Origin of the sequence: Paenibacillus sp. 32O-W (assembly GCF_007679495.1) — a bacterium.
Classification (GTDB): domain Bacteria; phylum Bacillota; class Bacilli; order Paenibacillales; family NBRC-103111; genus Paenibacillus_L; species Paenibacillus_L residui.
Genome location: NZ_VEGP01000043.1, coordinates 1 through 45,972, shown reverse-complemented (window position 1 = coordinate 45,972; position 45,972 = coordinate 1). Strand labels below are relative to the sequence as shown.

43 protein-coding genes, 2 pseudogenes and 1 CRISPR repeat array are annotated in these 45,972 nt (G+C 48.3%); of the genes and pseudogenes, 4 read left to right on the top strand and 41 right to left on the bottom strand.

Translation table 11 applies throughout. The features are described 5' to 3' along the window. Window positions 1-150: 150 nt before the first annotated feature. The 35 genes and pseudogenes from cas2 to FS806_RS16665 all read right to left on the bottom strand — a co-directional run bounded on the left by cas2 (window position 151) and on the right by FS806_RS16665 (window position 36,120). On the bottom strand, window positions 151-441 hold the full coding sequence (gene cas2, locus FS806_RS16820) for a CRISPR-associated endonuclease Cas2 (protein ID WP_144938964.1): 291 nt from the start codon (window positions 439-441) through the stop codon (window positions 151-153). A gap of 37 nt (window positions 442-478) precedes the next feature. Continuing rightward, entirely contained in the window at window positions 479-1,510 is a 1,032-nt protein-coding gene (cas1c, locus tag FS806_RS16815) for a type I-C CRISPR-associated endonuclease Cas1c (RefSeq protein ID WP_144938960.1), read from the bottom strand. Next, the gene (gene cas4, locus FS806_RS16810) at window positions 1,507-2,166 is read right to left on the bottom strand and encodes a CRISPR-associated protein Cas4 (protein ID WP_144938958.1); all 660 of its coding nucleotides are present in this window, start codon (window positions 2,164-2,166) and stop codon (window positions 1,507-1,509) included. The genes cas1c and cas4 overlap by 4 nt, the downstream gene beginning before the upstream one ends. Beyond that, window positions 2,153-3,001: a type I-C CRISPR-associated protein Cas7/Csd2 gene (cas7c, locus tag FS806_RS16805; RefSeq protein ID WP_144938956.1), complete on the bottom strand. Its 849-nt coding sequence runs from the start codon at window positions 2,999-3,001 to the stop codon at window positions 2,153-2,155. Before cas7c ends, cas4 begins: the two co-directional genes overlap by 14 nt. Beyond that, complete coding sequence (cas8c, locus tag FS806_RS16800) at window positions 3,002-4,918, bottom strand: type I-C CRISPR-associated protein Cas8c/Csd1 (RefSeq protein ID WP_144938954.1); 1,917 nt, start codon at window positions 4,916-4,918, stop codon at window positions 3,002-3,004. A gap of 4 nt (window positions 4,919-4,922) precedes the next feature. Further along, entirely contained in the window at window positions 4,923-5,642 is a 720-nt protein-coding gene (gene cas5c, locus FS806_RS16795; RefSeq protein ID WP_144938952.1) for a type I-C CRISPR-associated protein Cas5c, read from the bottom strand. 80 nt (window positions 5,643-5,722) lie between these two features. Next, window positions 5,723-8,161 (bottom strand): CRISPR-associated helicase Cas3', encoded by a 2,439-nt coding sequence (cas3, locus tag FS806_RS16790; RefSeq protein ID WP_144938951.1) that lies wholly within the window; start codon window positions 8,159-8,161, stop codon window positions 5,723-5,725. Between the two features lie 435 nt (window positions 8,162-8,596). Beyond that, window positions 8,597-10,734: a CRISPR direct-repeat array (repeat unit 32 nt; unit sequence ATTTCAATCCACGCACTCGTACAGAGTGCGAC). 767 nt (window positions 10,735-11,501) lie between these two features. Further along, on the bottom strand, window positions 11,502-11,951 hold the full coding sequence (locus FS806_RS16785) for an NUDIX domain-containing protein (protein ID WP_260982133.1): 450 nt from the start codon (window positions 11,949-11,951) through the stop codon (window positions 11,502-11,504). A 140-nt stretch (window positions 11,952-12,091) separates the two neighbouring features. Further along, on the bottom strand, window positions 12,092-12,808 hold the full coding sequence (locus FS806_RS16780; RefSeq protein WP_144938949.1) for an MgtC/SapB family protein: 717 nt from the start codon (window positions 12,806-12,808) through the stop codon (window positions 12,092-12,094). 817 nt (window positions 12,809-13,625) lie between these two features. Beyond that, window positions 13,626-14,093, bottom strand: a complete 468-nt coding sequence (locus FS806_RS16775; protein WP_144938947.1) for a GNAT family N-acetyltransferase — start codon at window positions 14,091-14,093, stop codon at window positions 13,626-13,628. 8 nt (window positions 14,094-14,101) lie between these two features. Continuing rightward, window positions 14,102-15,547 (bottom strand): Asp-tRNA(Asn)/Glu-tRNA(Gln) amidotransferase subunit GatB, encoded by a 1,446-nt coding sequence (gene gatB, locus FS806_RS16770; protein ID WP_144938945.1) that lies wholly within the window; start codon window positions 15,545-15,547, stop codon window positions 14,102-14,104. A 15-nt stretch (window positions 15,548-15,562) separates the two neighbouring features. Then, window positions 15,563-17,011: an Asp-tRNA(Asn)/Glu-tRNA(Gln) amidotransferase subunit GatA gene (gene gatA, locus FS806_RS16765; protein ID WP_379289993.1), complete on the bottom strand. Its 1,449-nt coding sequence runs from the start codon at window positions 17,009-17,011 to the stop codon at window positions 15,563-15,565. A gap of 257 nt (window positions 17,012-17,268) precedes the next feature. Beyond that, entirely contained in the window at window positions 17,269-17,556 is a 288-nt protein-coding gene (gene gatC / locus FS806_RS16760) for an Asp-tRNA(Asn)/Glu-tRNA(Gln) amidotransferase subunit GatC (RefSeq protein WP_144938941.1), read from the bottom strand. A 251-nt stretch (window positions 17,557-17,807) separates the two neighbouring features. Continuing rightward, entirely contained in the window at window positions 17,808-18,185 is a 378-nt protein-coding gene (locus FS806_RS16755; RefSeq protein ID WP_144938939.1) for an ATPase, read from the bottom strand. A 352-nt stretch (window positions 18,186-18,537) separates the two neighbouring features. After that, window positions 18,538-18,756, bottom strand: coding sequence for a hypothetical protein (locus FS806_RS16750; RefSeq protein ID WP_144938937.1), 219 nt, complete (start codon window positions 18,754-18,756; stop codon window positions 18,538-18,540). Further along, the gene (locus tag FS806_RS16745; RefSeq protein WP_144938935.1) at window positions 18,753-19,124 is read right to left on the bottom strand and encodes a YxlC family protein; all 372 of its coding nucleotides are present in this window, start codon (window positions 19,122-19,124) and stop codon (window positions 18,753-18,755) included. Before FS806_RS16745 ends, FS806_RS16750 begins: the two co-directional genes overlap by 4 nt. After that, complete coding sequence (sigY, locus tag FS806_RS16740) at window positions 19,114-19,644, bottom strand: RNA polymerase sigma factor SigY (protein WP_144938933.1); 531 nt, start codon at window positions 19,642-19,644, stop codon at window positions 19,114-19,116. The genes FS806_RS16745 and sigY overlap by 11 nt, the downstream gene beginning before the upstream one ends. Window positions 19,645-20,110: 466 nt before the next feature. Further along, window positions 20,111-21,304 (bottom strand): M24 family metallopeptidase, encoded by a 1,194-nt coding sequence (locus tag FS806_RS16735; protein ID WP_144938931.1) that lies wholly within the window; start codon window positions 21,302-21,304, stop codon window positions 20,111-20,113. 304 nt (window positions 21,305-21,608) lie between these two features. Further along, entirely contained in the window at window positions 21,609-22,091 is a 483-nt protein-coding gene (locus FS806_RS16730; protein ID WP_144938929.1) for a hypothetical protein, read from the bottom strand. Window positions 22,092-22,300: 209 nt separating this feature from the next. Next, entirely contained in the window at window positions 22,301-22,726 is a 426-nt protein-coding gene (locus FS806_RS16725; protein WP_144938927.1) for a hypothetical protein, read from the bottom strand. Between the two features lie 19 nt (window positions 22,727-22,745). Continuing rightward, window positions 22,746-22,892 carry a hypothetical protein gene (locus FS806_RS25820; protein WP_186328402.1) on the bottom strand — a complete coding sequence of 49 codons (147 nt, stop codon included), beginning with the start codon at window positions 22,890-22,892 and terminating at the stop codon, window positions 22,746-22,748. Window positions 22,893-23,000: 108 nt separating this feature from the next. Beyond that, on the bottom strand, window positions 23,001-23,153 hold the full coding sequence (locus FS806_RS25815) for a hypothetical protein (RefSeq protein WP_186328401.1): 153 nt from the start codon (window positions 23,151-23,153) through the stop codon (window positions 23,001-23,003). 34 nt (window positions 23,154-23,187) lie between these two features. After that, the gene (locus FS806_RS16720) at window positions 23,188-24,084 is read right to left on the bottom strand and encodes a hypothetical protein (RefSeq protein WP_144938925.1); all 897 of its coding nucleotides are present in this window, start codon (window positions 24,082-24,084) and stop codon (window positions 23,188-23,190) included. Window positions 24,085-24,097: 13 nt separating this feature from the next. Beyond that, window positions 24,098-25,033 (bottom strand): type II secretion system F family protein, encoded by a 936-nt coding sequence (locus FS806_RS16715; protein ID WP_144938923.1) that lies wholly within the window; start codon window positions 25,031-25,033, stop codon window positions 24,098-24,100. Between the two features lie 4 nt (window positions 25,034-25,037). Further along, the gene (locus FS806_RS16710) at window positions 25,038-26,420 is read right to left on the bottom strand and encodes an ATPase, T2SS/T4P/T4SS family (RefSeq protein ID WP_397347676.1); all 1,383 of its coding nucleotides are present in this window, start codon (window positions 26,418-26,420) and stop codon (window positions 25,038-25,040) included. 12 nt (window positions 26,421-26,432) lie between these two features. Next, entirely contained in the window at window positions 26,433-27,410 is a 978-nt protein-coding gene (locus tag FS806_RS16705) for a CpaE/TadZ family protein (protein WP_222126697.1), read from the bottom strand. Further along, window positions 27,397-28,098 (bottom strand): SAF domain-containing protein, encoded by a 702-nt coding sequence (locus FS806_RS16700; protein ID WP_144938917.1) that lies wholly within the window; start codon window positions 28,096-28,098, stop codon window positions 27,397-27,399. Before FS806_RS16700 ends, FS806_RS16705 begins: the two co-directional genes overlap by 14 nt. A 221-nt stretch (window positions 28,099-28,319) precedes the next feature. Continuing rightward, on the bottom strand, window positions 28,320-28,928 hold the full coding sequence (locus tag FS806_RS16695) for a TetR family transcriptional regulator (RefSeq protein ID WP_144938915.1): 609 nt from the start codon (window positions 28,926-28,928) through the stop codon (window positions 28,320-28,322). A gap of 79 nt (window positions 28,929-29,007) precedes the next feature. Further along, a complete protein-coding gene (locus tag FS806_RS16690) occupies window positions 29,008-30,165 on the bottom strand; it encodes a YhgE/Pip domain-containing protein (protein ID WP_144938913.1) in 1,158 nt (385 codons plus the stop codon). A 217-nt stretch (window positions 30,166-30,382) separates the two neighbouring features. Beyond that, window positions 30,383-31,003 carry an MBL fold metallo-hydrolase gene (locus tag FS806_RS16685; protein WP_144938911.1) on the bottom strand — a complete coding sequence of 207 codons (621 nt, stop codon included), beginning with the start codon at window positions 31,001-31,003 and terminating at the stop codon, window positions 30,383-30,385. 56 nt (window positions 31,004-31,059) lie between these two features. Continuing rightward, entirely contained in the window at window positions 31,060-31,623 is a 564-nt protein-coding gene (locus tag FS806_RS16680) for a thioredoxin family protein (protein WP_144938908.1), read from the bottom strand. A gap of 104 nt (window positions 31,624-31,727) precedes the next feature. Beyond that, window positions 31,728-32,204 carry a nuclease-related domain-containing protein gene (locus FS806_RS26805; protein WP_260982135.1) on the bottom strand — a complete coding sequence of 159 codons (477 nt, stop codon included), beginning with the start codon at window positions 32,202-32,204 and terminating at the stop codon, window positions 31,728-31,730. 51 nt (window positions 32,205-32,255) lie between these two features. Further along, window positions 32,256-32,861 (bottom strand): annotated as a pseudogene (gene uptA, locus FS806_RS26800) (undecaprenyl phosphate transporter UptA); the annotation flags it as partial. Between the two features lie 250 nt (window positions 32,862-33,111). Continuing rightward, the gene (locus tag FS806_RS16670; RefSeq protein ID WP_144938902.1) at window positions 33,112-34,062 is read right to left on the bottom strand and encodes an aldolase catalytic domain-containing protein; all 951 of its coding nucleotides are present in this window, start codon (window positions 34,060-34,062) and stop codon (window positions 33,112-33,114) included. A gap of 1,047 nt (window positions 34,063-35,109) precedes the next feature. Beyond that, complete coding sequence (locus FS806_RS16665; RefSeq protein ID WP_186328400.1) at window positions 35,110-36,120, bottom strand: IS1595 family transposase; 1,011 nt, start codon at window positions 36,118-36,120, stop codon at window positions 35,110-35,112. Between the two features lie 717 nt (window positions 36,121-36,837). Between FS806_RS16665 and FS806_RS16660 the strand changes: the two genes are divergently transcribed. Together FS806_RS16660 and FS806_RS16655 are read left to right on the top strand one after the other, a co-directional pair. Then, window positions 36,838-37,290: a cupredoxin domain-containing protein gene (locus FS806_RS16660; RefSeq protein ID WP_144938896.1), complete on the top strand. Its 453-nt coding sequence runs from the start codon at window positions 36,838-36,840 to the stop codon at window positions 37,288-37,290. 199 nt (window positions 37,291-37,489) lie between these two features. Continuing rightward, entirely contained in the window at window positions 37,490-37,801 is a 312-nt protein-coding gene (locus tag FS806_RS16655) for a dehydrogenase (RefSeq protein WP_144938894.1), read from the top strand. 88 nt (window positions 37,802-37,889) lie between these two features. On the opposite strand, the gene map is transcribed toward FS806_RS16655, so the two are convergent. The 5 genes from map to FS806_RS16630 all read right to left on the bottom strand — a co-directional run bounded on the left by map (window position 37,890) and on the right by FS806_RS16630 (window position 42,696). Next, window positions 37,890-38,642 (bottom strand): type I methionyl aminopeptidase, encoded by a 753-nt coding sequence (map, locus tag FS806_RS16650; RefSeq protein ID WP_144938891.1) that lies wholly within the window; start codon window positions 38,640-38,642, stop codon window positions 37,890-37,892. A gap of 88 nt (window positions 38,643-38,730) precedes the next feature. After that, window positions 38,731-39,045, bottom strand: coding sequence for a hypothetical protein (locus FS806_RS16645; RefSeq protein ID WP_144938888.1), 315 nt, complete (start codon window positions 39,043-39,045; stop codon window positions 38,731-38,733). 379 nt (window positions 39,046-39,424) lie between these two features. Further along, window positions 39,425-40,576: an ABC transporter permease gene (locus tag FS806_RS16640; protein ID WP_144938885.1), complete on the bottom strand. Its 1,152-nt coding sequence runs from the start codon at window positions 40,574-40,576 to the stop codon at window positions 39,425-39,427. Beyond that, window positions 40,569-41,732 (bottom strand): ABC transporter permease, encoded by a 1,164-nt coding sequence (locus tag FS806_RS16635; RefSeq protein ID WP_186328399.1) that lies wholly within the window; start codon window positions 41,730-41,732, stop codon window positions 40,569-40,571. Before FS806_RS16635 ends, FS806_RS16640 begins: the two co-directional genes overlap by 8 nt. A gap of 28 nt (window positions 41,733-41,760) precedes the next feature. Then, window positions 41,761-42,696, bottom strand: coding sequence for an ABC transporter ATP-binding protein (locus FS806_RS16630; protein WP_144938879.1), 936 nt, complete (start codon window positions 42,694-42,696; stop codon window positions 41,761-41,763). A 204-nt stretch (window positions 42,697-42,900) separates the two neighbouring features. Between FS806_RS16630 and FS806_RS16625 the strand changes: the two genes are divergently transcribed. Together FS806_RS16625 and FS806_RS16620 are read left to right on the top strand one after the other, a co-directional pair. Further along, window positions 42,901-44,058, top strand: coding sequence for a sensor histidine kinase (locus FS806_RS16625; protein ID WP_144938876.1), 1,158 nt, complete (start codon window positions 42,901-42,903; stop codon window positions 44,056-44,058). A 20-nt stretch (window positions 44,059-44,078) separates the two neighbouring features. Next, window positions 44,079-44,762 (top strand): response regulator, encoded by a 684-nt coding sequence (locus tag FS806_RS16620; RefSeq protein ID WP_144938873.1) that lies wholly within the window; start codon window positions 44,079-44,081, stop codon window positions 44,760-44,762. 946 nt (window positions 44,763-45,708) lie between these two features. On the opposite strand, the pseudogene FS806_RS16615 reads toward FS806_RS16620, so the two are convergent. Then, a pseudogene (locus FS806_RS16615) lies at window positions 45,709-45,972 on the bottom strand (pyridine nucleotide-disulfide oxidoreductase); the annotation flags it as partial.

The window sequence follows — 45,972 nt, the reverse complement described above, 5'->3', positions numbered from 1 at the left end:
GCATTATTTGGTGCTTCTTTGGACTACGCCAAAACCGGAAATTTACCAAGGATTACCTCGAAGTGCATAGGTCATGAATAAAATTCCCGTAATCATCCATTTTACTGGTGCGAATCCCCCAGAGATTTTATGAGAGCTTCACATTCGCACTTAAAGAATAAGCGGACCTTCCACATCGAAAGACTCTTTAGCTCCGACATGATCCACTTTTCGCTTATAGTTGTCACCCAGTTGATAGAAGCGCAAGCTATCTGTCTTTGGATCGATTAATGCTACTAAATCGTATTTTAACTTCCTGAATTGCGTTGAATCTACAATACATTCAAATACAGAGTTTTGTACCCTCTGCCCATAGTCTAAACATTTTTTCGAGACCTGTCTAAGCCTCCTTCTTCCCTCGCTGGTCGTGGTGTTCACATCATAAGTAATGATAACAAGCAACCAATCACCTACTTCCATATGGTTTCATTCAGCGAACTTATTTCCATAAGAAAGGAGGATACTCATCCAAATCTCCTCTAATATATCTTGCTAGCAGCAAGGCTTGGACATGAGGGACAAGTCCCCATGCCAGCTTCTGATTTAAGTAAGGGTGCTGAATGTTCTCCTGCTTTCTCTCTTGCCACGCAGCCAAGACGGTTCTTCTCGTTTCATCGTCCATGATGACCGCACCGTTTTCTTTCCGATAAAATCCTTTATGGGTTATCCTTTTCTTATTTATTAATGACAGGACAAAACGATCCGCATAGACACTCCTTAACTCCTCCATGATGTCTAAAGCGAGCGAGGCTCTTCCCGGACGATCCCGGTGCAGAAACCCTACGTATGGATCCAACCCGACATTTTCTAAGGCGGATTTCAAATCATTCGCAAGCAAGGTATATGCAAAAGATAACAAAGCATTCACATTATCCAGCGGCGGTCGTTTATTTCTGCCTTGAAAGACGAAATGCTCGGTTTGCTGAAGAATAAGATCGTTAAATACGGAGTAATAATTCGCTGCCGCATTCCCTTCCAACCCTCTTAACCGTTCCAAATCCTCAACTTCCCGGACCAATAGCATAGCTTCCGATAACACACTGGAAACCGACTTCAGTTTAGGCACATTGACTCGCAAGGGATGATCTCTTGTCGCGCGCTCTAAAATCCATTTACTGTTGTATATTTTTCCAAGAATGAAGTTTCTGGCAGCAATAGCGCTTCTCTTTTCATCATCCGATATGCGGTATTGTTCCTTTCTTAAGACGACATTTCCTCTTGTTTCTCCAGTCATTCTCGCCAGGAAATTTCCATTTCTCGTCATGAAAGTAAATGCAATATTTCTTTTGGCACAGGCCCCCATCAGTGCGGGGCTTGCCCCGGTATAGCCAAAAGTGCATATCGCCTCTAAATTATGCAGCGGGACTCGCCTTAGCTTTTCTCCTTCTACGGTTACTACAACATTTTCTCCGTCTAGTGAAAGGTAGGCATCCGGCAGGGTTACGAACAAAGTGTTTAATAACTTTTTCATTCCCTTAACCTCCCTTCAATATAGCTGGCAACGGATCTCTTGTGCATGAGTTCAGGAACACAAATATGCTGAAGCGAACAATTTCGGCAGTGCGGACCCGTCTTTACTTTCGGTGTATGATTTTTGAGAAAATATTGACGCATTTCAGCAAAATGGCTTTCCACTTCTTGACGATATTCGGCTGTAAGGGGTACTTCAACCCTGTGTTTAATTTCATTGTAGAAAAGAAACCCTATCTCAATCTCACAAAGCAGCATTTCTTCCAGACAAATCGCTTGGGCGGTCAATTGTAAGATATCCGAATGATCTTTCTTCGGTTTCCCTCGTTTATACTCAACGGGAAAGGGGAGGAAGAGTCCTTCCTCGCCCGCTAAAGAAATGCCCTTGGGATCCCGAACGAATTCAACAACATCGCAAACTCCGGTTACACCTAGCCTTTTGGAATGTACGGGGAGTCCCCTGACGACCAGCTTGTCTCCTCTTTTTTCACGGATCATCGGTTGATCTGCCCGCTGATGCATATGCTGACCTTCAATAGTTAGTACATTTTCTTCCCATTGTTGTTCTATATGAATAAGTGCCCACTGTCTTCGGCAAAAGATAAAATGCTGGATGCCAGAGAGCAGCAAATAATCTTCTTCGTTATAAACCTTCATAGACTTCTACTTCGAGACCTTCCAGCTTATTTGGAATTAAAGTGTCGCTATATCCTTCCTTGAGCACATCACCTAAAGTACGATGTACCTTGGCAGACGAATATTGGCCTAGCTTGGAGTTATGCTCCCACCAGTACACTTTGTTCACTTCCATACTTCCGTCAGGACGAGCAGAAGAAGTATCATTGGCGAACAAAGTAATCAGCGCTTGCTTAATTTTCTCAGCATCCTCATATGTAAATCCTGTTTTTTCCGCCAATTGCGGGTTTATGCTGCCGTAGAAAACATAGACCCCATAATCCACCCTGTGCTTCAACCCCATCGTATCGGAGGTTTTCTTATCGGGATCTTTCGTGTTCGTTGTGGAATTAACGCTCTTCGTAATTTGCATCGTGGATATATCGATCGGTTCGAGGCTTACTGCCGTATGGATCGATACCGGGCCTCTGATGCCAATAGACACCTCCGAGCCACTGAAGGCGAATACTTGTCCGAAACTGCGAACATCCATCCATGACTCACAGGCGATTTTGGAGTACAAAATATTATCCTTCGTCTTCCCCTTGGCATATTTCTGTAATTCTTCGTTACCATCCACACGATCTTTAATACTGCGATAACCGTCATCACGTCTCTCATCTGATTGCACGAGAATCGATTCCCCCATATCTTGCAGGCGATTGCGAATTTTCCGCTTAATGCATACATCCGAAATTTCGCCATGACCATCATAATTTTGACGAGGGCGGTTCCCGTTAAGCGGGTCTCCGTTCGGGTTAGCATTACGAACCGTCAACACTACAGCAAAATCAATTTTTCGATCCAGAACACTCATTTATATCTCTCCTTTTTCTTCAGCTTGTTCTTTTTCAGCTTCTTTTTCTTTTTTACTTTTATATAGATCATGTCTCTGACTGTAAAAACCTAGCAAATATAAGCCACTCAACGGTTTATCTGTAAAATCCTCCGGCTTCAGCATGGAACCTACCTCATCCAGCAATGAATTAAAATACTTCAGCTTGGCTCCCAATTTCGCTTGATGCGGTTGAAGATTAGACTGGATGATCGTCCAAGTTCTTTGCGGACGCTGGGCGAATGCATTCATATAGCGAATGGCATTGGTTGCTCTTTTTTCATCGGGATCAAGCGAGCTTCTCTCCAGTACATCCGCTATCGCCAGCAGTCTGCCAAATAAATAGTCCCGATTGTCGTTCGTTACATCTAATCCCACTTCAAAGCCCTCCTTCTCGTATGTTTTTCTTACGAGTGCGCAAGTGATACTCAGCGTTTTTTCCCATTCCCAACCTTCCATTGCAACTGGGTTGGAAGCTCTATTGATGGCGCTCCGTACGATGTCCAGCGGAATAGCTCGTTCATCCACAATGGAAGGCAGCATTCTTTCCATTAATCCCTTGACAATCTTGTCACTGGCCTTGGATCCGTAAGCGGCAAATGCGATATCTCTTGTCGCCGGCGCCCCTTTAAATTGCAGAATTTGGTTGTTCTCGTCTTTTTTGTAACGATGCAGCCAATAGCACGATTTATGCCAGGCTTCAATACGGTCAAGAAACAATTCTTTATTCATCTCTCGATAATAAACGATCGCCATCCGTCCCGGTGTGGCTGCTTCGAGAATCATTATATTCACTTCGGGCTGATATTCCAGATCATGCTTGTACCCCGCAATCGCCAGACTTACTTGATTGGCATAAGCTTGATGGGCCCGGTCCCCAACCGTCGCTTGTTCGACTTCATCGTAAATCCCATGAAGAGATGTCGTATCCGCATACGGATCCGGAACCTCATGATTGTCGGTCCCCCATACGAGGAATACTTTGCCGTCGATCGTATACCCTTGCTTCTCTACAAGCCATTTAAGTGCATTATGGGCTTTCTGAGAAACTTCATAGCTGATCGAGGCTGCATCTTTGCTTTGTTTAAAACGGCCGCGAAACGTGAATCCGCTCGTATCATTCGCGGAAATCAATTTCGCCATATCTGCCGCATGTCTGATCCGCGATGCATGTCTTTCTGTAGACGAACGTTCTTCTCCGGAAATGTAGCATAAATCCTTTACTTGCAAGGTACTCTCGTAATATCGAATGAACGATTCATAAACGCTTTTGTCTCGCCATAGTCTTGACTCTGGTTCTCCGATGACATTTACGGCAAAACGGACAAAGGCATCGCTTTGATTCGATGTCACCAGCCTATAGATGTCGGGTCTGAACCCATACTGCTCCTCCAGCTCCTTGCTCCACTTTTCGATAAAACGCCCCTTCTCATCCACATACAAAATTTTAGCCTCTACCAGGTCTTTAACCAGTTGTCCTTTGCAAAGATAGGTATACACGCTCTTAACTTTCGGATGGGCATACTCTGAATCGCACCAGGCTTTCAGCTGTTTCAGATAGTCTTCGTGGGGATTGGTCTTCTTGGCGGTACCGCCATATTGTAAATAATCCCCGGCAACATACATCAACTTATCGTGCAGCGGATGGGGTACAGGTGCACTTGTTCGACTGCCCGAAGCCTCCGTACAAGGTATAACGGTGCTTGCCTCGTTCTTGTCGACCACCTTCGCAGATACGAAATTTCCATCCTGATCCAATGAAACTTCAATCTGAGCTTGTTGGGTGGTATGGGATACGGGAATAAGGGCAAATTCTTGATCGTTATGCTTCTTCTGAAATTCCCCGATCACTTCCGTGTTATTTTCATAGGTTCGATATAATTGCCGCAGCCAAGTCATTTAATCACCCCTTCTCCGCAAACATCTCTTGGTGTAATTCATCAACAGACTGTAAATTGGATGAATCAAATGCTTTCGGCGACATTTCGCCAATCGGACGGACTAGCGAACATTCCTCAGGACGAATAAAATTAATCACGCCCTGCTTCATCACCGGCTGCCACAATCGCGTTTCCAGCACATGGTTACCCGTTTCATCAGGATAATTTAAGCCGTGCACCATCACGCCAAAGTTAATTTCTCCCTTGTAATTATCGTAGAAACCTTCCCCCTCGCCATAAACACAAGGCTCAACGTAGCCCTGACATTCCCGAGCCCCCAGGAAAATATCCCTTCTCCCGCCAGCAGCGACAGCCCTCTTGGCAATATTATGATGCTTGTGCTCGTTACGATCATATTCCAGATCTTCACGATGAAGGTTAAACTCGAAATGAGCCCTTACCTGATAGCGAACATCGCGTAAATAAGTGTAGTAGGCCAGCGTATTTCCTCCACTATATTCAATGGGACGAATTCCCTTCGATTCGGTCTGAATCGGATTCATGACCCGCACTTCATCCACAAACCAGATAATCGTAGGTTTCCAATAAATGGATTCAACAATCCCTTTCAAGCTTTGGTAGGTCGGAACTTGATACGTCATTTTCTCCCCGCCAATCTTGGTCAGGGGATCGGTAAACAGCGCATATTTTCCGTAAACTTCAAATTCAATCTGATTCCGCAAAGGAGCACCTCCTGTAAAAGAAAAACTATTTCCTAAACCACCCGTAATAGTAGAGCCTTCTATTTAAACCGAAGGGATTCTCATATGATTTCAGGCGACCAAACTCCTTCTCCCTTTAAATCAAGCCCCATCTCGTCTGTATATGCCACTTCCTTCAGAGCATAAACATTACCATGCAGCAAAACATCGATATTCTGAGCTTGATCCAATTGCTTGAGTTCATGGGTATAAAGGTTAATGACATATTGTTGGGCTCTCCTTAGTAAAGAAGTAAGCTGCCCGCTATCCAATTCACCATTTAAATCGGCTATGATCTCTTTCGCCTCATCATTGTATGGGACAAGTACCGAAGTGGTAGGTTGATCAATCACCTGAAAATATTTCTCCACAGTAGCGAAAGATTGTTTACTGACGAGCCGCACATTCATCCCGGATTTACGCTGCAGCCCAGAGGAATAATCTTTATTTAAATCCAGCAAGTCAAACGCATTCTGCCTAATATTAGGGATCCAATAATCCAACTCACCTTCAATATCATGATAATAGTACTCAAAGTACTTCTTCATTGCTTCAGGAGATAACAAGTCGTTACCGAATACTTCCGGCCTGCGGGCAAACTCTTCCAAAATACGCGCTGTTTTCTCAGCACCTATTCGAATTTCCTTAAGCTTGGACAACTCTTCGTCCGAAGATTTGATCACATAAACGTTACGAATTTTATCCTTGCCATGCCGATTGCATCTTCCGGCCGCCTGTGCAATCGAATCCAAACCCGCCAACGAACGCATGACGCATTGAAAGCTAATATCGACACCCGCTTCAATCAGTTGTGTGCTTATGCAGATGACTCTTTGGCCGTCCGTCTCCAGTTGTCTTTTGACATTTTCCAGCACTTTCTTCCGGTGCGCCGGGCACATGCTCGTGCTTAGATGGAATAGCTTGTAGGAATGCTGTTTCCGTTCGGCTTTATCATTTAATTCTTCGTAGAGCTTGCGCACAGCCGTTTTCGTATTTAGAATGACTAGCAAACTATCTACCTTTTCCATTTCAGTCAGAATAAATTTCTTTAATTCGCTCGCGTTATAGCCTTCTGTAGTCGTTTTGTCAACAATATTAACTCTCTTGAAGCTTTCGCTAACGCGCTTCAGGTCTTGTACCATTTCTGAATTTGTTGGAATTTTCAATTTATTCTCCACATAGTCCAGCGCTGGCTGTGTCGCCGTGCATAACACAATGCTTGATCGCCCGAAGCTGCTGAGGAAATTGAGTGCTTCATTAAATAAAGATATACATTTAACAGGAACCGATTGGACTTCGTCAAAAATCAGAACCGAGTTAGCCAGATTGTGTAACCGCCGTACATTTCTGGTCCCTCTGGAGTAAAACACATTCAAAAATTGCACCATCGTTGTGAAAATAATTTGACTTTCCCAATTATCTTTGGCCAGTTTGAGCTTCTTTTTCTTCAGGTCGTATGCTTCATCCCCGCTCCCATCCTCGTGCTCTTCAATGACGTTCGAATGATGCTCAATAATGTTTAGATCATTCTTCAAAATTTTTCTGATCTGCTCAGCGTTCTGCTCAATTATGGTTGTGTAGGGGACGATGTAAATGATTCGATCCTTCCCATATTCGATAGCATGCTTGAGAGCATAACGTAAACTGGCTAATGTCTTGCCGCCCCCGGTTGGAATAGACAGGGTATAAATTCCAGATGGTTTGGATGCGAACTGCTCACATTGATCCGACATCTCACTTCTGAGCCTATGGATGGGGTGTTCCGAATCTTTCCCTTCACGAAAAGAAACGATGGTTTCCATTAAAGCGGTATAGCACTCCCTAAAAAAAGAAGCGCTATCCAAAGAACGCTCTGCCTGCTCTTCATTTTCCTCAAATGTTCGGGTATTGGTTCGATCCGCATCGATCAGGCAGCTAAAAATGTACTTTTGGATAAAAGAGAAGGTAATAGGCTTCAGCTTGTGCTGCTGCCTGTATTTAATGATTGTTTCCGCTTCACGCACAGCCTGGTTAAAATAGCTTTCCAATTCGGCCGGTCCCATCTGTTGCTGGAAAAAAGTCGCTATAGCATGCTCAAATTCCGGAATCTCCTTCTGTTTCACGCGTTCTAAATAAGGCGATGACAAATCAGGGGATATAAAATCTCGTAAGCCGCCATGGTGCGAAAGAATGCACATGCTGATCCACTCTGCTGTCAGTTGTTCAAGAGCGGATCTTGCCCCTGCATGAAATTGTTGATATATAAGTTTCCCGCCTGCAGTAGAATGATCAACGCTCCCCCTCTGTGGCGGATGATTCGGATTCGCTACTGCTTCCTGAATGTAATCTTTAAAGGCTTCGCTATTCTTGCCCAAATCATGTAACAAACCTGCCAACCCTGCTAAATGCTTGACTCCTATCTTTCCGCCAAACCTTTCGCTGAGCTTCGACACCTCTTCTAAATGCGTCTGCACCGTTTGAATAGCCCCGTCACTTTCGCGAATATGCGCAATATAGCCCATGACTCTCCTCCTAATGCTCGCTATCATAAACGTTACAAGTCATGCTTCTATGCGGGGAGCGATTTTATAAATATGGACTTGTGTTTATTAAGAAAGTTAAAAAGGGTTAGCAAATTGCAATGAATGACAACTTAGTTGACCCCACTCCTTTCATTGCTGATCCTAATAATGCAATTATGAATATAAAGAAAGAAAAACCAACCCCTCCATTTCATAGGATTAATTTCCTATATTTATCATTCGACATAGCCAGACAAACTCCTCCATTATACCCACTTTCATTTGTTACAAAATTGTAAACCGTTTCCAATACGAACAAAAACAAAAAAGGAGCCCTACTATTTGCAGTCTCCTATGATTGATTCGAATGGCGAGCAGTCGATACACTCTGTAGAGTGGGAGCGTTTGGGATACGCTGGACGCCATGCGCATGATATTTCAATCCACGCACTCGTATAGAGTGCGACGCTCCATCATTCAGGAGTATGAGCGTCGCGCTGTTATATTTCAATCCACGCACTCGCGTAGAGTGCGACCGAATTACGGCGAACCGTTAACGGACGACCAATTTCGATTTCAATCCACGCACTCGTACAGAGTGCGACCATTGTTTCGTCCCGGGTGAGCTGCCGACCTCTCTATTTCAATCCACGCACTCGCGTAGAGTGCGACAATCAAAATATCCCTTTTCACCTGTGACTGGATGGCAATTTCAATCCACGCACTCGTACAGAGTGCGACCTGCAATAAATTACGTGAAAAACACCCGCAGCTGGCTGATTTCAATCCACGCACTCGTACAGAGTGCGACTGAAATATACACCATTGATCAAAAAAATGAGGAAATAATTTCAATCCACGCACTCGTACAGAGTGCGACCCAAATAAACCTATGGAGGTAGCCCAATGACCAAAATTTCAATCCACGCACTCGTACAGAGTGCGACGACAACGCAACGAGCAGCGCCTAATCGGACTCTATACATTTCAATCCACGCACTCGTACAGAGTGCGACTCGAACGATCAAATTCAAAAGCCCTCTTTAAAGCAATAATTTCAATCCACGCACTCGTACAGAGTGCGACATATTACGGTTCCACGACGATCGATCCAGTACGTCACATTTCAATCCACGCACTCGTACAGAGTGCGACGTACAATTTCGGTATACGGACCGTGTCGGTCTGCATTTCAATCCACGCACTCGTACAGAGTGCGACCTGGAAAGACGAAGAGGGCCACGAGTGCCAGAAGTTGCGATTTCAATCCACGCACTCGTACAGAGTGCGACAACTAGCGAAATAGGACCGTTTACAGCGCCTTATAATATTTCAATCCACGCACTCGTACAGAGTGCGACCCGCCAGTGGCGCATACAATTACGTTAAAAAGCGGCCGATTTCAATCCACGCACTCGTACAGAGTGCGACGACCGTCTTGCCAGACTTCGACCGGTTTTCTGAAATTTCAATCCACGCACTCGTACAGAGTGCGACTCCGCTTGCCCCTCGAAAATCTCGCGGCCATGTGCATTTCAATCCACGCACTCGTACAGAGTGCGACTTAAGCGGCAACTTGGCGACCGACTCCGATAAGATGCATTTCAATCCACGCACTCGTACAGAGTGCGACTGTACCGGGAGTGGTGACGGTGTATGAACCTTAAAGATTTCAATCCACGCACTCGTACAGAGTGCGACGAAACTCTTCAAGGTAGATAATGGACTTGTGGTCGATATTTCAATCCACGCACTCGTACAGAGTGCGACCAGTACAAAATGCGTGCCAAATCAGAGGGGGAGGAATTTCAATCCACGCACTCGTACAGAGTGCGACTTCATCGTATTCTCACCTCCCCATCAACTCGCTAATTATTTCAATCCACGCACTCGTACAGAGTGCGACAGGGCAAGGGTAAATTCAACGGCACAGATGACCCATTTCAATCCACGCACTCGTACAGAGTGCGACCATCAAGCGGATTGATTCCCTTATACCCATATCCGTATTTCAATCCACGCACTCGTACAGAGTGCGACGATGCAGGGGGAGGACAAATTCCCCTCACGTCGATTTCAATCCACGCACTCGTACAGAGTGCGACGATCAAGTTCATCCAAGTGTTTCCCATCACGATCGCGATTTCAATCCACGCACTCGTACAGAGTGCGACCTTTAATTCTGCTAGGGTTCCTCGGGCTATGTCGGATTTCAATCCACGCACTCGTACAGAGTGCGACGGTACCCCTACCAGTATACCCCCAGGGGGAGGGTATTTCAATCCACGCACTCGTACAGAGTGCGACTTGTTATTCATTCGTCTTAAGAGCGATTCACTCCAATTTCAATCCACGCACTCGTACAGAGTGCGACTAAACAATAACCACTCGATGGCTTTTTTCATAGTGATTTCAATCCACGCACTCGTACAGAGTGCGACAGGAATCAGAGCAGCATCCTAACAAGGGCTACGCATTTCAATCCACGCACTCGTACAGAGTGCGACACTATGATCCGAATATCATCTACGACCGCGACAAATTTCAATCCACGCACTCGTACAGAGTGCGACAGGGTGCTGCCAAATCCAGCATACCATAAGGGCTCAAACAGTTAAAAGTGCGAACCTCTATTTTGTAAGGATCATACTGCCGACAAAACCTGCAAAAATGCCAAAAACCCGCGTCGTTACGCCGGTGCGAGTTTCCCGGGGTTTTCATGTGAGCTATAGGTTCGCACTTTGTTCAAACTAGACCTGATTACGCATTATTCACTAATATTTTGTAAATATTTCCAAGTAAAGTAACCTATTGAAAATAAGGCCTTCAAACTTTTCTTTCCAAAACCAGATCGCACTCCTGCTTTACCTTCTAAAGTTACGACGTCAATTAAAGGAGCAAGGCCATCAAGGACCTGCAAAAGTGCAGGTCTTCAGAACGATTTTAGCCAAAAACAGCAAAAGACGTGCAATTGTGCAGGTAAATTCAGCCATTTTAATTAATTTTCAGCGTTTTGCGGAAAATCACCTGCACTTTTGCTCGTCATTCCCGAGATTTACCGGAATTACGCAAAAAGACCTGCACTTTTGCTTGTCTTTGGCGCTTCGTCGGTTGCGCATTAGAACAATTCCCGCGAAGACATCCACTTTCGCTTGTCTTTGCAGCAGCGTCGGTAGAACACGCCTGACGCTCCCATATTAACATGCACTATTGCTCGTCTTCGGGACAAATCCAGTACAGCGCATCGGTCGCTCCCTATAAGCATGCACTTTTGCTTGTTTTGAAGCAACACCGCTGCCACTACATCGTGCTCGAATTTGGAGAAGCTATTTCCGGCTTACTAATATCGCCGGACTTCTAACCAAGAGGGCGAAAAAGCCTCGAACATCGTAAAGCCCCTGAGGAACCTGTCCACTTGTTTCAGAAGCTCGCCCTCCAATGGCCGCCAACCAACCTCCTGCAGAAATGGCATATCCCAGCCCTCATACTCGGGATCGTATCCGAGGGAAAGCTCGCCTTGTGCAACCTCTGCCAGGAAAGTAATCGTGGAAGCGTAGCCCTGCCATATATGGGGGAAGACTTCGACACCAAGACACTGCAAAGGGCGGACGGATAAGCCCGTCTCTTCCTTGAGCTCACGCACTACCGCTTGTTCCGGGCTTTCCCCGGCTTCTATTCCTCCCCCGGGAAAGCACCAGTAGTACTGAGAAATATAATGGTCGTAATGGCGAGCCATCAGTATTTTGCCCCGGTCGATAATGATTGCCTGAGCCCGTTGTTTTCTTATCAATGGCCGATCCCCCAGTCTAAACCAACTTCATCCCTGCCGCACTGCGGAGTCCACGCTAACCTTTTCTATCCACGGCAGCAATTTAACTCCACAAAGCTACCAGCAAGGAAGGCTTGGAGACGCGAATCCGAATGAGCCTTCTAAGCGGATTCCACGCTGACCTTTTCTATTCCCGGCAGGAGCTTCATTTCTTCGGTAATGGTGATCAGCAAGGAAGGCTTGGAGACGCGAATAAGGATGGACAGCGTCAGCCGCTCATGTTTTTCCGCATTCTCTTCCGATTCCCAATCGTTTTCTTCCATCGAAATCTGACGGATCGTGATTCCTTTTCTCTCCAAATTGGACGAGATATGGGTCAGAGTTCCGTGCTTCTGGTTCGTCACTAGTTTCAGCCAATAGGTTCGCCGGTTCTCGAAATATTTCTTCTCTACAATATTCAGTGTCCACAGGCTAATCAGAACTACCGCCGTAGAAAGAAACGCCGCGTAGTAGAAGCCTGCCCCTACCGATAATCCGATAGCCGCGGCTACCCACAGTGAAGCTGCAGTCGTCAGCCCCGTTATGGAAAAACCGTTGCGGATAATGGTTCCCGCTCCGAGAAAACCGATCCCGGGAATAACCTGTGCGGCCAGACGCGCCGGATCCAAACGAACATTCCCTTCGTCCACAAAAGCGGAAAAACCGTACATGGAGAGGAGCATGAGCAAAGCCGATCCGACACAGACAAGAATATGAGTCCTTAAGCCCGCCGGGTGATTGTTCTTCTCGCGCTCCAGACCAATTAACCCTCCCAGGAGAAGGGCGAGAACGAGGCGGATGGTTAAATCCAGCGGTTCAATATGCCACGGGTCCACAATACCCCCCCTTTCTTCAAAATCACTTGCAATCCGCTTATATTTGTAATGATTCAGCCTTAAGTCGCTAAATTAGCATATGACCATTTAACTGCAACCATACAATCTTCTATCTTTATTGTCAAACCTATGAAGGCAATGTTGATTTAGTGTCTTGATCGGGTCGGGTAAATGATTCGCTCCCGGGCCCCCACAATGAAGACGGATAACGCTCCTTTTCAGCAAAAACAGCCGTTGCCCCTTTTGAGAAGATAGTCTTATAGTAATAAACGGCTCAAAACCATATTCTGTTCCTGAAAGATCCGTCGCCTCCATGATGACTAGATGGAATTTATGCAGTTAGTTCATGCTTTGATCACCAGATAACCGGAACTAGATGGAAAACCTGCAGTTAGAAATGGGGATTGGGAGGAAAAGATTAGATTTGGTCTGAACTAGCTGTATGTTTTCCCGTTAGATTGCAATAAATCGTCTAATTCAGCGTATCTAACTTCATAAAATCCAGTTAGCCCCCCATGCCTCTGACTGCGGCACCGGCGGATGATGAAAATAGCCGGATTTTCAAGGTAGTTTTTCCGGAGTCTACTCGCAGAGATAGGAAAACAGGCACTGTTTTCTAGGTTGAGCTAGGCTGAGCCAATAAAAAAAGCTTCTATTGAAGCCTTCTCGGAGAAGTCGTCGAATCCATCTTTAGCAGAAGCTTTTTATGCCAATAGGAATCTTTGTTTACATTGTATTAACGCTGTAAAGAACTTGAAGATCCCTATGTGGTAAAACAGCCGGTTTTCACCGGCTGTTTGACAAAGCTTATCAAATGGATTTATCGGGGCACGGTCTTCATTAAACGTAAGAGGACGAGGCCGGGAGCAACCTCCCGGCGGCTTTCCTCCACATACCCGTGCTTGGTGTAAAGACGGATGGCCGGTTCATTCTTGGCCGCCGCCGTAACGAAGAAGCTTGTACACTCCTGCTCCTGCTGTTCAATAAATCGCAGCAAGGCAGAGCCTATCCCTTGACGGAAGCGGTCGGAACGGACCATCAGACGGCAGATCGTCACCGTTTGGCCCTCTCTCTCGTAGGCTATGGCCCCGGACAATTCCCCATCCGTTCCTTCCGGGAAATAGCCATAGAACCTCTCCTTGGATTCCATTAAAGACGCTATGGTATCCTTCAACGGCGGAATATCATCGTATTCGATCCTCTTCGCTTCGACCAGATAAGAATCCATCTGAAGCCGAAGTACACGAAGAGCTTCTTCATTATTGGTCAATCGAATCCGTTCGATCATCTCTTAATCTATTGCTGCAGGCGTTCCATGATCAGCTTGTTGACCACTCCCGGGTTAGCCTTGCCCTTGGTTTCCTTCATAACTTGACCTACGAGGAAGCCGACGGCCCGGTCCTTGCCGGCCTTGAAGTCAGCCACAGACTGAGGATTGCTGTCGACCACTTTATCGACGATCGCCTTGATGGCCCCTTCGTCGCTGATCTGAACGAGCCCTTTCTCCTCGACGATCTGCCCGGGCTCCTTGCCGGTCTCGATCATTTCTTTGAAGACGGTCTTGGCAATCTTGCTGCTGATCGTGCCTTTCTCGATCAAGCCTATCATCTCGCCCAAGCCTTTGCCGGTAATCTTAACATCGGACAGTTCCAGATTGTTGGCGTTCAAATACCCGAGCAGTTCACCCATCATCCAGTTGGAAACGGCTTTGGCATCCTTCGTATACCCAAGGCTTTCTTCGAAGAAGTCAGCCAGCTCCTTGGACGAGGTCAGAACCTCGGCATCATAGCTAGGCAGTCCATATTCGCTCGTATATCTGGCCTTCCGCGCATCGGGAAGCTCCGGAATCGAATTGCGGACTCGGGTTTTCCATTCGTCATCAATATGCAGCATAACCAGGTCCGGATCCGGGAAATAGCGGTAATCATGTGCCTCTTCCTTGCTCCGCATGGAGATGGTTTTCCCCTGCGCCTCGTCCCATCTGCGCGTCTCCTGAACCACTTTCTCTCCCCGGTCGAGCACTTCCGCTTGGCGGATTTCCTCGTATTCGAGTCCTCTCTGAACCCCGCGGAAAGAGTTCATATTCTTAAGCTCGGCTTTCGTTCCGAACTTCTCCTGACCGTATGGACGGATGCTGATGTTGGCGTCGCAGCGAAGCGAGCCCTCTTCCATCTTGACATCGGACACTTCACAATATTGCATGATCGCCTTAAGCTTCTCCAGATAAGCTCTGGCTTCTTCCGGCGTACGAATATCCGGTTCGGAAACAATTTCGATCAGAGGCGTCCCTACACGGTTGAAATCAACCAGGGAGGCATAGCCTCCGTCTACGTGCTGCAGCTTGCCCGCGTCCTCCTCGAGATGCAGGCGGTTGATGCCGATCCGCTTCGTCTCCCCGTTCACCTCAATCTCGATCCAGCCATGCTCCCCAATCGGTTTATCATACTGGGAGATTTGGTAAGCCTTCGGCGAATCGGGATAGAAATAGTTTTTACGGTCGAATTTCGTATCGGTCGCCACCTGGCAGTTCAAGGCCATGGCCGCTTTCATCGCGTATTCCACCGCTTGCTTATTCAATACCGGCAGCACACCGGGATGCCCGAGACAAATCGGACATGTCTGGGAATTGGGCGGAGCTCCGAACGATGTCGAGCAGCCGCAAAATATTTTCGATTTCGTATGAAGCTCAACGTGAACTTCCAGCCCGATCACGGTTTCGTATTTTTTTGCTGTGGTAGTCATCAGTTTCGCTCCTTCCTACAATTGCGGACGCAGCTTATGGAATTCGGTGTTCTGCTCGAACGCGTGAGCGACACGCAGCACCGTAGACTCGTCCAATGCTTTGCCGATAATTTGCAGTCCTACCGGCATACCGTCCACCAGACCGCAAGGAACGCTTATCGCGGGAATTCCTGCCAGGTTGACCGGCACTGTTAAAATATCGTTCAAATACATCGTCAGCGGATCATCGACCTGGCTGCCTATTTTGAAAGCAGGCGTAGGAACGGTAGGTCCGACAATGACGTCATATTTGGCAAACACGTTGTCAAAATCCTGCTTGATCAGCGTCCGCACCTTCTGCGCTTTGACATAGTAAGCATCATAATAACCGGAGCTTAATGCATAGGTTCCGATCACGATTCTCCGTTTGACCTCCGGTCCGAAGCCCTCGCTGCGCGAGAGATGGTAGAGATCCAGCAGATTCTCCGCATTTTCCGATCTCTTGCCGTAACGTACTCCGTCAAACCGGGCCAGGTTCGAAGATGCCTCCGAAGAAGAAATCAAATAATAAGCCGCCACCGCATATTCGGTATGAGGCAGGGAAACCTCTTCCCATACGGCCCCTTGGGCTTCCAGCACTTTAAGAGCGGCCAATACGGCTTCTCTTACCTCCGGAGCCACTCCTTCTCCGATATATTCTTTAGGCACACCGATTTTAAGCCCTTTGACATCCCCGGTAAGTGCGCTGGAATAATCCGGAATAGAGACGTTCGCAGAGGTGGAATCCATCGGGTCATGCCCGGCAATCGCCTGCAGAACATAAGCTGCGTCTTCCACGTTCTTCGTCATCGGACCAATCTGGTCAAGCGAAGAAGCGAATGCGACGAGACCAAACCGGGACACCAGCCCATAGGTCGGCTTCAGCCCTACAATTCCGCAGAAAGAAGCCGGTTGGCGAATCGAACCTCCCGTATCCGATCCCAGGGAGAAATAAACCTCTCTGGCCGCTACGGCCGCAGCCGATCCACCGCTGGAACCGCCAGGAACATATTCCGTATTCCAGGGGTTATAAGTCGGATGGAAAGCGGAGTTCTCGTTGGAGCCTCCCATAGCGAATTCATCGAGATTCAATTTACCCATCAGAACAGCCTGCGCTTGCTTCAGCTTCTGCACTGCCGTCGCATCATAAATCGCCTTATAATTGGAGAGGAACTTGCTCGCACATGTAGTGAGGGACCCTTCCGTAAGCATATTATCCTTGATTCCCGCAGGAAGTCCGAACAGCAGCCCCTGCTCCCCTCCCGAAGCTAACTGCTCGTCCAGCTCGCGGGCAACCCGCTTCGCATTATCCTCATCCACCTGCAAAAAGGCTTGAATCTTCCCGTCTACTTCTCCAATACGGCGAAGCGACTGTTCAACCAGCTCGGTCACGCTAAATTCCTTGCCGGCCAGTCCTTTATGTATTTCTTTTAAAGAGCGATCCATCAAAGACAACTCCGTGTCCTCCTTTCAAAATTGGGCAATGACTGGAGGTGCGGTGATATACCCGAGCACTTCGCGCCGAATTAGGACAATCGACACGCTCTTATCCTCCGATTTCACCAATCATTCTCAGGTTGAAATCCGGGATAACAGCCTATGCTTCCGAAAGCCGGATTTCTCACGAAAGCTTGTAGACCACTGCCGCTTTCCAGTTTGTATATTTGTACTTGCGTTCATTAATTTCGCCTGACTTCAAGCGGCTATTCCAGAATGGCAGGAACTTTAAACTGTCCTTCTTCTTCATCCGGCGCATTAAGGAACACTTTATCGAGCGGAAGGGACGGGCGAACCTCATCTTCCCGCATAACGTTGGACATCGGAACGACATGGCTGGTCGGCTCGACTCCATCGGTATCAATCGAGTTCAATTGCTCCGCATATTTCAAAATGGCGTTAAGCTGACCGGTAAAGGTCTGCTTCTCCTCCTCCGTCAGATCGAGGCGGGCCAGTTTGGCAACATGCTCAACATCCTGCATGGATATACTCATCTGTACGACATCCTTTCTAGGTACAATCATTCTTTTTATTATATCTCAGTTGTTTTTCTAACTCAATCATCAGCTTGTCCGTCGTTCCAAGGGAAGGGGAGAGCGGCACGGCAAAAAAAGGCATCCTTCCAAAGAGCGGTTAACGTCTTCTTCAGAAACATGCCTTTCTACAAGAAAGATCGGGCATTCCCGTTAATATACGCAGCTCTTGCCGTCCCGGAAAAATGTCGTGTCCGATGCGGCCGACGAGATTAAATCCAGGCCCTCAGGTTGATTTGCTTGATAAAATCCTCCCGGGACAATACTTCCTTATCGCTCTCCGTCTCCAGCTCCAGATCCTCTCCGTTCAGGACCCGGCGGAACAGTTCCTCGTTCTTCGTAGCCAAAGCGAAGTCGATCAGAGCTTCTCTCTCTATCCGATCCGCCTCCTGCTGAATCAGAACTTCCTCCAGTTCAATATCCGCAGCCGGAACGAAATAATGTTTGTTCACTTTCGGAACCCGTATGACATAATCGAAGATATTATCCGCATTACGGTCATAAGCGATTATATATCCATATTCTCCTATCGGCAAATTCTGCTCGAGTTGATCGTCCACTATACATATTCTTTGACCCAATCGAAGCATTTGTTCTCCCCCCTTGCCCCTAGCGGCCGTGTCTGAAAGCGTGGCCTGTTTCCATAAATAATAGATTATGGACTCTATCCTACTAAAAAAAGATTACGGTGTCCAATGGAAATTCGCGTATCCTGTTCCCCACCTCATCCTTTTCTTCTTATTATAATCTATTATTCGGCAAATTAGACCGTGTTCGTATAGAGAAACCCGAACATCGACATATTTTCTGCAGGGGCAGCCGATTTCCTTCGCAAAAAACAGCATATGCACCATATATCATGACGGAGCCGAATAAGCCTATAACACCATTGGCCACATGGGATCAGAACTCCCGACATGAAGCGACGGCGCGCCGATCTTTTTACCGCTTATCTTCCTTTCTTCTGCGGAAAATTTTAACCACAAGAAACAGATATAGTATACCGGGTAAAGGAATGGTCGTCAGCCCCCATATCCCCCAGAACCATGGGTAGCATTCCCTCTTCCTTGCATCCAGAAAGAGCCATGTGCTCTGTACCAGCAGAAGCGGGATAAGGAGAAGAAAGATATAGGGGGACACTTCCGTAAATTGCGGCTTCATGCGCCCACCTTCCTTCTTCGTTGGATCCACCATAGTGCAGCCGGGACTAACACACAGGCGAATATTTGAAAGACCATGTAAACGGAAGGGATGTTCAGCATAGATGCGACGGTCAGGCTCAGAACAATAGCGGCGATGGTAAAGAACAACAGCAGATCACGAACCAGCTTCTTTCTCAACTGCTTGCGATGCTGCAGGATCTGTTCCTCAAACCAATGAAGGTTGGGGGAAAATACCGGGACCGACTGTTCAAGCTTATCCAGACCCTCCCGCAATTCCTTGACCATCTCGCTATCTATTTCATTAACCTCATTCTCAAGAGCCTTCTCGGAGCCGGACAAGCGGCTGTCTGTCGGTTTACTCTTCATCTGCGTTCAACTCCTTCCTCAGCGTTTTTAAACCATGGAACACCCGGGATTTCACGGTTCCCGCAGGAATGGACATCATTCGGGCAATTTCATCGTAGGCATAGCCGTAATAATGCTTAAGAATAATCGGAATCCGATATTCATAAGGCAAACTATGGACGGCATCCAGCACTTCCGGCCAATCCTCCCCTTGCCGGGCCATATGCCACTTGATTTTGCGCAGGGCCGCTTCCTGATCCAGCCACAGCTTCTCCCGCTTCTTCCGGCGCAGCATGTCAATATATAGCCGGGTAGCTATAGTCATAAGCCAGGAAGAGAAGCTGGATTGCCCATTGTACAGCTTAATTTTCTCCATTGCTTTCATCATCGTATCCTGCGCTATATCCTCAGCTATATGAGGCTCCATGGTCACTTTGATTAAATAGCGTACCACCATGGAATAATGGCTCTGGAGGAGAATAGCGAGCGCATGGCTGTCTCCCGCCTGAGCTTTCCGGATCTGCTCCCGCTCCTCAGACAATCCTTACCCTCCATTCGGCTTCTTCTGCGATCAATCTGGTTTTCTTACTGTTATTGTGGTTATTTTTACACATTTTCATCTTGCGAAGCTTCGAGTGCCCGTCGAGAAACCTGTGACAAAGCTTCGCTTCTTTTTTGCCGCATTCAGCTATGATGGAAAGTTCGGCCCATACGGCAGGTATAGCTGTCCATTCCCTTCATTCTCCAAAACCGCTGATTTTCGACCCATGGGCCAAATCATCCGGTTCATCCAATAGTACGAACAGCTAGAAGCCAAAGTTCATTCCGAACGAAAAAAAATCTGCCGGAGCGTTTCGCACTGCACGAGACTCCCAGTGCGCGGTGTTTGACGACCCATGACGGTGGTCAACTATATGTTGCTGAGAAGCGGTCGCATTCGGAAACCCTATTGATCAAAAAAGAAAAACCAACCAGGCGGTTCCTGATCGGTTAGTAAATGGAGCGCATCATCTTCCGCCCAAGCGGATAAGCCCTTCGCGCGAAACAGACAGCTTCTCGAATCCGTCATCGGTAATCAGATAAGTATTCTCTATCCCGACGACTCCGCGCTCGGGGAACGTGAACTTGGGCTCGATCGCTATCACCATTCCGGGCTCCAGCGGGAGACGGAATCCTCGCGCCAGCACCGGCAGTTCATCTACCTCCAAGCCGATCCCGTGCCCGAGAAATTTCACCTGATCCTGTCTGAAGCCCATATAGTGCTCGCTCAAGCCGGCCTGCTCGGCGAGCTCCAGGGATTGAATATACAATTGCTCGCAGGAGGTGCCGGGGACCAGCTTCTCCTCCGTGCGTCGTAAAATATGCTCCGCCACCCGGTAAGCTCTGTCCAGCTCTTCTTCCAATTCGCCGATGACCATCGTTCTCGTCTGGTCAAAGACGTAACCGTCTATGCAGCAGCCAATGTCCACGAGGATAGGCTCATTCGGTCCTATCGTTTTGTTCCCCGAGCTCTGCGGGCTTGCAGGGCCCAGACCTTCTCCTCCCGCCGGTCCGTCAAAATATGTCGGAATGGCCATGGCTCTGCCCGAGCCCACCATTCCCGTAATAATCTCCTGATTATAGCCTCGCATTCTCATAAGCCCCATATGACCGTGCTCACGCATCGTCGCCTCGATCACCGTCATTAGCTCGACATCCCTCATTCCGATCCTAGCAGACGCGGCCGCCTTCTCGAAGGCAAGATCGGTCACGACAGCCGCTCTCCGGATCGCCTCGATTTCCTCCGGCCCCTTGATCATGCGGATTTCCCGCACCAGCATCGTTCCGTCCTTCCATTCCACCATAGGGATAGCCGCTTGAAGCCTATGAAATAATTGGACGGGAAGCACATCGAATTCGGTCGCGATTACAGCTTTTCCTTCATTCGAGAACAATGAGGGATAGCGGGCCTTTAACCGCTCTCCCAAGCTGCGCAGAGACCCGAGCTCCTCGACCTCGACACCGGATTCCGACTGCGCACGGGTCAAGCTCCTGCGGACATAAAACACGGGATTTCCTTCTGACGGTATAAACAAGAACCCGGTCTGCATCGTTCCGGTAAAGTAGTAGATATCCACATTCTGCGTCACCAAAAAACCGTCGATCTGCTGAGCTCTCATCCTACTCATAAGCTTCTCGCGACGGGTCATAAACACATCCATTCACAGTCCCCCTGTTCGGTTTCATGCATAATCTTCGTCCATTTCTTTCAATGGTTTCATTATACACAGAACCAGGAGGTCAAGCATCCTCTGAGGATAACCGGAAACAGCGCACTTATGACTGTTTTTCTTGAAGAAACGCCCCATCGTTCCCCCTGATCAACCCGCGATTACAAATATATGATGTCAGAACAACAGGGTGCGACGTTGAAAACTACTTCAGCTTGTCCGGTCCGATCAATTTCACAATCCTCGCACTCGTATAACGATAGAATGTCCTGTCCCGGATTTTGGCCAGTATTTTTTAGAACGTCAGTTCGGAGGAGCTTTTGATTTCCCACGTAATCGGCCCTAACACTTGGAACGTACGGGGAAACTCCAGCCGGATAATCATTACGACTCCGGGACGGTGGAACAAGACCGAGTAATCGTATAACGGATTGGAATATAGATAAGGAAATGTCTTATCCTCATTAATGACTTCAAAGGCCAGAAGCTCCACCGGCTGGCGCAGGAACGTTCCCGGAAGCGGGCGGTTGGCGGAATCCAAACGCAGGTTGGCCTGCAAATAACGGTCGGCGGTTTCCCTGGCCCGAACAGGATCGATGGAGATAATCCCCTGCGCCAGCTTGGCGTTATTGACTTGCTGGGCTGCAGCATGAGTTGCATAGTTCAGGGCATGCTTGGCGTTAAACAGAGTATGCATAGCCAACTCCTCATCGGTCTGAAGAGCTTGCATCGTCATATAGAAACCTATTAACAAAAAGAACAACAGGAGCTTATTCATCCATCACCCCGCCCCTTCCAGCTTCTTCGTTCTATCGCGCGGCACCGGGCCGGGAATAACAAGTGATAACGGTTCTCGGTTCTTCATGGATAGGAGTCCGGCGTTCTAAGAGAGATCAATCCGCCGGTAAGAAGGCTCGTTGGAGCCTTTAAACAGCTTTTCCGGTTGACAAGACATTCGGATCCGCTTCTAGCCCCTTGCTGCAAGGGTCAGGGAACATACTCGCTCATCTTCATTCCTACCGCCGCCATTAATGATCCGTCGTCAGGGGGGATCACACCGACCAGCCGGTCAATCGCAAATAACCCTCCATAGGGATATGTAATCATCAATCGAATTCCTTCGCCGCGGGGCACGGGCTCGGCCGCACGGGTTCCTCCCCTTCCATGGGTCGTCGTCACGATATAGTTCAGATCCGCGCCGACGAAGCCTCTCTCCTCCAGCCTGAGCCTGGATTGTCCAATCATTCGCGCATCAATGTAGCCATAGGCTCCGCTTGCTCCCACCTCCAGCAAGTAATCGACTTCCTTCTGCAGAACGGCTTGTCTCGTAATAATCACATGCTTATATACCGGAGCGAACATAAACCAGCACAGCATCGATACGAACAGGATAAAAACCAGGATTTGCTTCATCTATTACCACCTTGGTTCCTTACGGATTTATGCTCTCAATAACGGAATTGATCCGCGAGCCGCCGGAGCGGACCATCTCCTCTGTTCCGTCCTTTCCTCCTACCGTTGAATTGAAAATAAGAATGACTGCCAGCAGCAGCAGCAAAGTAATCAGTAACGATCTCATGATCGAATGGCGACGAACCTCCATGCCGTAAGGTCAGGGAGAAGCCGCCTCTCCTTTCCGCGGAATGAATTTGCCCCTCCTCAGGCATAGGCAGAGTTTATCTCCCGTTTAGGGGTGAATCAATGATTTGATTTCGGTGTTGATCGAAGTTCCTTTATCTTCAATCATCTTCTTCGTTCCTGTAGTATCATTGGTTATCACGTTAGTAAAAATGACAACGACGACAATCAGCAGCATAACGGTCATTAATATATTTCTCATTCAAATCATCCTTTCCATTCGATATCGGAATTGTTCATTGCAAGGTTTGAAACAGCTTCTGTCCTTCCTGCACCCATGGATAAATAAACAGGCGGAACGTGTTCAGGATCGGAATGCCGGCCAGGACGAACAGCACGTAAGAAGTCGTTTCCTTCTTGCTTTCCTTGTACAAATCGATTCGTTCCTTGTAATCCGCGATTCTTTGCCGAAGAAGCTCATAATAGGCATCGTTCTCATTAAGCCGCAAGGAACGGATGGTCTCGGAGAAGCTGTGCGCCTCCTCGGTTCCAAGCCTATTCTTGAATTGAATCACGGCCTGTTCCGCATCGTGGTACCATTCGTTGATCAGCAGTTGAAATTCTTTGCGGATCGTGCGGGTATACGGCAGGCATCGCGTCAGCTTGCCGTGCAGATTCATTCTGGACCCGGTATAGTAAAGCAACTGATTGCTGACCGCATAGATTTCTTTAACGATCCGATGCGCTCTCTGCTTCTGAATGGCTTCCAGCAGCACACGGTCGAAGTATATAAGGAACAGCAGAACGATAGAGCCGGCCATAACATAGGTCCCGGGAATATACAAGGTGAGGTAAGGCCTGCGAAGAGAGAACCATCCTGCCAGGCCGGTGACAACAAGTAAGGCCTGCAATATTTTTTTCCATAGCTCATACCAGAACACCGAAACCGGAATCCCACAGCCCAGCAGCAGTTGTTTCCGCTCTTCAGCCATCGATCCTTCCAATGCAACGCGAAACCATTTCAGCAATAACGGCGGCGGATGCTCCCCGCGGAAGAACGGCTTCGCCCGCAGCCTTCTCCTCCTTCCCGCAATGAAAGAAACCAGCAGGAAATAAAACGCCATGAAACTAAGGGCAAACAACAGCCCGTTCAATAACCAGTTCATCCACTGCAACTCCGGGACAGCCTTCATCCCTCTCCTCCTTTCACATTCGTTTCATAGAAAGGTATACTCCCATCAGAAATCCTGCGAAGATAAGCAGTAAGGCATCTAACAGCATATTGCGGCCGGCGGCGTCTACGAAATAATAGTAATAGGCATTCTCATAGTTGATCCGGAAATTCACCAACAGAAAGACGGCCAGGAAGAACAGGGGCGAGAAGCTGGCAATCCGGATTTCGAGCAGCCGGTTGCGGGCGATCTGATCGGCCAATTTGGCCTTCCGCATATCGTCGATCAATTCTTTCAGATTTAGAGTTACGTCATTCCCCTCGACAATAGCAATTCTAAGAATGCTTGCCATATAATCCGCCCACAGATGTCCCAGAGACATCTTGAATATACGCAGCGCGTCGTCAACCTCCCGGCTCATCGACAAATTGCGGTGCAGTTGTTCAAACACAGGCTTCAACGGATAACGAATCCGATTTTCTCTCAAGGCCCGATGAAGAACATTGCGGATATTAGGATGCGGGTCCAACAAATAGGTTTGATAGACAATTTCCACAGCCGGCAGAAAATCCATCCGCGATCTCAACTGATTCGTAATCAAGCGCATCCGCAGCAATAAGTAAGGGAAGGAAGACGCGATAAGACAAAGCGCAAGGATTCCCTTAACCGAAGGGAAGAAAAGCACCGCCGTAATAAACCCGGACAAGAACAGCACTAAAGAAGTCGTAAGCAGCATGGGCAAAGTAAACCGGGAGCCCGTAGATTCCAGCAAATCAGACAGGTGCCGGTAAAGAAAGCCGCTTCGCTGCAGAAGATCAGTCAATCGGCTGCCGAAGGCGGCATTGCGAACATGATGAAGCCGGATTCTCGCCATTTTGCGGTTTGCGGCAACGAGCATAACTCCCCGAATCCCTGTGTAGATTAAGATAAACAATAGCAGCAGGAAAGCTGCTTTGGCGGCAATCAGCATCCGTTCACCCCCCTATGGCCCGCAGCCCTTCATGGCCTGCCGGATCGTATTTCCCTATTCTGCGCCAGGCTCTTTCGGAGAAGCGGAGGGGATATCGCCAGCCCTTCCGCCCATAATCATAGACGGCCAGATCGCGAACCTTCACCTCCCCTTCGACGAATTCAAATTCACCTATCCTGACAATTTTTCGCTTACCGTCCACCATCGCCATCTCAATGCCAATTTGAGTAACATAGTTTGTGATCCTTTTGGCCAGGCGCAGCGGGTCCATTCCCCGGGAATCCAGCATACACATGTCGGTAATCGCCTCCGGCACATCCTCCAGTTCATTAACGTGCACGGAAGTCATACTTCCCTGGTGCCCCCTCGTACACGCCCGAACGTATATATTGGCGTCCTCATCCCGGATTTCGGCATGTATAATTCTCTGGGGCGATTGGCGGAGCGCCAGCTTGAAGGCTTGCTGTCCGTTATGCTTACGGTCATCCTCATCGATTTCGTATTCCACAATGTTTTTGTTAGGGAAGTCGCGCTTCAGCATCAGCTCGTATCTGGATTCGATCGTAATGATTCTCTCATCCTCGGGCAGTTCCGCAATCAGGGCTTTCATCAAGTGAGTCTTACCGGAATTGGTCGGGCCGATAATGACAAGATTAAAATAAGAACGGATAACACACCGCAGCAATTCCATAATTTCCCCACTCATCGTCCCGTAACGGCCCTGACAAAGCTCCTCAAGCCGAAAGCGCTGAACGGTATAAAATCGGATCGTCAAAGTAGGAACCGATGTATAGCCGAACCCCGTCATCGTTACTCGCGAACCGTCCCTGAGCATCACTTCCGCCCATCTTTTGCGCGGATTTAATGAGTCATTATTAAATAACACCAGATTCTGCTGGATTCTCTCCAGTTCTTTAACAGAGTTCAACCGGTACGGCGACGGCCTCACCTTGCCGTTACGGATTTCAAAAATGTTCCTGCCCACGACCTGAATTTCCTCGAGCCCTTCCTTCTCCTTCAGGATAAGCTCCAGTTCCCCCAAGCCGATGACTTCGGCAAATATCGCCTCGGCTATTGTACTGTGCTTCCGGTTAGGAGGCGGCATGTCATGGATTCTTCGCTTGGCCAGCTGGTCCCGGATAATGGCGAAAATTTTCAAGCGGTCCTCCTCATAGCCCAAAACCGCACGATTGAGCATTTCACCATACTGCAGCTGTTCCTCTTCGGTTCTTCCCTTGGCCGCTACCAATTCGCTGCGGATTTCCTCCGTCCAGCGGTAGAACTCCTGAAGCTGCCTGTCCCCCCTCGCACCAAGCCCTTCATTGGAAGACGGGTGATCTTCCCGGAGCTTATTCGCATAGGCAAGGACGGAAAATTTCTTCTCCACAGCCATTCCTCCTTAAGAGATGGCCCGCGGAATCCAGCGGCCAAGCCAGCGCTTCTTGCGGGACAGATCCGTAGCTTCCATATTCCACTGCTCCAAAAATTTGCGGGGAATCCGCGCTATCGCTTGATAAAATGGATGATCGCCCGCCAGCAATTCCATCAGCTTGCCCTGATTCAATCTTTCAACCGTTTCTTCGCGCCTCGGCACCTGTGAGATAATCTCGAGGCCGGTTTCCCTCTGAATATCTTTCATTCGGATGCCGCCGGCTGCGGAGGCTTTCTCCACCTGATTGACTACCAGATGGAAGGTTTCCGGATGAAGTCCGAACATCGGTGCCATCGTCAGCATCCAGCGCTGCAAGTCCTCCTGAAAGTGAGTGAGATCCGGTGTGGTTACGATGATTCTTGCATCCGCTTCTAGCAATGCCACGACCGTTGCAGCGTTATCCCAATAAGCATTTACCTCAACAATGCACAGGTCGAATGCCGACCGGGCCGCAATCAACAGATGCTCGATATCTTCCGGCTGATAGAATTCCGCCTGCTCCCGCAAGGAGCTTCCGAAGAGCACCGACAGTCCCGGCACTCCGGGAGCCTGAACGCAGTGGCGGAGCAGCCTCTGGCGGGTCAGGCTCTGCGATTTCAGATCGGCCCGCAGATGATCCAGCGACGATGATACCTCATTCATTCCTATATAACGGTGCAGCTTGGAGCTCTTTAAATTCAGGCATAGGTAGCCCACCGACAAATGTGCGCATCGCGCGGCGCAGACAGCAGAACCATAAGAAAGAAGGGTGGTTCCGATGTTCGGCGTCGTTCCCAAATAAACTATCAATTTATTATCTCCGGAAGCCGTTCCCGTTCGGACGGAATGGGCTTGACTTGCGCAGATTTCCGGTTCCTTGTCTACCGTCATATGGGTATCCATTTTTCTGTTATCCTCCTTCTGTCTCACGGCCGGCTTCAGGCCGGCCTCCTTATCGTTCTTCAATGTCCGACATATTACTGAAAGCGATAACCAGCTTTCCGTCTTGATTACGGCAAGCGTCATCCATTCTCAGCCACTGCTCCTCGGTCAAATTCAAATTGATCTGTTCGATGTTGCCGTTGGCCTCGCGACGCGAAGCGTACATCTTCTCCTCATCGCCATTCAGCTTCGATAGGAAATGGGTATTGTTCGGATCATCGACCTCTATGTTGGCCGCCGACTTGACGGAAGCAACTACAATCTCCTCCTCAAACATGATGCGTGGGCCAGCTTTGCCGGACAGATAAATCCGTACCCGGTCCCCGGCACGGATCCCGTTGGAGATCGACAATATGTATTCCTTAGGCACCTGGAAAGTGTACTGGCCTTCTCTTGGAAGCAGTTGAAACCGGTCGAGCTTCCAATGAAGGATCGGTTCGTTCGTTCCCAGAGGTACGACCGCCTCCCTGCCTATCACCTCTTCCGCCCTGGACGCCATCTGTTCGTCATAAGAACCGATGAATATGGGCTTCATCTCGATCATATCGGACGTTATCAATGTTCCTGCCTTAATGAAGCCCTTTGGAACGACAACGTTTGTCGTCTGCTGCAGCTCCACCTGACGAACCTGAAGCAAGTAAACACCATAAACCAGCAGACAGGACAATATCCCTGCAACCAGGCTAATGAGCAAATTCCGCCTTCTGCTCAATCCATCCATCACCTCCTTCGCAGATGGGCGCCCCGCTTCGCCGAAAGACAACTGTCTAGCAACCAACGCGGAACAATAAAACAAAAAAACGCAAACTCGCGGATCTTATCCGTAAGCTTGCGTTCTTCGCAAAGTCATATATTCATTTGTAACATAATATACCAGAGCCTATTGGAATTTTCAACCGATTGTTGACATATTTTTTCTTTATTTTACAAAAATCAACCCTGCTTCTCCAATAGATCGGCTGCTCCCAACCCTCTGAAAATATATTCGGTCGTATCTCTGACCAGTTCCTCGAAGCTTGGCGGACCTTCCTGGAGAAGCGGAGAAAAATAGTCTATTTGCTTGTGAAGCAGAAGCACCCCCAGAGTGAACATAAAGGTTTGATCCAGCGAGCGAAAATGGAAGATTCCCTGCTCCCTCCCTTTTTCAAGGAGATCTCGGAATGCAGACCACAAAGGTAAAAAGTGCTTGCGAATCATATCTATTCTCGGAGAGGCCGTCAAAATTTCCTGCTGCAAAATCGTAATCAGATCGCGGTCGCTCATTCTAAAACGGATGATTTCCTGTATAAGCAATCGAAGGGCTTCCGCAGGAAGATCTTTGAAGGCTTCAATCTCAGCTATACGATGCTGCGGAAGAAATTCGTTGAACATGGCATTGAGCATATTTTCTTTTCCTCCGAAGTGATAGGAAACCAACGCAACGTTAGCGCCCGCCTCATCGCATATTTGTCTTACACTCGTCCCGTCGTATCCTTGGCGGGCAAACAGCTTTTTGGCGGCCAGCAATATTCTTTGCTTAGCATCAGGCTCAGGAGTTGTCATTTGCTTCTCCTTTAACAGTTTTCTTCTATTATGAACTGTACCCGGGACTTGTTGCAAGAGGGTGCACAAGGCCCTCAGGCTAAACAACGGCTCGGCTTATGCCCGGAAGCTCCTCCTTCTCCCGGCGGATTGCGACAGACAACACTCCAACCGCTGCGCTTATAACCATAATAACGCACAGCATGCGAATGGCCGATCCGGTTCCTTCTCCTCCGAACAACAAGTTCATAACTCCTTCTACGGCATAAGTGGCCGGAAGCAGTTGGCCTATGCCGCGATACGTATCGGACAATAGAACGGCAGGAACGAGCGCCCCCGATGTGACCAATTGAACGGACAGGCCTATAATATTGAACAGCATGCCGCCCATACCAAAAAGCAAAACAAAAGCCATTGTAAACAAGATAAATGTGAACAGGAAGAGAGACTGGAAGGCCCAGACGGTCCAGAAGCTGCTGTTAAAGGTCTCTCCCAACAGCATCACCATGGAGGTGCCCACAAGAGATACCGTAAGAGCCGTACAAATACTGATTAGAAGCAGGGCGGAATACTTCGCCCACTTGCTAAATCCTGCCCCTAACGCCTGCATCGATTGAAACAAATTCATGGAAAACAGCATCGAACCGACGAAGGAGGCCAGCACCATCATTAACGGCACCATCGAATCGGACATCCTCTCAACCGGATGTAAGCTTTGGATTTCCTTGGCCACCCGCGCGCTCACCCCGGCACTGACCGCCTGTGCCTGCCCCTCCGGCATGCCGGCTTGAACGAGAACCGCTTCCACTCCCGCAGTAGTCACTTGCTGATTAATCGTTGAAGTTATTTCCGAGGCTATGTTCTGCATAATGCTTTTGACCATAGTGGGATTGGATTCGTTGATAATGAATTTAAGTGAAACAGGTTCTCCTCCGGGCAGTCTCAGCCGTTCATGGAAACCGGCCGGAATCGCGACCACCATCTGTGCTTCCCGCTCCTTCAGCATAGTTTCGGCATCCGTAGTTGTATCGGCAGCTTTGGTTTGGAAAGGCAGCGTCCGAACGAGAGTCTCGGCGAGGGCGGCGCCCGCCTCCTGATCTTCGTTAACGATGACAACGTTCAACTGATCGAAATGATCGTTCACTTCCCTGTATCCCGTCATCCATACGACACTGAAAACAAGCTGGAACAGGATCGCTACTGCAATGCCGGTGATCGATGTTTTCTGTTTCAGAAATGCTTTGATGATCTTATACATAATCCTTCACCTCTGACTTAATTAAATGTTTATTTAAAATAAATGTTTGTTTAAATATACTTATAAATAACATAATTTGTCAACCCCCAATCCCCTTAATTCAAAATGGAATAAAAAAGAGGATGTGACGAAAGCGGGTGGCTTCCGAAACATCCCCGTTGCTTGCAAATGGCGTCTTCCGACTTTTGTTGCCTCAATCCCTTACTGCACCATGAGGCTACAGGTAAGGGTTATTTTCTCTTTCATAGCCAATGGTCGTCTTCGGCCCGTGCCCCGGATAAACCTGAATCGAATCATCCAGTTCAAACAGCTTGCCGTGAATGGAATCCATCAAATCATTCCAATTGCCTCCCGGCAAATCCGTTCTTCCCACGGACAAACGGAATAGAACATCTCCGCCGAACAGATGGCTGCCCACGAGAAAACTTACGCTGCCCGGAGAATGCCCCGGAGTATGCAGCACCTGAAAGGTAGAGCCCAGAAGCTCCAGAGTCTGTCCTTCATCCAGCGCATATTCTGCCGGGTCGGTCTGAATCGGTCCGCCGATTTCCGGCCAGCGGGCCGAGCCGTTCTTGTTCGGATTGGTCAGCCAGTCCGCCTCCGCATCGTGCAAATAAACGGGACACTGCTTCAGCTTGCGGATTTCATCCACCCCGCCGATATGGTCGAAATGGGCATGAGTCAACAGGATGGCTTCCACTTCCAAATCGCCGAGCTTGCGAATCAGCGCCTGGGGATTCATCCCCGGATCGATTACGACCGCTTTGGTCCGTTCAGGATTGGTCAGCAGATAGGCATTCGTCTGCAACGGTCCCAGCGTTACCACTTCTATGTTCATCCAGTCTCGCTCCTGTTCTAGTTCTTGCCGCAAAATAATTCCTTTATTTCTCCTCTTCAAAATGACGCAAGCAGCTCGCGCAGCTCCTTCACAATGACGTCATGATAACCGGTTCCTTCCCCGTACTGCTTAAGCATTTCCTGCCGGGCTACCTGGATTTTGTCATTGTAATCCGGGGCTTCGCGGTCCGGGTTGTTTTGCTTAAATTCAATCATAATCGCCTGCACGTGTTTAGGACGCGGTCCCCATTGTCCGAGCACATTCCCGCTGCCATCCGCAAAGATAACGATCGGCACGGCACGGCCGCCCATCGTCAGAAATTCATCCATCGTATCCAAATGCTGTTCCATTATGAGTACATCCACAGGAACACCGCTGTTCTCCAAAGCCCGGAATACGACCGGTATATTGCGAACAACATCGCCGCACCAATCGGCCATAAGGATCAGACAGCGAAGGTTACGGTCGCGAAGCGATTCGAAAAACTTCCGGTCGTCCTCGCTCTTCCAGCTAAATTGGTTGTACCACTCCATAAATTTGTCCTTGTTTTTCTCCATACCGTCCATAAACTGCTGAGGTGTAATCCCCTTGCCGATTTTAGCTGCAACACTTTTAGCCATATGCCTACCCCTCCACTTGAATAGTTTACCTGTTGTACCCATTGTATCAGAATGTACAGCAGGGTGCATAGACCGGGGGCACGGCTTCCGGGAGTCTGCCCCTTTTAACCTGTATTCCTTCCGCTCCCGGCTTCCATTAGACTCGCTATCTCCTTTACTTCAGCCACGGATAGCAGCTTTTTTGGTTTATAGCTTTGAATAACTTCCGTCAGCTGATCCGCTCTTACGGCCGTAAAAACAGGCATTCTCCCCTCTAAACGGCAATCCGGATGAACGAAGCACAACAGACCGACAACATCGGCTTCCAACCGTTTGGAGCGAAGCTTCTGCTTCACCACATATTCGTTGCGGTACAGAGGACCTGTGACGTCCTCATAGCCTTTCTCCTCCCCACGCTGGATTCCCTCCGTCGCGAGCCGGATTATCCCTGCGCAACCTTCTGTCCGGATATGAAATACTCCGTTCGGCCCGATGGCCAAATGCTCAATCACCTGCGAACTTCCACCGGCTGTTACTCGTTGGGAATGTAACACGATATAGCTGCTGCCCAGCTCTAGAAGACGTTTCCCGTTCTTGTCCATTTCCTGCTCTCCGGACACGGATGTTTCTACCGTATTCCCTTGTTCAGTAACGGAGACCTGCTTCCTCCTACGGACTATTTTAATGACAATATAAAGCAGTGTTAGAGCGACGGACACCCAGATGAACGGTTGTACGTAGGGGCCGGCAATATCGCCGATTTGCTCGAAGCTCTTGCCCAATTGCCCCAGCTTGAACCCAAGGAAAACGAAGAGAATGCTCCAAGGAATAACCGCCATTGCAGTATAAAGCGTAAAACGGCCTAACGGCATCTTCGCCATACCCGCCGGAATAGAAATCGCATGCCGTACTACCGGAATGAAGCGCGCTGTAAAGATAACTCCGGTTCCGTAGCGGTTAAACCAAGCCTCGGCCATATCTATATGTTTTTTATGAATTAGCAAATACTTGCCGTATTTCTCCAGAAAAGGTCTGCCGCCGTACCGCCCGATCCAATATACAAAAATCTGGGCGATAGTTCCCCCGATCGTGCCGAAAATGACCGCTTCTGTGAAGCTGACGTTCCCCCGATAGACGAGCAGACCACCATAAGCCAACACAATCTCGCTTGGGATAACCTCGATCATCAGCCCGAGCATAATCCCCCAATAGCCCATAGAAGTCATTATTTTCAACAGCTCATTAATCAATTCAGTCATGGCCACCCTACTTTCCCGCTGAGATTTGTTTATCGCTTGAAGTGTTGTCCACTTTTATAGTATACATACTTCTATGTCCAAAGAAAAAGAACGGGACGACCCTACACCTCAAAGCATACAGAAAATCCCCGTCAAAAGCGAATGAATAGTGATGAAAAGAAAAAGTGAATCGGAAAATATTACGACTCCAACAGCAAAAAGCCCCCTCGTCATTTAAACAAGGGGGCTGCATTAGTCTCTTCGAATATGCTTATTTGACACCCGCCGGTTCGGGAGAAGTCAACGTATCATAAAATTCCACAAAGCAGTCTTTCCGTTCGCTGTCGCGAAGGGCCATAGCTACTCGAGGATGCTCATTGAGCGTCCCGGAAATCATGTACGGAATGATGTATCCCCATTCCCATTTCTGTCTCATGGCAAGCATATGTTTTTCAATAATATCCAAAACCGGGCGCAAACGATAGTTCGGGTTCTTCAAATGGCTTACCAACAGCTCGGTAGGGCAATTTCCTGCCGCTCTGCCCATGCCGTATACGGAGGAATCGAGATAGACCACTCCTTTATTTTTGGCTGCCAGTGTATTCGAGAAAGCAAGCTGCATGTTGTTGTGCGTATGGACGCCTAGCTGCTTGCCGGGAAGCATCTGCCCGAATTTATCGGCGAGATGCTCTATATCCTTGTAATCCATACTTCCGTACGAGTCTACAATATACACGATATCTACCGGGCTCTGTGCAATTTCCGCAAAGGCTTCAACCAAATCATGCTCGAGCACATGGGACAAAGCCATAATATTCAAGCTGGTTTCGTAGCCTTTCTCATGGAATTGGCGCACCAGTTCCAGAGCTTTATCTACATCCTTGATATAGCAAGCCACCCGGATTAGATCGAGCATACTTTGTTCACGCGGTAAAATGTCATTCTCGTCCACACGTCCGATATCGACCAGAGCGGACAGCTTTGTGCGTTTCTTCTCAGGAATGACTTCTTTCAGAAAGTTTTCATCCAGAAAACGCCAAGGTCCGGAGTCCGCCCCTTTAAGCAGCTTGGGCGAGTTTTTATAGCCGATCTCCATATATTCAACCCCGGCTTCATTAAGCCCATTATATAAATCGCGGACAAACTCCACGCTGAAATCCCAATTATTGACCAGACCGCCATCCCGAATAGTACAATCCAAAATTTTGCATTGATCTCTCATTTCTGTTCCATCCCCCATTATCGCTATTCTCTATAGCCAGGAAGCGGTTAGACTACCCGCAACCCGACCCTCCGTGAACAATTCTTCCTCGAAACTTCTCGATACAGAAGATATCCAGCCATTGCTTAAATGATTCAACATAACTTAGATGATGCAACTTTGCTTAGATGATTCAACAATGCTTAGATGCCATAACCGTTGCCTCGATATCCAGTTATTGCTTCTTCACTTTCAAGCTTTTTGGCTTTTATGCTTTTATCCGTTAAAAATAGATGAATCTGTTATAACATGACGATGATTGTTTTGTCAACGGAAATTGCACGATCGATTATGAATAAACGTGGTTACATACCCTTTTGCTTATAACCTGTTTGAATTGCATATTGTGTATTGTGTATTGACCTCTCCTCTTGCTGTTTAAATACTATCTCGCATTGGTCGTGAATTTGATATAAATTCCCTTTCTACGGGCTTTTGACTATTATCCCATTGGCTCAGAATAACTAGAGGACGTGTACAAAAATACAATCTGTAAGCTGTATAGCCCCACTTGAAAGCAAACGCAGGGACATTCGAAATAATCGATACCAATTATCCCTTTTTCAAACATAGTGAAAAAAGTGCTGCACCATACGACATAACGAAAAACAGCACACTATATGCCATGTAACCACAAAACTTGCATACATGTGTACCATAGAAAGCAGCGAAACTAACAATGATGTTCCAGTAGAGATAACGAAGTCTCCCGCTCCGAACATGCACATAAAGAAGCCAGCCCATTATGCTCGCAATGAATAACAAAGTAATATACGTCATCATAATAGATAGAGTAATTGCCTACTATGTTCCAAAAGAAATAACGAGGTCTCCATCCTGGACCATACGGCATACCGAACTGCACATCATGCTCGCAAGTACGTGCACCAAAATAGATAGAGTAATTGCCTGTGTTTCGCAAGAATGACGAGGTCTCCCATCCTGGACCATGCGGCATACCGAACCAGATTATATCACGCTCGCAATCCCCTTCTCCCTTTTCAATTCTCATGGCCGAGATAAGCTCATTTCCATCGATAGCCTTATACAAGCACGGGCGAGATGTTCAAAAATAGGTACGTTCTGCAATTGTAAATTCAGACGAAAACAGAATTCATCCAGGTAATGCTGTAAATACTTCGGTCCGATCCCGTTAAATACTCGATTGGTCCACGCTCTCGCTTTGCGCAAATAATTCCGCAGGGAAGGAACGCGTTGATAATGGTAGCGCCTCGTCTCGATATCCACATCGAGCGCATCCGGGCTGACATGCTCCTTGATGAAGTGCTCGCCCGCAGACCGATAGATTCTGCCGTCCTCCATATCTTCCGGACGAACGGTTTTGATTTTGACCTGCTGAGGTACAGCTCCTTTGTCCAAGGAAGCAACGACGAATACAGGCCTCTGTTCGGGATAGAGCCCTAAGACCGACGCAGCACTGCGGAAAGGGCGATGAAAAGCTGTGCCTCCCTTCACTACACCGGTTAACGGATTGGCGTTATCAGCTTGAGACAAAGCTTGGCGAATCTTGTGAAGGATCGCCCAGGCTGTTTTATAAGTGACCTGCAGGAATGAACTGAGCTGAACGGCATTCGTGCCTCGCTCGGTATTGGCAACGAGATGAAAGGCGAGAAACCATTTGCACAGCGAAGTCCGGCTTCCTTCCATCACTGTACCAGCGATCAGGGAAGTCTGGTGTCGGCAGCTTCGGCACTCATAGAGCGGCAGCCGGCGGGAACGGATGACATACGCCTGCCTATGCCCACAACGAGGACAAGAAAAGCCATCCGGCCATTTCGCTTGATAGATGAATTGTACACAATCCTCCTGGGTTTTAAAGCGATTCCGAAAAGCTTTTTCCTCTTGCTTGAAGGCACTTTCGTCCCATTTGGAGTACCGATCCATAGACAGATTTAACAATAGATCTTGAATAATCTTCGAATCTACACTTCGACCCGCATCCGTTTCTGACTTTCGGTACACATCCGAACGGCAATCTTTATCCGCGTTTCGAGGCAAAAATGCCCCCAAGCCAAAACTCTTGTCCGGCTCTTCATCCCTCTTCGAACCGAAACTTCCAGTCCATTTTCGATACAAACCTGAATGAAAGCCACTACGCCGCTCTAACTCCATAACCTCCGAAGCAAAAGAGGACATAATAATCACCTCAAAACGAACATTTGTTTGTATTTATTATACCGAATATATGTTCCCTTTTCAATGATTTTTTAAATGAAAAGCGATGTTTAAATCGAAGTAGAATGCACTTTTATAAAGAGTTTTATGGCAAAAACTCAAACCAATCAGTCATTGAATTTTGATCAGAAGTTTCTATGTTTTTAAAGAGTCAAAAAGACGAGTGGGATACGTCTGAGCGAATGGGATAACAGTCAGAGGGACTGGAGAGGAGGTTATGAGGGCCATTCGAGAAACTGAGTAAACGGGATAGCAGCCAAAAGGGCTAGCGAAAGAAGATAGTGACAGCCAAACGGAAACTGAGTGAATGGGATAACAGTCAAAAGGTATGAGAGAGAGGGAGAATTGACATGGTCAAGCGGGGAGTAAACGGGATAACCAATCAAAGGTGTGAGGAAGAAATACTAATGCGGTTCAATAGGAACTGAGCAAATGGGATAGAATGCAAAAAAGACCGAGAAAGAGATTAGAAGGGATTGGCATGTCCGGGGCGACTCTCGCATATCTATTAAACAAAATCTATTAAAGGATGTGGCCCCCGTGTTTAAAGCATTTGTTCTAAGCAAACAGAAAATTGTCATCGTAACCGCATTTCTGGCCTGTGCTGCTGTAGCCGGACTGATTTACAATTACAGCAGGTCCTCGCAAGCCGCAGTGTCCGGCAGCTCCGAACCAGTACGGACCATCCATATGGTTACCGGTGAATTCAAGTCAACTACCGAGGACGGTAAGGAAATAGAAGCTTACCTCTGGCACCCGGGAACCGTCTATATTAATAAAGGAGAAACGGTCAACCTGAGTCTCTATGGTGTTAATGGAGCCAGCCATCCGTTCATGATTGAAGGAACGAATATCAAGGGCGAAGTGCAAAAGGGCAAGGAGACGATCGTTCCCTTCAAGGCGGACAAAGAAGGCACTTATCGTCTTATTTGCCTGACTCATCCCGACAGTTCTCAGCACGGGCCTATGATTGCATACCTCGTCGTCGATTAATGCTTTCTGCGGAAAAGATTAAAGTCCGCTATAGCCTTTCTTTACAAAGACTAAAGTTCCGCCGCAGCCTTTCCTGCACAATTATTATAGTTCCACTGCAGCATTTCCTGCATAAAGACTAAGGTTCCGCTGTAGCCTCCTCCACTGTAAATGCATATTCTGCATGTATAAGTGTTGAGAAAGGCAGGTAGCCCGGCCGATGAAAGAGAATAAAGAACCACATGCAAGATCACTGCCGACAGCCAGAACGATCCGCAGAACTTGCAACCGGGAATTATATCGGACCATCAAAAAACTGAAAGTCTGGATCCCTCCCGAGCAAGTTGCCCAAGCTGAAAAAATCTATTACAGCAAGGTCATTTCCAATTTGCTCTGGATCCATGAAAATGGCAGCAAAAGAAAAGTATTGGCCGACTGGTGGGAAGAACATGTCTGTCCGGAAATCGCATCTCTGTGGAAGGTGGAACCGGCAGCTCTATCCAAAGCCTTTCGCGAATCCTTCGGAGGATAAAGAATGGTCAGGCCGTCCAAGCTCCGATTGCATGGTAAAAGCCCTTCAACCCATAAAGGTGGAAGGGCTTTTGCCAATCAGGAGCAGCTTAAATGGTCTGATCTGTCAGAATGAGCGGGCCGTCTTTCGTAATGGCGATGGTGTGTTCATACTGTGCGGACAAGCTTCCATCGACTGTTCTTGCGGTCCAGCCATCCTCCTCAATTCTCGCGGCATAGCTGCCGATATTCAGCATCGGTTCGATCGTGAAGACCATGCCTTCTTTCAAACGGGGGCCTTTGCCAGCCGGCCCGTAATGCGGGACCTGCAGGTCTTCATGCATAGTCCGGCCGATGCCATGGCCGATAAATTGGCGCACGACAGAATACCCTCGGGATTCCGCGAAAGTTTGAATGGCATTGGAAATATCGCCAATTCGATTGCCTATAACCGCTTTTTCGATCCCGATATATAGCGATTCCTTCGTCGTATCCAGCAGTGCCTTGGCCTCCTCGCTCACCTGTCCGACCGGGTAGGACCAGGCAGAGTCGGCCATCCAGCCATCTACGCTGAATACCATATCGATGGTGACGATGTCTCCTTCCACTAAAGGCTCCTTCTTGGGAAAACCGTGGCAGATAACATCGTTTACTGAAGCGCATGTAGCATATGGATATCCGTGATACCCTTTTTGTTCGGGGATCGCCCCGTTCTCCTTCGTAAACTGCCTTACAAATTCTTCAATTTCCCATGTTGTCGTACCGGGACGAATCCGCTTGGCAATTTCACGATGACAGGCAGCCACCAATTCTCCTGCTTTTTTCATCTTGGAGATCTCTTCGGGTGTTTTCAATATTATCATGTAAGCTCCTCCAGACATGTAATCTATACAATGCCCGCTGCTGAAAAAACATGCGGCCAGGCATTGAAATCCATTGAGAACCTCTTCGTCACAAACCTATCTCGGTTACCATCGGGATAACGATTAACAGAATCCCGGACAGAACTAGTATAGATAAAGTTGCGGCATAAGGCAATTTGGCGGCCCGTTCGCTTTTGTACCAGCCGTTAAATTGAAGCACATTCCGATACAGAACAAAAACCAGCAGCAAATTGGCTATAGCGGCAACCCCCGCATAGGACGGACCATCCAGCCCGACCTGATTATATACCGTCAGTTCCACCATCCATAAAAGAGTGCCTCCCAGCACTAAAATCCCGAGAATCCTCGCTAGCTCAACAAGAAACAGCAGGGGTTTAAGCATCTCCAATCCCTCCCTTTATAAAGATCCTCCGCCAATATAGTCCTCCACCAGCCTTCCACTTCTTTATTCTTACCTATAAGACATGGAGGCCCTGGCGGCGAATTCGGCAATGGAAAGTGCGATACCGCAGGATTAAAAGGGTGTCCTGCGATCAGAAGATGAGTTTATTGCTTTCAAAGCATACTCCAGACTTTATTTTAACACAAGGTTACAATATTTGGAATTGCATGGCCCTCCGGGGCTGTCCCCTGTCTTGCCAATATCTCCGAAATTATGCCATAACAAAAGCACCCTACCCGAAACGGTCAGCACCTGCGTGAGTGCCACCCTATAGGGTAAAGTGCTTTATATCTTTACGGCCAGGGGGATCTTAGCGGAATCAGGCGGTCTCCGTTTCACTCGGTCTGAGTACCGCCGCGCCGAATCCAAGCAAAATGACGGCAAACAAACCCAGTATCCCCAAATGGAGAACGACTTGCGATAATCCGTCTCCCGCGGCCAGCCGGTTAATCGCTTCAATGGCCCATTTCTGCGGAACAATGTTCGCTGCTTTCTGCATGTATTCCGGCATAATGTCCACCGGCCAGTAGCACCCGCCAAGCATGCAGGTAGGGGTAACGATCAACGTTTGCACCGTAGCCACATTGTTACGGTTGCGAACCAGTCCGGCCACAGCCAAGGAAATGCCCAGTGCAGCCAACAAGAAACATTCCATCACCAGCCATTGCTGCAGGAGCGGCATGCCGAATGAAAACCGCAGAACATACCTGGCAAAAAGAAGGATCAACAATATCTGAACCGTTCCAAGAAATAGGCTGCCCAAGAAATTGCCGGCCATGATCTGGTAGGAACGGACGGGAGCTGCATACATTCTCTGCATCGTCCGATTTGTGCGGTCATCCAGAATTGTAGAGATCGAATTGTTCACCAGCATCATGACGAACATGATCAGCATTCCCATAGAAGTAGATATCGCCTCATTGACGGCCAGTCCGGAGTTTTCGACGACGGCCCTAACCTTATTCTTCTGCTGCTCGGACAGAACTTGCAGCATTGCGGCCTCCGCTTCTGCAGAATTAGGAATCTGTGACGAAAGCAACCGGTAAGTTCCCGTCATCCCCCTTATTTGTTCGTTCAGCTTTTGCTTCAGCACTATTCCGGACTCGGACACGCCTAGTTCAAACCACTCAACTCGCGGAGTCTCGCCGCTTGTCAGCTTGGAGGAATACCCTTCCGGGATGAACAGTCCCGCCACACTCTTCTTGTCAATGACTTGAAGTCGGAGAGCTTCCGTATCCTCTGCTTCGACAAAGCTGTAGCCGGTTGATGCCTGCAGCGCATTGATCAACCGTTCTCCGAGCGGCCCCTGATCCAGATTGGCATAGGCTACCTGGACTTGCTGCCCGCTGTTTCCCAACAGAACAACTACTAGCGACACAACCAATGCGGGCAGCGCCAGGAAAACAAGAAGGCTCTTTCCCTTGCCGATCGTACGCTTAACGATATTCGCCGCAATATACAAGCTATTCATAAGAACCCGCCTTCCGGTACGTGATTACTGAAGCCGCAAGTAGACCTGCACAGATGACCGCCAATACGGTCACATAGTAAGCAATGGCTGATGGACTTTCATTCAGCATGACGCGGAGGTAGCCCTGGAAAGCCCAATGACTGATCGTGAATTTGCCGAAAATATCCGCCAAATCTCCTACCGCCACAAATCCGCCGCTCAAGAAGGTCATCACAACAATAATCAGATTGAACAAGGAATTAGTCTGCTTGGAATCTTTAGCCAGACTGGCGATGATCAGCGCCAGACACATCGAGGCTATAACCATCAGTATAGAAATAAGAATGACGATAACGGGACGGGAACCCCAGTTCACTCCGTAGAGCCACCAGGTGAGCACGATAATCAATACAGACTGTATGATAGCGACCAGACCATTAGCGGAAATTTTACCGAAGACAACCGCCCTTGTAGTGACAGGCATCGCAGACAGCCGCTGCAAAGTATGGTTCTCTCGTTCGCTTACGAGACTATTGGCCGCCCCCATCCCGGCAAAAAGCACGAACATAATCAGCATCGCGGCGGCATAATACTGCGAGGCCGTGTAGCCTGTCGAACCATCGGCCAAAGAATGAGCGGAGACATAATCCCCCTCGTCCGGCAGCATGACTGCAGCCGAGACGGCCTCGCCGCTGCCTATTCCGGTTACAAGCGATAACGCCTGCATCCGATTCGTTTCCTCCAGAAAGCCTTGCATCATCATCTGTGCGGTCAGACTCCTGGTGGAATTCTTGCCGGTCAGCATCCTCCATTCCGCCTCTTCCCCGGCCAATACCGATGAGCTGAAACCTGCCGGAATGATGACGGCCAGATCGGCCTCCCCCTCTTTCAGCATTGCCAGCGCTTCTTCCTCCGCTGCCGGGAATTCCGCCTTTAACCGATCGCGAATCCCCTCTGAGGCCAGGAATTGCTCCAGTCCCTGCTGCAGAGCCCCCTGATCCTGACTGACAACGGCCACCTTCACTTCCTCTAGCGGCTGATCCGTATTCATGAAAGAAGACAACGCCGAGCCCAATATGAAAATCAGCAGCAGTGGCAGCAGCAGCTGCAGAAGATAAGTAGATTTATTCCTTAATATCCGCACCAGTTCGTACCTGGCCGTTACTAATAATTGCATCGCCATCCCCTCCGGTTTTCATTCAAAATTAGTCTCTCAGCTTCCGGCCGGTGAGCAGCAGGAACAACGATTCCAGGTCGGGCTCAATCCGGTTAAGCGATTGAATCTTGACCTGATGCTTGGACAAAACAAATATTAGATCCCGCAGGCACGTTTGCGTGGATTTGGAGTACACTTCCAACAAAGTTTCGTCCCGGACGATTCTTTCGATCAAAGGATGACGTTCCAATTCCAGTAAGGCCTCGTCATTTACACAGTCCGTCTGAATGACGATCTTCTCTTCCTGAGCCGCCTGTTCGATCAGCTCACTTCTCGTTCCGCACGCAATAAGACGGCCATGATCCATTATGCCGACCCTAGTGCTGATAGCCTCCACTTCTTCCATATAGTGGCTTGTATAGATGATAGTGCTCCCCATCCGATTCAGCTCTCTGACCGACTCCAGAATATGGTTACGAGACTGGGGGTCAATTCCGACTGTCGGCTCATCCATGATGATAAGCTTCGGACGGTGCATAATGGCACAGGCGATATTGAGACGGCGTTTCATTCCCCCGGAGAAGGTGATCGGCTTATCGTTCTCTTTGTCAGTCAAGCCGACGAATGCAATCGCCTCCTCCACCCTTTGCTTCAATTCCCTGCCCCTTAAGCCGTACAGCTTGGCGAAGAAGGTTACATTTTCTCTGGCGGTCAAGGTTTCGTATATGGCCAGCTCCTGAGGGACCAGTCCGAGCCTACCTTTCACCTTGAAAGGGTCTTTAGCGACGGATATTCCATCAACGATCATCTCGCCGTGATCGATTCGACCAAGACCGCAAAGCATCTTGATGGTAGTGCTTTTACCGGCTCCGTTCGGTCCAAGGAGACCGAAGACTTCCCCTTCCTCGATGTTCAAATTCAGATGGTCCACTGAGAGCTTGCCGCCGTAGCGTTTGACCACATTTTTGATCTGGATAAAACTCATCCTCGACTCCCCCTTGCCTGATCTCGCAATTTTTCTGATCTGTCACCATTGTAACGCGGACTCTAATGGAGGAAAGGTCAAAGAAGTCACCACTTTAAGGTGACTTAAGTCATTTTGTTCGGCATCAAGGCAAAAAAAACTTCGGCTTCCGCCGACCTGTGCTATAATTTGGCGTATAAATTCTGACTGGTAGGAGTGGCGGAATTGACCTATTCGTTAGCCTGGCTGCGATATATACTCCTTGTGTCGGCCGCACTCGGCACGCTATTCATCGGCGACCTCCGGCCAAGCAGCTATCCCCTGTTTACGATAACAGCCTTGCTGTTAATAGGGGTTGCCCAGCTTGCCGACAAACGGGAACGCTTAATGCAGCTGCTGATTGTCGTTGAATTGACTTTGGCGGTTTGGTTAAACGTGACATTCGGAGGTCTATACTTCATATCTTTCTTTAGCACGCTTATTCTGCTTTTTAGGCCGCCCCTCGGCTTCCACTGGCCGCGCCTGACCTTATTCGGATTGTGCTGGGCGGGACTGGCCTTCTCGATAGCGGAACAATCCCTTATTTTCATTACGGGGATTCATTTCCTGTTCGCAGCCTTCTCGGTGCTAATGTACAAGTGGGCAACCGCCTCGGGTCGCAGCCGGGAAGTGGAACAATTATATGACGAGCTTCGCCGCAAGCATTATGAGTTGGAGGAAGCCCGTTCCCGCCTGGTCGACTATGCCCGTAAAGTCCAATTAATTTCCCAGATGGAGGAAAGAAACCGGATTGCCCACGATCTGCATGACGACCTGGGTCATTCCATCACCCGATTAAAGATGATGATGGAAGCGGCAATCCGCCTTGCGGATTCGCAGCCGGAGAAAACCTATGAGCTCATGAATCAGGTCAGAGATCAACTGGGTTCCAGCATGGAATCGCTGCGCCGGACCGTCCGCAGGCTGCAGCCGGATGAACAGCTTCGCGGCCAATATTCCCTTCATAAATTGATCGAGGAAGCATCGGGGCAGTTTGGCATACCGGTAAGCCTCCAGACCTCGGGCGTACCCTATCCGCTCTATCCGAGCATTGAATTCGCCTTATACCGCAACGTTCAGGAAGCGATCACGAATGCGATCCGGCACGGCGGAGCCCGGTCCATAGACATCCGAATGCGTTACGAACCGCAGCGGGTTGTGCTTAGCATAAGCAATGACGGAGACCCCCCGGAGGAAGATCCGTTGGCGCGTCCAGGGTTGGGAATAAACGGAATGCAGGAAAGGGTCAAGCTGCTGGGTGGCAGCTTGTCGGTAGAAACGGGGCCTCCCTTCACGGTGACCACCATTGTGCCTCATCCCGCAGGCAGCTCATACTTTTCGTAGGATACTAAAGGAGGATTGAAATGATTCGTGTATTGCTCGTCGATGACGATTCTTTTATTCGCGAAAGCTTAAAATATATTTTGGATATGGATGAAAAAATAAATGTGCTGCACACCTGTTCCGATGGCAAGCAGGCTTATGATTACGTTTGTTCGGTAGAGGGGCAAGTAGATGTCATTCTAATGGATATTCGGATGCCGGAATGTGACGGAGTGGAAGGAACGAAGCTGATCAAGGACCGGTTTCCACATATCCGCGTTCTAATTCTTACGACCTTCGACAATGATGATTACATTATCGAAGCCATTAAAAACGGCGCTAACGGCTATATGCTTAAAAATGTATCTCCGGATCGCATTCTCGAAGGGATTCAATCCGTATCCCAAGGCAATATGCTCATCCATCCCGAGATTGCCAATAAACTAAGCAGCTTCTTGCGAGCATCGAACAGCCATCCCCGTATCCGTAAATCGGGTCCGGACAACTGGGGGTTAACGCCTGCCGAGCTGAAAATCGTCCAGGGCATTGCCGATGGCTTATCGAACAAGGAAATAGCCAACACCCTGTTTCTGAGCGAGGGGACCGTCAAAAACTATGTAACCGAAATTTTGCATAAGCTGGAGCTGAGAGACCGAACTCAGATTGCCATCTTTTATTTAAAAAATTCAACTCCATCTGACGGAAATCATTCGCAAAACCCTTAATGCTGCAACAAATTTAGCCAGGCTTTTAGGATTTTAGGATTTTAGGATTTTAAGCTTTTAGGCTTTTGGCTTTTAGGCTTTTGGCTTTTAGGCTTTTGGCTTTTGGACTTTTAGACTTCTCTTCAGAGGCCGTTTCCGGATGCTCCCTTATGGAAAGATACCTCCTAAAGTGGAACATTAGATGGGAGAAAGTTTACCGATGTCCACCTCTCTCTTCCGACCGTCGGATTAGTCTACACGTACCAGCATTTATCCCTTTTGGAGAGGCTTTGGACTGTTATCCCCTTGTCTCAGAAAAAAGGATCAATGACCGCGTTCCATCGTAAAGGCTTCGTCCATTTAGACCCCCATGCCGCTGACCGCGACACCATCAGATGATGAAAATGGATGGGTTTTCAAGGTAGAATAGAGTTGAATTGCTTTAATAGTGTGAAATTTGAAAACTAAATGGATTTCATACAGTTAGATTTCTATATTCGGAAGAAATATGGAAACTAACTGGAAAACCTACAGCTAGTTTGCGCCAAAACAGCCGTTTCGCCCAAAGTTGCCCATTTTAACTGTAGTTTATCCAGTTAGTTTGATCATTTTCGCCCATTCGCTTGAATCTACCTGTACAAAATACAGTTAGACGTGCCGCTCCGCTTGCAACGATGCCTGCAGACGGTAAAATAGACGGATTTTCAAGGTAGTTTAATCATTTTCTATCGTTCACTTCATTTTACCTGCATAAATGCAGTTAGCTGCTGCAAATGAAGGGGAATCCAAGGAGAGCAGATCACGATATGGTACTTCTTTATTACCCGGATATCTAGCTTCTTTTAAAAAGGAAGTTACCGTTTAAAACCACGCAGAGTCAGTGCAAAAAAACCGGAAGCTAGAGTTAGCCTCCGGTTTGATCCGGGGTGCACATCGGAAGCAAGAACTTCAGATTATCCCACATCACCTATAGAACATCATGGTCCACGTAACGTTCTCCGTTCATTTCGCTGATCACATTGATGGCTACCTTGGCGCCGTCACCTGCGGTAATGATCGTATGTACACTAACTCCCGCACAAGTGCCTGCGGCCCAGATGCCGTCGATGTTTGTTTTTCCGCTGGAGTCCACCTGAATGATGGTTTTCACACGTGGCTCCGTACCGGGCACCGTCTTGATTCCGCTTTTTTCCGCGAGGTCGGTTAAGAAGCCGGTAGCCAGTATGACGTG

What these genes read in the sequence shown, in the direction of transcription:
- cas1c (WP_144938960.1), bottom strand. Translation starts at nt 1,510, where the DNA reads ATGAAAAAGTTATTAAACACTTTGTTCGTAACCCTGCCGGATGCCTAC.
- cas4 (WP_144938958.1), bottom strand. Translation starts at nt 2,166, where the DNA reads ATGAAGGTTTATAACGAAGAAGATTATTTGCTGCTCTCTGGCATCCAG.
- cas7c (WP_144938956.1), bottom strand. Translation starts at nt 3,001, where the DNA reads ATGAGTGTTCTGGATCGAAAAATTGATTTTGCTGTAGTGTTGACGGTT.
- cas8c (WP_144938954.1), bottom strand. Translation starts at nt 4,918, where the DNA reads ATGACTTGGCTGCGGCAATTATATCGAACCTATGAAAATAACACGGAA.
- cas3 (WP_144938951.1), bottom strand. Translation starts at nt 8,161, where the DNA reads ATGGGCTATATTGCGCATATTCGCGAAAGTGACGGGGCTATTCAAACG.
- FS806_RS16775 (WP_144938947.1), bottom strand. Translation starts at nt 14,093, where the DNA reads ATGATCGAACGGATTCGATTGACCAATAATGAAGAAGCTCTTCGTGTA.
- gatB (WP_144938945.1), bottom strand. Translation starts at nt 15,547, where the DNA reads ATGACTACCACAGCAAAAAAATACGAAACCGTGATCGGGCTGGAAGTT.
- gatA (WP_379289993.1), bottom strand. Translation starts at nt 17,011, where the DNA reads ATGGATCGCTCTTTAAAAGAAATACATAAAGGACTGGCCGGCAAGGAA.
- gatC (WP_144938941.1), bottom strand. Translation starts at nt 17,556, where the DNA reads ATGAGTATATCCATGCAGGATGTTGAGCATGTTGCCAAACTGGCCCGC.
- FS806_RS16755 (WP_144938939.1), bottom strand. Translation starts at nt 18,185, where the DNA reads ATGCTTCGATTGGGTCAAAGAATATGTATAGTGGACGATCAACTCGAG.
- FS806_RS16750 (WP_144938937.1), bottom strand. Translation starts at nt 18,756, where the DNA reads ATGAAGCCGCAATTTACGGAAGTGTCCCCCTATATCTTTCTTCTCCTT.
- FS806_RS16745 (WP_144938935.1), bottom strand. Translation starts at nt 19,124, where the DNA reads ATGAAGAGTAAACCGACAGACAGCCGCTTGTCCGGCTCCGAGAAGGCT.
- FS806_RS16735 (WP_144938931.1), bottom strand. Translation starts at nt 21,304, where the DNA reads ATGGATGTGTTTATGACCCGTCGCGAGAAGCTTATGAGTAGGATGAGA.
- FS806_RS16730 (WP_144938929.1), bottom strand. Translation starts at nt 22,091, where the DNA reads ATGAATAAGCTCCTGTTGTTCTTTTTGTTAATAGGTTTCTATATGACG.
- FS806_RS16725 (WP_144938927.1), bottom strand. Translation starts at nt 22,726, where the DNA reads ATGAAGCAAATCCTGGTTTTTATCCTGTTCGTATCGATGCTGTGCTGG.
- FS806_RS25820 (WP_186328402.1), bottom strand. Translation starts at nt 22,892, where the DNA reads ATGAGATCGTTACTGATTACTTTGCTGCTGCTGCTGGCAGTCATTCTT.
- FS806_RS25815 (WP_186328401.1), bottom strand. Translation starts at nt 23,153, where the DNA reads ATGAGAAATATATTAATGACCGTTATGCTGCTGATTGTCGTCGTTGTC.
- FS806_RS16720 (WP_144938925.1), bottom strand. Translation starts at nt 24,084, where the DNA reads ATGAAGGCTGTCCCGGAGTTGCAGTGGATGAACTGGTTATTGAACGGG.
- FS806_RS16715 (WP_144938923.1), bottom strand. Translation starts at nt 25,033, where the DNA reads ATGCTGATTGCCGCCAAAGCAGCTTTCCTGCTGCTATTGTTTATCTTA.
- FS806_RS16695 (WP_144938915.1), bottom strand. Translation starts at nt 28,928, where the DNA reads ATGACAACTCCTGAGCCTGATGCTAAGCAAAGAATATTGCTGGCCGCC.
- FS806_RS16690 (WP_144938913.1), bottom strand. Translation starts at nt 30,165, where the DNA reads ATGTATAAGATCATCAAAGCATTTCTGAAACAGAAAACATCGATCACC.
- FS806_RS16685 (WP_144938911.1), bottom strand. Translation starts at nt 31,003, where the DNA reads ATGAACATAGAAGTGGTAACGCTGGGACCGTTGCAGACGAATGCCTAT.
- FS806_RS16680 (WP_144938908.1), bottom strand. Translation starts at nt 31,623, where the DNA reads ATGGCTAAAAGTGTTGCAGCTAAAATCGGCAAGGGGATTACACCTCAG.
- FS806_RS26805 (WP_260982135.1), bottom strand. Translation starts at nt 32,204, where the DNA reads ATGGACAAGAACGGGAAACGTCTTCTAGAGCTGGGCAGCAGCTATATC.
- FS806_RS16670 (WP_144938902.1), bottom strand. Translation starts at nt 34,062, where the DNA reads ATGAGAGATCAATGCAAAATTTTGGATTGTACTATTCGGGATGGCGGT.
- FS806_RS16655 (WP_144938894.1), top strand. Translation starts at nt 37,490, where the DNA reads ATGAAAGAGAATAAAGAACCACATGCAAGATCACTGCCGACAGCCAGA.
- map (WP_144938891.1), bottom strand. Translation starts at nt 38,642, where the DNA reads ATGATAATATTGAAAACACCCGAAGAGATCTCCAAGATGAAAAAAGCA.
- FS806_RS16645 (WP_144938888.1), bottom strand. Translation starts at nt 39,045, where the DNA reads ATGCTTAAACCCCTGCTGTTTCTTGTTGAGCTAGCGAGGATTCTCGGG.
- FS806_RS16640 (WP_144938885.1), bottom strand. Translation starts at nt 40,576, where the DNA reads ATGAATAGCTTGTATATTGCGGCGAATATCGTTAAGCGTACGATCGGC.
- FS806_RS16635 (WP_186328399.1), bottom strand. Translation starts at nt 41,732, where the DNA reads ATGCAATTATTAGTAACGGCCAGGTACGAACTGGTGCGGATATTAAGG.
- FS806_RS16630 (WP_144938879.1), bottom strand. Translation starts at nt 42,696, where the DNA reads ATGAGTTTTATCCAGATCAAAAATGTGGTCAAACGCTACGGCGGCAAG.
- FS806_RS16620 (WP_144938873.1), top strand. Translation starts at nt 44,079, where the DNA reads ATGATTCGTGTATTGCTCGTCGATGACGATTCTTTTATTCGCGAAAGC.